Annotated in this window: 58 protein-coding genes and 2 tRNA genes (2 of these 60 only partly in view); 47 read left to right on the forward strand and 13 right to left on the reverse strand. The window is 62.9% G+C overall.

All coding sequences use genetic code 11. The annotated features are described in order from the left end of the window. Together AACZ65_RS05940 and AACZ65_RS05945 are read right to left on the reverse strand one after the other, a co-directional pair. Positions 1-624: the start of a molybdopterin cofactor-binding domain-containing protein gene (locus AACZ65_RS05940; protein ID WP_339668872.1), read on the reverse strand. It extends 1,617 nt beyond the left edge of the window; the window shows 624 of its 2,241 coding nt (coding positions 1-624); it begins with the start codon at positions 622-624; its stop codon lies beyond the left edge, outside the window. A 3-nt stretch (positions 625-627) separates the two neighbouring features. Continuing rightward, a complete protein-coding gene (locus AACZ65_RS05945; RefSeq protein ID WP_339668873.1) occupies positions 628-1,089 on the reverse strand; it encodes a (2Fe-2S)-binding protein in 462 nt (153 codons plus the stop codon). Positions 1,090-1,200: 111 nt separating this feature from the next. On the opposite strand from AACZ65_RS05945, the gene AACZ65_RS05950 reads away from it, so the two are divergent. From AACZ65_RS05950 to AACZ65_RS05960, 3 genes are all read left to right on the forward strand, one after another. Further along, a complete protein-coding gene (locus AACZ65_RS05950; protein WP_339668875.1) occupies positions 1,201-2,100 on the forward strand; it encodes a hypothetical protein in 900 nt (299 codons plus the stop codon). A gap of 53 nt (positions 2,101-2,153) precedes the next feature. Further along, a tRNA-Thr gene (locus AACZ65_RS05955) sits at positions 2,154-2,229 on the forward strand. Between the two features lie 728 nt (positions 2,230-2,957). Further along, positions 2,958-6,161 (forward strand): Hint domain-containing protein, encoded by a 3,204-nt coding sequence (locus AACZ65_RS05960; RefSeq protein ID WP_339668877.1) that lies wholly within the window; start codon positions 2,958-2,960, stop codon positions 6,159-6,161. Positions 6,162-6,443: 282 nt separating this feature from the next. Here the strand turns inward: AACZ65_RS05960 and AACZ65_RS05965 are convergent. The 4 genes from AACZ65_RS05965 to AACZ65_RS05980 form a co-directional block, all read right to left on the reverse strand. Then, positions 6,444-6,520 (reverse strand) — tRNA-Arg (locus AACZ65_RS05965). Positions 6,521-6,576: 56 nt separating this feature from the next. Next, positions 6,577-7,968 carry a HAMP domain-containing sensor histidine kinase gene (locus AACZ65_RS05970; RefSeq protein ID WP_339668879.1) on the reverse strand — a complete coding sequence of 464 codons (1,392 nt, stop codon included), beginning with the start codon at positions 7,966-7,968 and terminating at the stop codon, positions 6,577-6,579. 27 nt (positions 7,969-7,995) lie between these two features. Then, entirely contained in the window at positions 7,996-9,414 is a 1,419-nt protein-coding gene (locus AACZ65_RS05975) for an FAD-dependent oxidoreductase (protein WP_339668881.1), read from the reverse strand. Positions 9,415-9,416: 2 nt separating this feature from the next. Then, positions 9,417-10,157: a TVP38/TMEM64 family protein gene (locus AACZ65_RS05980; protein WP_339668883.1), complete on the reverse strand. Its 741-nt coding sequence runs from the start codon at positions 10,155-10,157 to the stop codon at positions 9,417-9,419. A 294-nt stretch (positions 10,158-10,451) separates the two neighbouring features. On the opposite strand from AACZ65_RS05980, the gene rpmH reads away from it, so the two are divergent. The 6 genes from rpmH to AACZ65_RS06010 all read left to right on the forward strand — a co-directional run bounded on the left by rpmH (position 10,452) and on the right by AACZ65_RS06010 (position 16,407). Then, positions 10,452-10,586, forward strand: a complete 135-nt coding sequence (rpmH, locus tag AACZ65_RS05985; protein ID WP_008281032.1) for a 50S ribosomal protein L34 — start codon at positions 10,452-10,454, stop codon at positions 10,584-10,586. 23 nt (positions 10,587-10,609) lie between these two features. After that, positions 10,610-11,035 carry a ribonuclease P protein component gene (gene rnpA / locus AACZ65_RS05990; RefSeq protein WP_339668888.1) on the forward strand — a complete coding sequence of 142 codons (426 nt, stop codon included), beginning with the start codon at positions 10,610-10,612 and terminating at the stop codon, positions 11,033-11,035. Continuing rightward, complete coding sequence (yidD, locus tag AACZ65_RS05995) at positions 11,032-11,280, forward strand: membrane protein insertion efficiency factor YidD (RefSeq protein WP_339668890.1); 249 nt, start codon at positions 11,032-11,034, stop codon at positions 11,278-11,280. Before rnpA ends, yidD begins: the two co-directional genes overlap by 4 nt. A 78-nt stretch (positions 11,281-11,358) precedes the next feature. Continuing rightward, complete coding sequence (gene guaB, locus AACZ65_RS06000; RefSeq protein WP_339668892.1) at positions 11,359-12,807, forward strand: IMP dehydrogenase; 1,449 nt, start codon at positions 11,359-11,361, stop codon at positions 12,805-12,807. A 39-nt stretch (positions 12,808-12,846) separates the two neighbouring features. Beyond that, on the forward strand, positions 12,847-13,998 hold the full coding sequence (locus tag AACZ65_RS06005; protein ID WP_339668894.1) for an RsmB/NOP family class I SAM-dependent RNA methyltransferase: 1,152 nt from the start codon (positions 12,847-12,849) through the stop codon (positions 13,996-13,998). A gap of 99 nt (positions 13,999-14,097) precedes the next feature. Further along, positions 14,098-16,407 (forward strand): ATP-binding protein, encoded by a 2,310-nt coding sequence (locus tag AACZ65_RS06010; RefSeq protein ID WP_339668988.1) that lies wholly within the window; start codon positions 14,098-14,100, stop codon positions 16,405-16,407. A gap of 31 nt (positions 16,408-16,438) precedes the next feature. Here the strand turns inward: AACZ65_RS06010 and AACZ65_RS06015 are convergent, their stop codons facing one another. Next, positions 16,439-17,092, reverse strand: coding sequence for a gamma-glutamyl kinase (locus AACZ65_RS06015; RefSeq protein WP_339668896.1), 654 nt, complete (start codon positions 17,090-17,092; stop codon positions 16,439-16,441). 191 nt (positions 17,093-17,283) lie between these two features. Between AACZ65_RS06015 and recA the strand changes: the two genes are divergently transcribed. The 5 genes from recA (at position 17,284) to AACZ65_RS06040 (ending at position 22,375) form a co-directional block, all read left to right on the forward strand. Continuing rightward, on the forward strand, positions 17,284-18,357 hold the full coding sequence (gene recA, locus AACZ65_RS06020) for a recombinase RecA (RefSeq protein WP_037271551.1): 1,074 nt from the start codon (positions 17,284-17,286) through the stop codon (positions 18,355-18,357). Positions 18,358-18,494: 137 nt separating this feature from the next. Further along, a complete protein-coding gene (gene alaS / locus AACZ65_RS06025; RefSeq protein WP_339668898.1) occupies positions 18,495-21,170 on the forward strand; it encodes an alanine--tRNA ligase in 2,676 nt (891 codons plus the stop codon). A gap of 9 nt (positions 21,171-21,179) precedes the next feature. After that, complete coding sequence (locus AACZ65_RS06030) at positions 21,180-21,464, forward strand: DUF1330 domain-containing protein (RefSeq protein ID WP_037271553.1); 285 nt, start codon at positions 21,180-21,182, stop codon at positions 21,462-21,464. A 24-nt stretch (positions 21,465-21,488) separates the two neighbouring features. Further along, the gene (locus AACZ65_RS06035) at positions 21,489-21,776 is read left to right on the forward strand and encodes a DUF1330 domain-containing protein (RefSeq protein WP_081506190.1); all 288 of its coding nucleotides are present in this window, start codon (positions 21,489-21,491) and stop codon (positions 21,774-21,776) included. Between the two features lie 53 nt (positions 21,777-21,829). After that, positions 21,830-22,375 (forward strand): histidine phosphatase family protein, encoded by a 546-nt coding sequence (locus AACZ65_RS06040; RefSeq protein ID WP_339668903.1) that lies wholly within the window; start codon positions 21,830-21,832, stop codon positions 22,373-22,375. Positions 22,376-22,413: 38 nt separating this feature from the next. On the opposite strand, the gene typA is transcribed toward AACZ65_RS06040, so the two are convergent. The 3 genes from typA to AACZ65_RS06055 form a co-directional block, all read right to left on the reverse strand. After that, complete coding sequence (gene typA, locus AACZ65_RS06045) at positions 22,414-24,234, reverse strand: translational GTPase TypA (protein ID WP_339668905.1); 1,821 nt, start codon at positions 24,232-24,234, stop codon at positions 22,414-22,416. 86 nt (positions 24,235-24,320) lie between these two features. Further along, positions 24,321-25,253, reverse strand: a complete 933-nt coding sequence (locus AACZ65_RS06050; RefSeq protein ID WP_339668907.1) for a GNAT family N-acetyltransferase — start codon at positions 25,251-25,253, stop codon at positions 24,321-24,323. Between the two features lie 50 nt (positions 25,254-25,303). Continuing rightward, positions 25,304-25,819: a single-stranded DNA-binding protein gene (locus AACZ65_RS06055; RefSeq protein ID WP_339668909.1), complete on the reverse strand. Its 516-nt coding sequence runs from the start codon at positions 25,817-25,819 to the stop codon at positions 25,304-25,306. Positions 25,820-26,011: 192 nt separating this feature from the next. Between AACZ65_RS06055 and AACZ65_RS06060 the strand changes: the two genes are divergently transcribed. Then, positions 26,012-26,602, forward strand: coding sequence for a lytic transglycosylase domain-containing protein (locus tag AACZ65_RS06060; RefSeq protein ID WP_037271566.1), 591 nt, complete (start codon positions 26,012-26,014; stop codon positions 26,600-26,602). A 12-nt stretch (positions 26,603-26,614) separates the two neighbouring features. Here AACZ65_RS06060 and AACZ65_RS06065 read toward each other — a convergent pair whose 3' ends face one another. Together AACZ65_RS06065 and AACZ65_RS06070 are read right to left on the reverse strand one after the other, a co-directional pair. Then, positions 26,615-28,276, reverse strand: coding sequence for an ABC transporter substrate-binding protein (locus AACZ65_RS06065; RefSeq protein ID WP_339668912.1), 1,662 nt, complete (start codon positions 28,274-28,276; stop codon positions 26,615-26,617). 93 nt (positions 28,277-28,369) lie between these two features. After that, positions 28,370-29,176, reverse strand: a complete 807-nt coding sequence (locus tag AACZ65_RS06070) for a helix-turn-helix domain-containing protein (RefSeq protein ID WP_339668914.1) — start codon at positions 29,174-29,176, stop codon at positions 28,370-28,372. Positions 29,177-29,382: 206 nt separating this feature from the next. Between AACZ65_RS06070 and AACZ65_RS06075 the strand changes: the two genes are divergently transcribed. From AACZ65_RS06075 to AACZ65_RS06090, 4 genes are read left to right on the forward strand one after another with little or no spacing between them, the layout of a single operon-like run. After that, complete coding sequence (locus tag AACZ65_RS06075; protein ID WP_339668916.1) at positions 29,383-30,546, forward strand: isovaleryl-CoA dehydrogenase; 1,164 nt, start codon at positions 29,383-29,385, stop codon at positions 30,544-30,546. After that, positions 30,543-31,019 (forward strand): lysozyme inhibitor LprI family protein, encoded by a 477-nt coding sequence (locus AACZ65_RS06080; protein WP_339668918.1) that lies wholly within the window; start codon positions 30,543-30,545, stop codon positions 31,017-31,019. Before AACZ65_RS06075 ends, AACZ65_RS06080 begins: the two co-directional genes overlap by 4 nt. 4 nt (positions 31,020-31,023) lie before the next feature. Further along, positions 31,024-31,314 (forward strand): hypothetical protein, encoded by a 291-nt coding sequence (locus tag AACZ65_RS06085; RefSeq protein WP_339668920.1) that lies wholly within the window; start codon positions 31,024-31,026, stop codon positions 31,312-31,314. Next, on the forward strand, positions 31,311-32,888 hold the full coding sequence (locus AACZ65_RS06090; protein ID WP_339668922.1) for an AMP-binding protein: 1,578 nt from the start codon (positions 31,311-31,313) through the stop codon (positions 32,886-32,888). Before AACZ65_RS06085 ends, AACZ65_RS06090 begins: the two co-directional genes overlap by 4 nt. 71 nt (positions 32,889-32,959) lie before the next feature. Here the strand turns inward: AACZ65_RS06090 and AACZ65_RS06095 are convergent, their stop codons facing one another. Beyond that, positions 32,960-33,571, reverse strand: coding sequence for an OmpW family outer membrane protein (locus tag AACZ65_RS06095; protein WP_339668924.1), 612 nt, complete (start codon positions 33,569-33,571; stop codon positions 32,960-32,962). 137 nt (positions 33,572-33,708) lie between these two features. Here AACZ65_RS06095 and AACZ65_RS06100 point away from each other — a divergent pair, with 137 nt between their 5' ends. The 28 genes from AACZ65_RS06100 to nuoL form a co-directional block, all read left to right on the forward strand. After that, positions 33,709-35,313, forward strand: a complete 1,605-nt coding sequence (locus AACZ65_RS06100) for a carboxyl transferase domain-containing protein (protein WP_339668926.1) — start codon at positions 33,709-33,711, stop codon at positions 35,311-35,313. 160 nt (positions 35,314-35,473) lie between these two features. Further along, a complete protein-coding gene (locus AACZ65_RS06105) occupies positions 35,474-35,905 on the forward strand; it encodes a hypothetical protein (RefSeq protein ID WP_339668928.1) in 432 nt (143 codons plus the stop codon). 69 nt (positions 35,906-35,974) lie between these two features. Continuing rightward, positions 35,975-37,915, forward strand: a complete 1,941-nt coding sequence (locus tag AACZ65_RS06110) for a biotin carboxylase N-terminal domain-containing protein (protein WP_339668930.1) — start codon at positions 35,975-35,977, stop codon at positions 37,913-37,915. Next, complete coding sequence (locus tag AACZ65_RS06115) at positions 37,912-38,571, forward strand: glutathione S-transferase family protein (RefSeq protein WP_339668932.1); 660 nt, start codon at positions 37,912-37,914, stop codon at positions 38,569-38,571. Before AACZ65_RS06110 ends, AACZ65_RS06115 begins: the two co-directional genes overlap by 4 nt. Beyond that, positions 38,571-39,422, forward strand: coding sequence for a hydroxymethylglutaryl-CoA lyase (locus tag AACZ65_RS06120; RefSeq protein WP_339668934.1), 852 nt, complete (start codon positions 38,571-38,573; stop codon positions 39,420-39,422). Before AACZ65_RS06115 ends, AACZ65_RS06120 begins: the two co-directional genes overlap by 1 nt. Beyond that, entirely contained in the window at positions 39,419-39,922 is a 504-nt protein-coding gene (locus AACZ65_RS06125; RefSeq protein ID WP_339668936.1) for a DUF6653 family protein, read from the forward strand. Before AACZ65_RS06120 ends, AACZ65_RS06125 begins: the two co-directional genes overlap by 4 nt. Beyond that, on the forward strand, positions 39,915-40,697 hold the full coding sequence (locus tag AACZ65_RS06130; protein ID WP_339668938.1) for a crotonase/enoyl-CoA hydratase family protein: 783 nt from the start codon (positions 39,915-39,917) through the stop codon (positions 40,695-40,697). The genes AACZ65_RS06125 and AACZ65_RS06130 overlap by 8 nt, the downstream gene beginning before the upstream one ends. A gap of 231 nt (positions 40,698-40,928) precedes the next feature. Further along, positions 40,929-41,294 (forward strand): NADH-quinone oxidoreductase subunit A, encoded by a 366-nt coding sequence (locus AACZ65_RS06135; protein WP_037271593.1) that lies wholly within the window; start codon positions 40,929-40,931, stop codon positions 41,292-41,294. Next, positions 41,285-41,818, forward strand: a complete 534-nt coding sequence (locus tag AACZ65_RS06140; RefSeq protein WP_339668939.1) for an NADH-quinone oxidoreductase subunit B family protein — start codon at positions 41,285-41,287, stop codon at positions 41,816-41,818. The genes AACZ65_RS06135 and AACZ65_RS06140 overlap by 10 nt, the downstream gene beginning before the upstream one ends. Continuing rightward, positions 41,815-42,417, forward strand: coding sequence for an NADH-quinone oxidoreductase subunit C (locus tag AACZ65_RS06145; RefSeq protein ID WP_339668940.1), 603 nt, complete (start codon positions 41,815-41,817; stop codon positions 42,415-42,417). Before AACZ65_RS06140 ends, AACZ65_RS06145 begins: the two co-directional genes overlap by 4 nt. Next, positions 42,417-43,637: an NADH-quinone oxidoreductase subunit D gene (locus AACZ65_RS06150; RefSeq protein ID WP_339668942.1), complete on the forward strand. Its 1,221-nt coding sequence runs from the start codon at positions 42,417-42,419 to the stop codon at positions 43,635-43,637. The genes AACZ65_RS06145 and AACZ65_RS06150 overlap by 1 nt, the downstream gene beginning before the upstream one ends. Continuing rightward, the gene (locus AACZ65_RS06155; RefSeq protein WP_339668944.1) at positions 43,637-43,999 is read left to right on the forward strand and encodes a hypothetical protein; all 363 of its coding nucleotides are present in this window, start codon (positions 43,637-43,639) and stop codon (positions 43,997-43,999) included. Before AACZ65_RS06150 ends, AACZ65_RS06155 begins: the two co-directional genes overlap by 1 nt. A gap of 38 nt (positions 44,000-44,037) precedes the next feature. Then, positions 44,038-44,748 (forward strand): hypothetical protein, encoded by a 711-nt coding sequence (locus AACZ65_RS06160; protein ID WP_037271599.1) that lies wholly within the window; start codon positions 44,038-44,040, stop codon positions 44,746-44,748. Next, positions 44,745-45,026: a hypothetical protein gene (locus AACZ65_RS06165; RefSeq protein ID WP_339668948.1), complete on the forward strand. Its 282-nt coding sequence runs from the start codon at positions 44,745-44,747 to the stop codon at positions 45,024-45,026. The genes AACZ65_RS06160 and AACZ65_RS06165 overlap by 4 nt, the downstream gene beginning before the upstream one ends. A gap of 2 nt (positions 45,027-45,028) precedes the next feature. Next, a complete protein-coding gene (locus tag AACZ65_RS06170) occupies positions 45,029-46,219 on the forward strand; it encodes an NADH-quinone oxidoreductase subunit E (RefSeq protein ID WP_339668950.1) in 1,191 nt (396 codons plus the stop codon). A gap of 35 nt (positions 46,220-46,254) precedes the next feature. Further along, entirely contained in the window at positions 46,255-46,929 is a 675-nt protein-coding gene (locus AACZ65_RS06175; RefSeq protein WP_339668952.1) for an NADH:ubiquinone oxidoreductase, read from the forward strand. Further along, entirely contained in the window at positions 46,926-47,165 is a 240-nt protein-coding gene (locus AACZ65_RS06180; RefSeq protein ID WP_037271609.1) for a DUF5337 domain-containing protein, read from the forward strand. The genes AACZ65_RS06175 and AACZ65_RS06180 overlap by 4 nt, the downstream gene beginning before the upstream one ends. 4 nt (positions 47,166-47,169) lie before the next feature. Next, positions 47,170-48,465 (forward strand): NADH-quinone oxidoreductase subunit NuoF, encoded by a 1,296-nt coding sequence (gene nuoF / locus AACZ65_RS06185; RefSeq protein ID WP_339668954.1) that lies wholly within the window; start codon positions 47,170-47,172, stop codon positions 48,463-48,465. Beyond that, positions 48,462-48,815: a hypothetical protein gene (locus AACZ65_RS06190; protein WP_339668956.1), complete on the forward strand. Its 354-nt coding sequence runs from the start codon at positions 48,462-48,464 to the stop codon at positions 48,813-48,815. Before nuoF ends, AACZ65_RS06190 begins: the two co-directional genes overlap by 4 nt. Before the next feature lie 124 nt (positions 48,816-48,939). Then, complete coding sequence (locus tag AACZ65_RS06195; protein ID WP_037271627.1) at positions 48,940-49,350, forward strand: DUF5333 domain-containing protein; 411 nt, start codon at positions 48,940-48,942, stop codon at positions 49,348-49,350. Between the two features lie 6 nt (positions 49,351-49,356). Further along, entirely contained in the window at positions 49,357-51,345 is a 1,989-nt protein-coding gene (gene nuoG, locus AACZ65_RS06200) for an NADH-quinone oxidoreductase subunit NuoG (protein ID WP_339668959.1), read from the forward strand. 2 nt (positions 51,346-51,347) lie between these two features. Further along, on the forward strand, positions 51,348-51,731 hold the full coding sequence (locus AACZ65_RS06205; RefSeq protein WP_339668990.1) for a hypothetical protein: 384 nt from the start codon (positions 51,348-51,350) through the stop codon (positions 51,729-51,731). Positions 51,732-51,738: 7 nt separating this feature from the next. Continuing rightward, positions 51,739-52,776: an NADH-quinone oxidoreductase subunit NuoH gene (nuoH, locus tag AACZ65_RS06210; RefSeq protein ID WP_037271635.1), complete on the forward strand. Its 1,038-nt coding sequence runs from the start codon at positions 51,739-51,741 to the stop codon at positions 52,774-52,776. A 3-nt stretch (positions 52,777-52,779) separates the two neighbouring features. After that, positions 52,780-53,274, forward strand: coding sequence for an NADH-quinone oxidoreductase subunit NuoI (gene nuoI, locus AACZ65_RS06215; protein WP_037271638.1), 495 nt, complete (start codon positions 52,780-52,782; stop codon positions 53,272-53,274). Further along, positions 53,271-53,684, forward strand: coding sequence for a carboxymuconolactone decarboxylase family protein (locus tag AACZ65_RS06220; protein ID WP_037271640.1), 414 nt, complete (start codon positions 53,271-53,273; stop codon positions 53,682-53,684). The genes nuoI and AACZ65_RS06220 overlap by 4 nt, the downstream gene beginning before the upstream one ends. Then, a complete protein-coding gene (locus AACZ65_RS06225; RefSeq protein WP_339668963.1) occupies positions 53,681-54,289 on the forward strand; it encodes an NADH-quinone oxidoreductase subunit J in 609 nt (202 codons plus the stop codon). Before AACZ65_RS06220 ends, AACZ65_RS06225 begins: the two co-directional genes overlap by 4 nt. Positions 54,290-54,427: 138 nt before the next feature. Beyond that, positions 54,428-54,733: an NADH-quinone oxidoreductase subunit NuoK gene (gene nuoK, locus AACZ65_RS06230; protein ID WP_037271644.1), complete on the forward strand. Its 306-nt coding sequence runs from the start codon at positions 54,428-54,430 to the stop codon at positions 54,731-54,733. A 4-nt stretch (positions 54,734-54,737) separates the two neighbouring features. After that, on the forward strand, positions 54,738-54,850 hold the beginning of the coding sequence (gene nuoL / locus AACZ65_RS06235; protein ID WP_339668964.1) for an NADH-quinone oxidoreductase subunit L. 1,993 nt of this gene lie beyond the right edge of the window; the window shows 113 of its 2,106 coding nt (coding positions 1-113); it begins with the start codon at positions 54,738-54,740; its stop codon lies off the right edge, out of view.

Raw genomic sequence — 54,850 nt, forward strand, 5'->3', positions numbered from 1 at the left:
CGTCGCTGCCTCGGCGGCGAGGCTCTGGTAACTGAGGCGCGTGCCGTCGGGCAGGATCACCGCGCCGCGTTCGGTGCGTAAATCCGTTGCGGAGAGGTTATGCAGCCGGGCGGCGGTGGCCTTGAGCGTTTCGCGGGCCACGGCCCCGGCATGGCGCAGTTTGTCGAATCCATCGGGTACGGTGGTGGAGCCGCCGGTGATCTGCATGCCCAGGAATTTCATCGGGGCATCGGCCAGGCTGCGCGTGGTGTCGGCCAGCCAGCTTTCGTCGGTGGCGCGGAGGGGCACGGCGTCGCCAGAGAGTGCGGTGTTGTAATAGGCGGGGCTGGGGGGGCCGGGATCGGTCTTGATCTGGTCGAGATCGACGTCCAACTCTTCGGCAACGAGGGCCGCCTGAACGGAAATCGCCCCCTGGCCCTTGTCGGCGCGCGGGGTGATGAGGGTGATCGCGTCAGATGTGATCAGCACATAGGGCGTGAGGGCCGCCGCCCCCTCGGGCAGGTCGGAAAGGAGCGGGTTGGCATAGGGCGTCTTGTAGCGCCAGACGCCGAAGGCCACGCCACCGACGATGGCAACCGAGCCAATGAGAAATGTGCGGCGGGCGATGGTTTTGACGCGGCCCATGGATCACGCGCCCCGGAGGTTGCGGGCGGCGGTTTTCACGGCCTCGCGGATCCGCGGATAGGTGCCGCAGCGACAGAGATTGCCGGACATTGCGTCGTCAATTTCGGTGTCGGTGGGATTTGGGGTCTCGGACAAGAGGCTTGCGGCCTGCATGATCTGGCCGGACTGGCAATAGCCGCATTGCGCCACCTGATGCGCGACCCAGGCGGATTGCACCGGATGCGGGGCATCGGGCGTGCCCAGCCCCTCGATTGTGGTGACAGGCCCCCAGACATCGCCCACGGCGACCTGACAGGATCGCGTGGCAACCCCGTCGATATGCACGGTGCAGGCCCCGCATTGCGCGATGCCGCAGCCATATTTCACCCCGGTGAGACCTAGGATGTCGCGCAGCGCCCAGAGGAGTGGCATTTCGGGTTCGAGGCCCTCCAGGGAATGATCGGTGCCGTTGACGGTGAGTTGCATGGCGTGCTCCTGATGCGGCCCCTTGGGGATAATAAACTGAACGGTTCACTTGTCCAGATGGCATGGCAATTGCTGTTTCACTCAGGCGCAAAGACCGTATAGTGAGGGGCAATGATCCAAGAGACCGGAAAACGGATGCAGGTTGTCATTCACGCAGGCGCCCATCACACCGACGAGGACAGGCTGATCAACTGCCTGTCCAGCAATCGCGAGATGCTGGCGCGCCATGGAACCAATGTTCCCGATCCGCAGCGCTATCGCCGTTTGGTGCGCGACGTATTGCACCACGCGCAGGACGCGGGTCTGGCGCCTGATGCGCGCGATGTTCTGGTGGATGCGATCAGCAACGACGGCGCGGTGGACCGGCTGGTCCTGTCCAATCCGGGGTTTTTCGGCACGCCCAAGATGGCGGTGAATGGTGGCGTATTCTATGGCGCGGCCGAACATCGGTTGAACCTGTTTCGGCAGTTGTTCCCGGATGATCACCTGGAGCTGTTCATCGGCGTGGTCAATCCGGCGACGTTCCTGCCACCGCTGCTCAAGGAAACGGAATTTGATACGGTTGAGGCGCTGTTGCGGGGACATGCGGCCACGAATCTGCGCTGGTCCGAGCTGATCACGCGGGTGCGCAGTCATCATCCCGATATTCCGATCACGATTTGGTGCAACGAGGATACGCCGCTGATCTGGAGCCAAGTGGTGCGGGAACTGGCGGGCATTGATCCAACGGTTACGTTCGACGGCGAGTTCAGCCTGATCGAAGAGATCATGACCCCGGCAGGGCGCGAGCGGTTTCGCGGCTACCTCGCGTCGCATCCCGGTCTGACTGAGGTGCAGAAGCGCCGTGTGGTGGCGGCGTTTCTGGATAAGTTTGCCGATGAGGCGGCCATTGAGGAAGAGTTGGACGCGCCCGGATGGACGGACGCGTTGGTGGCCACGCTGAGCGAACTCTATGATGAGGACATTTATACGATCCAACGCATGCAGGGTGTGCAGGTGATCACGCCCTGAGCGCGCGATTTCCGCTTGCAGAGGCGGAAGTGCTTGGATAATCAGGCGCGCAAGCCCCTATAGCTCAGCTGGTAGAGCAACTGATTTGTAATCAGTAGGTCCGCGGTTCGAGTCCGTGTGGGGGCACCATTCCCATTGATGCGAACACGAAGGCGGCAGGCGTGATGCGGGCCTCTGCGAAGCTGTCTGGTGTAGTTATCCACAGGTATTCGGAGATTCGTGGCTATCTTTGGAGAGTGATGTTTCCAGTCCTGAAACAGAAAGCCTTGGGGTGGTGCATTGTTGCCGAAATTTTCGATCCGCCTTATTTTGGACACAGGAAACTATCGGTGATAGCGCCCGTGCGGCTTTGTTCTCGGGCCTTAAACAAATGCACGTTATGCGTGTTTTGCATTTTATTATTTTCAGTTTTTTTTCACTTTTTCGCGAGTTTTCGGATTCTTGCCCGATTCACCGGAAACATTCGCACCGCAATGGTGGTTTGATTTGTGGCAAGAAAATGGCGTGAATTAACCCAAGCTGCGTATTTTCAACACGTTTGTGCCAGATTCCACTTGGGCCAGACTATTCAAAAGGATAATGTCAGGTCAGCCCATCTGGGGGGTCATGTCTGTAGGTCGCGGGGGCGACCGCACAAAACCGACGCGATGTTTCGTGGAAAGCTGCCGCAATCCTCGTTTCTGCCAAACGCGATCACTGGAAGTTTTGGGCTGTTTCGTCCCGCTGTGTAATGCCGTGCCGGCATTGCTTCCCTTTTGGTTCTGTGCCGGTCGCTCTTGTCTCGCATCGTCGAGATCGACGCAGGCGTTTTTGAACTGGGTCGCAAGCATGTGTCGACGAGGCACGGGAGATGGAACATGGCAATTAACAGAGTTGACGGTGACAATACCGGAAATCGCATTGACATCGCCTACACGGGCGATCCCGAGGGGGATCGGATCGACGCGAATGACGCAACAGACGGGTCCAATGATGACGTTGTTGACGGGTTTGGCGGCGACGACACCATTCTTGCGGGTGAGGGCAATGACACTGTGTTTGCCGGGTCTGGCAGCGATTCTGTTGAGGGTGGCGCGGGCAATGACCTGTTGGTGGGCGACACGCCTGACCCAACGGCAGGCGCGCGCGAAGTGTTCCAGTGGAGCGGCGCGCCCGACCCCAACGATGCCGATCCGATCGACGCGGGCGATCCGATCATTGGCTTTGTACAGAATACCGGCTCGGTCGATGTGACATTCTCGGTGCTGACCAGCACTGTGACCGATGACACGACCTTTGCCGACACTCCGCAGAATGTGGCGGGTGTGACCACCGATGGCACCCCGGCTGATCCCAACAGTTCGCTGTCGGCGGATCTGGCGGCGCCGGGCGCTACCGATCTCAAGCTCGAATTCTCGTCCGAGGTCGAGAATGTTTCGTTCAACATCAACGATCTGGATGGCACAGAGCATGTGCAGATCTTTGCTTTTGATGCGGCGGATAATCTGATTCCCGTAACCCTGGTTGGCGGTTCTGCCGTCACGGTTCTGAGCGCGGAAGAGGCGTTGGGCGCGGGTACGGGCACCGATGACGGCGCGGCGCATAGCCTGACGGTGACAATTGCGGGGCCTGTCTCGCAACTGGTGATCCGCTATTCCGATGCAGATGGCACCTCGGACGGTCTGAACGTGACGGATGTGTATTTCGGTCTGCCTGGCGGTGTGGTCGATACCGGCGTGCCGGGTAATGACACGCTGATCGGTGACGAAGGCGACGACACGCTCTTGGGCGAGGCGGGCAATGATGTGCTGACCGGTGGGGCCGGAGCGGACAACATCAGCGGCGGGGCCGACGAGGATCTGATCATCGGCGGCACGGCAGGTGATGTGGTCGACGGCGGCAGCACGGGTGTGGACAATGACACGCTCGATCTGCGCGGCGCTGGCCCGCTGCGGGTGGTGGATGAGACCACCGATGCCGATGGCAATTCCACCTCGGGGCGGATCGAGTTTCTGGGCAGTGACGGGGCTGTGACCGGCGACATGACCTTTGCCGAGATCGAAAATCTGATCCGGCCCGACAACACCGCGCCGGATGCTGTCAATGATGATGGCGTGACCACGGATTTCGAGACTGAAGTGATTGTTCCGGTTCTGGCCAATGACACGGATGCGGATTTCGATACGTTGTCGGTGACAGGGGCCACGGATGGGGCCAATGGCACCACGATCGTCAATGGCGATGGCACCGTGAGCTATACGCCCAACGCGGGTTTCAGCGGCACGGATACGTTCGATTACACGATTTCGGACGGCAATGGTGGCACGGACACCGCGACTGTCACGGTCACGGTGGGCGACGCACCGCCACCGCCGCCGCCGACCCGTGACGGGATTGTGGATGGCACCGCTGGAAGCGATCTGATCGATCTGGCCTATGCGGGTGATCCGGACGGCGATTTCGTTGACAACGATGACGCGCTCTTGCCGGGGGCGGCGCCGAATGACGACAGCATTCGTGCAGGTGCCGGGGATGACGTGGTCTTTGCCGGGGTTGGCGATGATCAGGTTGACGGCGCTGACGGGGCTGATCTGATCTTTGGCGAGGATGGCTCTGATACGATTGACGGTGGCGCGGGCAATGACACCATTGATTCCGGTACCTCCACGTCGACACTGCCTTTGCCGGATCTTGGGTTTGGCACCACGGTGCCGGCCGACCTCGATCCCGAGAACGACCGCGATCTGGTGCTTGGTGGCGACGGCGATGATGTGATCACCACCGGTGACGATGCGGATACGATTTCCGGCGGTGCCGGCGCGGACCTGATCGACGGTGGCATTGATGCGGATCAGATCGACGGCGATGATGGCAATGACACCCTGATCGGTGGCGAGGGGTCGGATACGATCAACGGCGGAGCCGGGGACGATTCGATCTTTGGCGGTCTGGAAGAAGGCTTTCCGGACTCGATCAATATTCCCGATGCGACCGATCCCGAGCCGGGCAATGGCCGGGACCTGATCGACGGCGGCGACGGCAATGACACGATCTTTGGTCAGGACGACGACGACACAATTCTCGGCGGTGCCGGGGATGATGTGATCGACGGTGGCATTGACGACGATTTTATCGTGGGCGGTGACGGCGACGATTCTTTGATTGGCGGTCAGGGGGATGACACGATCACCGGCGGCACCGGCAATGATACGATCAGCGGTGGTTTGGGTGCAGATCGACTTGTTGGCCTCGATGACCGCGATGTGTTCGTTGATGTCGCTGCGGGTGACACAATTGATGGTGGCACCGGTGACAGCACGGCGGACGGCGTTGAGGATGATTTCGACACGCTGGACCTGCGCGGTCTTGGTCGGTTCGAGATCGTCGGGCAGACAACCGACGCGGATGGCGATTCGACTTCTGGCACGGTCAACTTCCAGGATCGTGATGGCACGGTCACGGGGTCATTGGTCTTTGGCGAGATCGAGAACCTCATTCCTTGCTTTACCCCCGGCACGGCGATTGCCACGCCGCGTGGCGAAAAGCTGGTGGAGGAGTTGAAGGTCGGCGATAAGGTGATCACCCGCGACAACGGTTTGCAGGAGATCCGTTGGATCGGTCAGCGGATGCTGAGCGGGGAAGAATTGGCGAAATCGCCGCATCTGCGGCCCGTGTTGATCCGCGCCGGATCGCTGGGGCATGGGTTGCCGGAGCGCGATATGCTGCTGAGCCCGCAGCACCGCATCCTGCTCAATTCGGATCGTGCCGCGCTCTATTTCGAGGAGCGTGAGGTGTTGGCCGCAGCCAAGCATCTGGTTGGGATCGAGGGCGTGAGCCAGGTAGAGACCCGCGCGGCCACCTACATCCACTTCATGTGCGATCAGCACGAGGTGGTTCTGTCCAACGGCACCTGGACCGAAAGCTTCCAGCCCGGTGAGCAGGTGCTGGATGGCATGGGCGCGGCGCAACGGGATGAGATCTATGACCTCTTCCCGGAGTTGCGCGCGGTCGAGGGGATCGAAGCCTATCAAGCGGCGCGGCGTTCGCTCAAGCGGCATGAGGCGCAATTGCTGGTGCGCTGAACGGCGAACCTGATTGTTGTGATAACGTGGACAATCCCGGTGTGATGCCGGGATTGTTTCGTTTCTGGCGCATTGCGTCTGGTCGGATTCACCCTGGTTGGGGCGTTGATGTCGCCTCGGCGAGGTCCCGGATCAAGCCCGGGACGGCTGTGGTTCCGATGGGGCGCGACAGGTTCAAGGCGGCCAGAAACCGGGCGTTTGCGCGGGCGGATTTACGCCTTCGCGGACGCCGTACAGAGGGTCAGCGATGTGTAGGAATGTCAGCTGGATCAAGGGGGTAAGTGGCGGACCGAGGAGGATTCGAACCCCCGACCCCTTGATTCGTAGTCAAGTACTCTATCCAGCTGAGCTATCGGTCCGTGAGGGCAGCAATTAGACTCTGGCGTCGGGCAATGCAAGGGCGTTTTGGAAGAAATTATGACGGGGCGCCGAAATTTCCCTTGGGTAGGGTGATGCAAAATGCCGTGCCCGTGGCGTCGCTGCGTTCGAGGATGAGCGTGCCGCCATGACCGCGCACCAGTTCGGCGGCGATGGTCAGGCCAAGGCCGCTACCGCCCTTGGTGGTGCCACCCTGAAACGGTTTGAACAGATGTTCGCGCGCCCGTGCGGGCAGGCCCGGCCCGGTGTCGGCCACGCGGATCATCCATTCGGCGTGGTCCTCGTCGGCCATGACGCTGATTTCGCCGGGGCGGCCGCTGTTGACGATGGCTTGCCGTGCGTTGCGCACGAGATTGCCGATGATGCGGTACAGCTGCTCGGCATCGGCCAGCACCACAAGATCGCCGGGCACGTCTTCGGCAAAGCTGACATCGGCGTCACCGGCGGCGAGGCGTTCGCTGTCGATCACATCGGCGACAACATCGGCGAGATGCAGCCGGGCAAAGGTCGGCCCCGGCTCTTCGGCCTTGCCATAGGCGAGGGTGGCTTCGCAGAGGTGCACGGCGCGGGTGAGGGAGTTGATGAGCTTGGGCGCGAGGCGTTTGACGGTGGGATCTTCGCTGGTCTCGATCCGGTCGGTGAATAGCTGGGCTGAGGTCAGGATATTGCGCAGGTCGTGATTGACCTTGGCCACGGCGCCGCCCAACTGGGCGAGATGCTCTTTCTGCTTGAGCGCGCCGGTGAGCTGGGTTTGCAGGGATTGCAGGGTTTCCTCGGCCTCGCGCAGTTCCTTGACGCGGGCGGTCGGGCGCAGCACGCGGCGCACATCCTCGGGGGCGGCGGCATAGGCCTTCATCGCGCCCACGACACGCTTGATCGGTTTCACGAGGGTCAGGCGCACGGCCAGGAACAGCAGCACGGCGGTAAAGATCGAGATCACCAGCGAGAGCCAGAGGATGCGCAGGCCATAGTCGATCATCGCGGCGCGCAGGCCGGTGGTATCGAGGGTGATCTCGATCAGCAGGCCGCCCATGCGCACCGGCTGACCGATGATGCGGATGATCTGGCGCTCGGGTGTGACAAGCCGCATCATCGCGTCGCGGATCAGGGTAACGGCGCGGACTTCGCGCAGGTCGAAGGTCTGGGAAATGGGTTCGGGCACGGGGGAAGACAGGACAAGCTGGCGCGTCTCGTCGCGCAGCAGCACGACGTTGAACACCTCGGCGTTGCGCAAGAGCTCTTCTTGCAGGTCGGGGTTCACCTCTTCATCGGCCAAGAGCACGAGCGAGGCGATCTGGGCGCGTTCCAGACGGGTGAGCAGGTAATCTTCGCGAAAGCGGGCGATGGAGGGGACAAAGATCAGCACCTCGGCCAGCATCACGAAGATGGCCGTCAGGATCAGGAAGCGCCCGGAGAGTGAGTTGAGCAAGGTGTCCCCTCCCGAGGATGGCGCCGGTCAGGGCAGCCAGCGTTGCACGAAGCCGACGATACGCTTGACGCCCGCGCTGTCAAACAGACGAGGCGAGAAATACGCACCTGCCGCGCGTTTGTTGATCTCGCCCAGCGTCGGGTAGGGGGCGACCATGTTGGCCACGTGTTTCATCTTGAGCCCGTTGGCGAGGACGAGCGCCCAGAGGTTGATCAACTCGCCCGCCTGCGCGCCAGCGATGGAGACGCCGACGGGGCGGCCACGCACGACCATGACCTTGATCAGACCGGCGGTCTTGCGTTCGGCGATGGCGCGGTCGTTGTGGTTGTAATGGAAGCGCACCACTTCGAGATTGCCGCCGTGTTCCTGCCGGGCCTGTGCCTCGGTTTGCCCGACCTGGGCCAGTTCGGGATCGGTATAGGTGGCCCATGGGATATGATCGCTGCGCATCTTCGCGGGCAGGCCCAAGAGGGCCTGACGGATGATGAGCCCCGCGTGATAGCCTGCGACATGGGTGAATTGCAGCCCGCCCGCGACATCGCCGATGGCATAGACGCGGCGGTTGGTGGTGCGCATGGAGGCGTCGACCTTGATGCCGCGCTTGGTGGTCTCGATGCCTGCGGCGTCGAGGTTGAGGCGGCCTGTATTGGCCTTGCGGCCCACGGCCATGAGCAGGTGGCTGCCCTTGAAGACGCGCCCGTCCTTGGCGTGGATCTCGATGGCACCGGCCTGTCCGCGGATTTCGGCGGCCATGGCGCCTTCTTCGATCTGGATACCCTCGGCGCGGAACTGGTCGATGACGACGGCGGCCATTTCGGGATCGTCATTGCCAAGCACCTTGGCCCCTTCGATCACGGTCACGGCGCAGCCCAAGCGGCGGTGCGCCTGTGCCATTTCCATGCCGATGGGGCCGCCGCCGACGACCAGCAGGCGATCGGGCCGCTCGCGCAGGTCAAAGAGGGTTTCGTTGGTTTCATAGGGCACGGTGTCGAGCCCCGGGATGGGCGGGACAAAGGGCGACGAGCCGGTGGCGATGACGATGCGGCGGGCGGTGATGATGTATTCCCCGGCCTTCACTTCGGTCGGAGAGAGAAATTCGCCATACTCTCGGATCACACGCACGCCCAAGCCTTCGAACCGCTCTTGGCTGTCGACGGGCTCGATCTGGGCGATGACATCGGCGACGTGATCCTTGGCGGCGGCATAGTCCACCTCGGGGCTCTGGTTGGCGATGCCGTATTGGGCGGCATGGGACTGGGCATAGGCCGCCTTGCCGCTGGCAATGAGCGCCTTGGAGGGCACACAGCCGAAGTTGAGGCAATCGCCGCCCATCTTGTGACCCTCCAGCAGGATGACGCTCGCCCCCATCTGCACCGCGCCCGCCGCGAGGGACAGGCCGCCGGAGCCGGCCCCGATGACCAGAAGATCAGTCTTTAGTCGTGTCATGTTCAGATTTCCTTTTTGCCGCGCAGGGCCTTGAGGATCATCGGCAGGGCGGCGAGTGCGCTCAGCCCCAGAATAGGGCCGATGATCTGCGGTTCCCACAGGAGGGAAAGATCGGGATTCTCGCCGCGGTCAAAGACCTCACCCAGACCCACGCCGATCCAGGTAAAGACGATGGCCCCCGGAATGATCCCGAGAACCGTGGTGAAAGCGAAGTTGAAAAAGCGCACGCCCACGAGGGCAGGCAGAAGATTGGCCACGAAGAACGGCACGGCGGGCACGAGGCGCATGAGAAAGAGCACGCTGATTTCATTGTCATGCAGGCCCTGTTTCAGCCGCTTGAGCGTGCCGTCGGAGGTTTCGATCTTGGTTGCCAGGACCTGACCCAGTCCGGCGCGGGCCGCGAGAAAAATGGCAAAGGCCCCGAGAGAGGCGGCAAGCACGTTGAAGCCGGTGCCCAGCACGAGGCCAAAGAGAAACCCACCCGTGACCGAGGCCACCGCCGCACCAGGCAGGGAAAAGGCGACGATGACGAAGTAGATCGCGATGAAGGCCAGTGCCATAAAGGTGATATTGGCGTCGCGATAGGCCAAGAGCGCCTCGCGGTTGTTGCGCAGAGTATCGAAGGTCAGGTAATCGCGCAGGGTGAGAAAGCCCACCACGGCCACGATCATGATGATGGCCAGCGGCAGGTGCCGCGCAATGGAGGGTTTGGCCGGTTTGCTCTCGCCTGTGCTGTGATCCATGGTCTCTCTCGTCTCGCTCTGCTTTGGGCCTGTGAACCCTAGTTGCACGCTGGGAGCGTCCGGCGCCAGTGGCCTCACGCGGGGGTGATCAGGGGTGATGGGATGACGCCGCGTTGACCCTGTGTTATGCGGGCTTTGTAACACTCGCGGGCGGGTTTGCGGCATGTTTTTGTAGCAAATACCCGGACCGGGGTTTGACACCGCAAAAGGGGCGCTCTATAGGACGGGCTTCGGATAGATATGATCGTTGCGCGATTCCTCAGACGCGTGGCCCAATAAGTCGGAGACGGAGCGATGAAACGCACCTTTCAACCCTCGAACCTCGTTCGCAAGCATCGCCACGGGTTCCGTGCGCGCATGGCCACCAAAGCCGGCCGCAAGATCCTGAACGCGCGTCGCGCTCGGGGTCGCAAGTCGCTCTGCGCATAAGCGCACGCGACAACGAGACGACAATGATACCGCCGGAGGCCCCTCGCAGCGATGCAGGGACGACGCCCCCGGCGGTTTCGTCATGTCCGACGCAATCAAATGTTCCGCAGAAATGGACGGTGCTGCGCAAGCGCGCCGATTTTCTGGCGGCGGCGCGGGCACGACGGCAGGGCACAGGCACCATGCTGGTTCAGGGGCGAGACCGGCGGGATGGTGATCCGGCAATCCGGGTTGGATTTACCTGTTCCAAGAAGGTCGGCAATGCCGTGGCGCGCAATCGCGCCAAGCGGCGGTTGCGGGCGCTCGCGCGCGAGCTCTTGCCGGTTCAGGGCATTCCCGGCTGGGATTATGTGCTGATCGGCAAGGCGGAAGAGACTGGCGCGCGGCCCTTTGACACGCTCAGGCGCGATCTGTCCTATGCGTTGCGCAAGCTGGCAGGCGAGGCATGAGCCCGTTTGCGCATGTGCTGGCACTGCCCATTCGGGCCTATCGGCTGCTCCTGAGTCCCTGGGTGGGCTGGCATTGCCGCTATCACCCGACCTGCAGCCACTATGCGCTGGAGGCGCTCGAGAAGCACGGCGCGCTGCGCGGGGCCCTGTTGGCGGGCTGGCGTATTCTGCGCTGCAACCCTTGGGGACAATGTGGCCATGACCCGGTGCCGGAGCCGCGGCAGAGGCGGCACCGCGCGGAATAAAAGGTCGAATCGCCCTTTTACCCCAAGCCTATCCATGCAATAGGGAAGCGCCAAACGAGCTGTCCATGGAGATATGCGATGGAGATTCGCGAGGCCCTCACCTTTGATGATGTTCTGCTGGTGCCGGCGGCATCGACTGTGCTGCCCAATACGGCGGACACACGGACGCGCGTGACGCAATCCATCACGCTCAACATCCCGCTCTTGAGCTCGGCCATGGATACCGTGACCGAGGCGCGCATGGCGATTTCGATGGCGCAATCGGGCGGCATGGGGGTGATTCACCGTAACCTGACCATCGAGGAGCAGGCCCGCGAGGTGCGCCGCGTCAAACGGTTCGAGAGCGGGATCGTCTATAACCCGATCACGCTCACGCCCGATCAGACGCTGGCCGATGCCAAGGCGCTGCAGGACCGTTACAACGTCACCGGCTTTCCGGTGGTGGATGAGACGGGGCGCGTGGTCGGGATCGTGACCAATCGCGACATGCGCTTTGCCGAGGATGACCGCACCCCGGTGCGGGTGATGATGACAAGCAACGATCTGGCGATCCTGCAAGAACCCGCGGATCGCGACGAGGCCAAGAGCCTGATGAAGGCGCGGCGGATCGAGAAACTGCTGGTAACGGATAAGTCGGGCAAGCTGACCGGCCTCTTGACGCTGCGTGACACCGAGCAGGCGGTGCTCAATCCGACGGCGTGCAAGGATGATCTGGGGCGCTTGCGGGTGGCTGCGGCTTCGACGGTCGGCGATGCCGGGTTCGAGCGGTCGCAGGCGCTGATTGATGCGGGCGTCGATATGGTGGTGATCGATACCGCGCATGGCCATTCCGAGGGCGTGGCGCGCGCTGTCGAGCGGATCAAGGCGCTGACCAATGCCGTGCAGGTGGTGGCGGGCAATGTTGCCACCGCCGAGGCCACGCGCGCCCTGATCGGGGCGGGGGCCGATGCGGTCAAGGTGGGTATTGGCCCGGGCAGCATCTGTACCACGCGGATGGTCGCGGGCGTGGGTGTGCCACAGCTGACCGCTGTGATGGACTGCGCGCGCTCCGCCGGTGACGTGCCGGTGATCGCCGATGGCGGGATCAAGTTTTCAGGTGATTTCGCCAAGGCGATTGCGGCTGGCGCGTCCTGCGCCATGGTGGGCAGTATGCTGGCGGGCACGGATGAGAGCCCCGGTGAGGTCATTCTCTATCAGGGGCGGTCGTTCAAGGCCTATCGCGGCATGGGCAGTCTGGGCGCCATGGCGCGCGGCTCGGCGGATCGGTATTTCCAGAAGGATGCGGCGAGCGACAAGCTGGTGCCCGAAGGGGTCGAGGGGCAGGTGCCCTACAAGGGGGCTGCGGGCAGCGTGATCCATCAGCTTGTCGGCGGGTTGCGGGCCGCGATGGGCTATACCGGCTGTGCCACAGTCGAGGAAATGCGCCACAATTGCCAATTCGTGCGGATTACCGGCGCGGGCCTCAAGGAAAGCCATGTGCATGATGTGCAGATCACTCGCGAGAGCCCGAATTATCGGATTGGCTAAGGGTTTCAGGCTGTTGCGCGGCACTCTTGAGGTGAGGCGATGACTCCCGGCGCGCGGGTTTCGGCCGCGATCGAGGTGTTGGACCGGATCCGCGCGGGCGAGCCTGCGGAAAGGGCGCTGACCAATTGGGCGCGGGGCGCGCGCTATGCCGGGTCCAAGGATCGCGCTGCGCTGCGCGATCATGTGTTTTCGGTGCTGCGCTGTTGGCGGTCTTGTGCTGCGCGCGGCGGCGGCGCGGATGGGCGCGCGCTGATGCTGGGCAGTTTGCGCGGGCAAGGGATTGATCCAGATGAGATTTTCACAGGTGAGGGACATGCGCCCGCACGTCTGACGGAGGCAGAGCGCGTGGCGGGTGTGCCGGATGGGACTGCCGCTCGCGATCTGCCGGATTGGCTCTGGCCGCAGTTCGAGGCGTCTTTGGGCCCCACGGCGGAGGCGGCGGCCGCCGCACTGCGCCTGCGGGCGCCGATCATGCTCCGGGTGAATGCGCGGCGCGCGACGCGCGAAGCGGCGCTGGCGCGGTTGGCGGCTGAGGGCGTCGTTGCGCAGCCGGTGGATATTGCCAAGACCGCGCTGCAAGTCATGGACGGCGAGCGAAAAATTACAAGCTCGCAGTGCTATGTCGAGGGTTGGATCGAGCTTCAGGATGGCAGCAGCCAAGCGGCGATGGAGGCGCTTGAGGTGCCGGAGGGCGCGCGGGTGCTGGATTATTGCGCGGGGGGCGGTGGTAAAGCGCTGGCCTTGGCGGCGCGCGTGGACGGTGCGTTCTTTGCCCATGACGTGGCCCCGCAACGGATGCGCGACCTGCCCCTGCGGGCGGCGCGTGCGGGGGCTGAGGTGTGTCTTGTCACGCAGCCGGAGGGGCTCTTTGACGTGGTTTTATGCGATGCGCCTTGCTCGGGCAGTGGCACCTGGCGGCGCAGCCCCGAGGCGAAATGGGCTCTGACGCCCGCGCGGCTGACGGAGTTGACCGAAATCCAGAGGCAGATTCTGTCAGAGGCGGCATCCCTGATCGCATCGGGCGGGCTGTTGGCCTATGCGACATGCTCTGTTTTAAAAGAGGAAAACCAAGAGGTTATCAATCGTTTCTTAAGTGATAATCCTGAATGGCTGCTGCGTGATAGCCGGCATTGGCCGATCTCGGAAACGGGAGATGGTTTCTATCTTGCGCAACTCAGAAGGGTTTCTTGATGGACCATCAATCTTGACGTGTGGTTTTGGCGGCCGTTAAGTCTCGTTTAACTCTTCGCCCTTAGACAGGGTGCAGGAATCGTGAAGCGAGGGCACGGCGTGGCGTTTTTCCCGCAGTCAGGGGGGCAGTTTCAGCAAGCGGCGCTGCGGCTTGGCCCGCGTGCGGGCATGTTGGGGCTGGCGGGGGTGCTCTTTGCGGTCACGGCACTGCTGCTGCCGCCCGGACAGGGCCAGCGGCTGCTTTGGCTGGTGGGGGCCACGCTCGGGTTTTCCGCACTGTGGATCGTGATGATCAACGCACGCAGCAAACAGCGCGCCGCGGGGCATCGGCAGGTGGTTACGGGCCTGGCACAGGAGATGCTCGAGGCGGACCCGGTGCCGCTCTTTCTCGCGGAGGTCGAGGGGCGTCTCGTTCATGCCAACGCCGCCGCGCGGCGGCTATTGGCGGCGGACCGGGCCACCACGCTCGCGGGGGCGCTGCGCGAGGTTATGGCCAATCCCGGCCCTATTCTCTTTCGGATGGAAACCAGTGCCTTGGCCAAGGGGGCGTCGGTCGAGGATCTTGTGACCCGGGGCGGGCATCTGCGGATCAGCGTGCATCGCTCGGGGGCCGATCATTTTCTGTGGCGGATCGAGACATCCACCGAGCATACCCCGCGCGATGCCGAGGCGCAGACCCTGCCGATGCTGACCCTGGGCCGTCGCGACGCCGTATTGTTCATGAATGCTGCGGCGCGCGATCTGGTGGGGGAACGGGTGCGGACGTTGGACCGGCTTTGCGTCACGCCGCCGCTACGCCCCGGTGAGGTCAATGACATCGCCACCCCTGACGGCCCCGCGCCCTGCCTTGTGGTGGTGCGCGAGGGCTCGGCGGGGCGACGTGAGATTTTCCTCTTGCCCGGAGTCGAGGAGGGGGCGCGTGCGCCGGACGGCTGGACATTTTTCGATGCCTTGCCGGTCCCTCTCTTGAAGCTCTCGGCGCAGGGGTTGATCCAGCTCTCGAACCGGCCCGCGCGCGAATTGCTGGGGGTTGAGAGCGTGGCCGACCTGAGCCTGGGCGATACGCTGGAGGGGTTGGGGCGGTCGATCACCGACTGGTTGGGGGATGCGGCGGCGGGGCGCGGCACGGTCCATGCCGAATTTCTGCGCGTGCGTCGAGAGGACCGCGAGGTGTTCGTGCAGGTCACGCTGAACCGCACGATGGAGGCGGAGGAACCGGTTTTGATCGCGGTGCTGAGCGATGCGACCGAGCTCAAGACGCTGGAGGCGCAATTCGTCCAAAGCCAGAAGATGCAGGCCATCGGCCAACTCGCCGGGGGGGTTGCGCATGATTTCAACAATCTCTTGACCGCGATTTCAGGGCATTGCGACCTCTTGCTCTTGCGGCACGATCAGGGCGACCCCGATTTCGGTGATCTCATGCAGATCAATCAGAATGCCAACCGTGCCGCCGCCTTGGTCAGTCAATTGCTGGCCTATTCGCGCAAGCAGACGCTGCGCCCCGAAGTGATCGATCTGCGCGACACCCTGGCGGACCTCACGCATCTGCTCAACCGGTTGGTGGGGGAGAAGATCGCCCTCTCGCTCAGCCACGATCCAACGCTGGCGGCTATTCGCGCCGACAAGCGACAGTTGGAACAGGTCTTGATGAACCTCGTGGTGAATTCCCGCGATGCGATGCCGACGGGGGGCGACATTCGAATCGTCACCCAGAATGTGACCTTGACCGAGCCGCTGTCCCGGGACCGGGCAGTGGTGCAGCCGGGGCGCTATGTCTCGGTGCAGGTGATCGACGAAGGCGCGGGGATCGCGCCGGACAAGTTGCAAAAGGTGTTCGAGCCGTTTTTTACCACCAAACGTCTCGGCGAGGGCACCGGGCTTGGCCTTTCTACCGCCTATGGCATCGTCAAGCAGACCGGCGGGTTCATCTTTGTGGACAGCACGCCGGGAGAGGGCACCTGTTTTCAATTGCTGTTTCCGGCCTATTCGGGCGAGGAACGTGGCCCCCATGAGGGGCCGCGTCTGGCACACTCTGAGACACGTGGCAGTGGCGTGGTGCTGCTGGTGGAGGACGAGGCTCCGGTGCGGGCCTTTGCCAGCCGGGCGCTGCAACTGCGTGGCTTTACCGTGCTCGAGGCGGAGTCGGCCGAAGATGCGCTGGAGATCCTCGACGATGCGGACCTGCATGTGGATGTGTTCGTCACCGATGTGGTGATGCCCGGCATCGACGGGCCCGGCTGGGTGCGGCAGGCGCTGACGCGCCGGCCCGCGGCGCGGGTGGTGTTCATGTCGGGCTATGCGGAAGAAACCTTTGGCGACCGGCAGGCGTGTATTCCGCAGTCGGTGTTCCTGCCCAAACCCTTTTCGCTCAATGAATTGACAGAGACGGTGCAGCGCCAGTTGATGTGACGCTGACGGCGGAGGTGGAGGGGCGCGATGCTCAGGTCTGCGCGTCTGGCTCTGGTTTTTCTCGGGCGGGCAGAGGCGTGTAGTTGCCACCTGCACCGATCCCGGACCAGAGCGTGAAATCCGCGGCATATTTGCGTTGCAACCGCGCCTCGATTCGGGGCGAGAGGGTAAGTGGCAGGGCAGGTGAGCGGTTGAGCGGCGCGGGCTCGACCGCCACGCCAAGCCGGGCGGAGAGAAAGCTGCGCAGCCCCGCCTGATCCTCGTAGCGGAAAAGATGGGTGACATGGGCCCCGCTGCGTTGGGGTTCCAGGAACTTGGCCTGACTGCCGACCCGTGCGCAGGGCGGCGGCTCGCCGGTGCAATAGGCGCTCACGAAGTCATCGAAGCTGAGCCCCTTGGTGCTGTTGGCGTGACCGGCAAGCTCCGGGCGCTGCCGGTAGCGATACCAACTCCCGAGCCAGTCGCGCGGTTCGCGCATCACGGCTGCAATGTCAAACTGCCCGTCAAAGAACCGCTCGATCATCGGGCGAAAGAATCGGTTGTAGCGAAACACCGGCGCATGTTTGAGCTCGGGCGGGGCCGAAACGACCATGGCGGCATAAGGGGCGAGGGCGGTCTCATAGGCGGTGCTGCCGGTCTTGGGAACCGACAGGAGCACCAACCGCGCCTTGGAAAACACCAACATTTGCGCCTCTCGCCCTGAAATTACATCGGTTTCGACTTGTGTAAACTACTTGTTAATCTTGCGAGCGGAAAGTGGGGCCACCAGAATTTTCTTGAAATGTTCGCATTTTGTCCGCATAGAGGTGAGAACAAGAGGTGAACGCAGGCAATGATTGCTGCCCGTGACAGGGTGTGGAATAAGGGGCTGAACAAATGGCAACGGCAGATCTTCTCTCGATGGACAACAAGCGGAACGCGGACAAGCAAAAGGCGCTCGACAGCGCGCTGGCGCAGATCGAACGACAGTTCGGTAAAGGCTCGATCATGAAGCTGGGCGGCGACAATGTCATCAAGGACATCGAGGCCACATCGACCGGATCGCTGGGCCTTGATATTGCCCTTGGCATCGGCGGTATTCCCAAAGGGCGGATCGTGGAGATTTATGGCCCCGAAAGCTCTGGCAAGACCACGCTCACGCTGCATTGCGTGGCGGAGGAGCAGAAGAAGGGCGGGGTTTGCGCCTTTGTCGATGCCGAACATGCGCTTGATCCGGTCTATGCCCGCAAGCTCGGGGTTGATCTGGACGAATTGCTGATTTCACAACCGGATACGGGCGAACAGGCACTCGAGATCGTCGATACATTGGTGCGCTCGGGTGCGGTGAGCATGATTGTGGTCGATTCCGTGGCCGCCCTGACACCCAAATCGGAGCTTGAGGGGGACATGGGCGACAGCAGCGTCGGTGTGCATGCCCGTCTGATGAGTCAGGCAATGCGCAAGCTCACGGGGTCGATCAGCCGCACCAATTGCACCGTCATCTTCATCAACCAGATCCGCATGAAGATCGGCGTGATGTTCGGCAGTCCTGAAACCACCACCGGGGGCAATGCGCTGAAATTCTACAGCTCCGTTCGTCTGGATATCCGGCGCATCGGCTCGATCAAGGATCGCGACGAGGTGGTGGGCAACTCGACCCGCGTCAAGGTGGTCAAGAACAAGGTGGCACCGCCCTTCAAGCAGGTTGAATTCGACATCATGTTCGGCGAGGGGATCAGCAAGACGGGAGAATTGATTGATCTCGGGGTCAAGGCCGGCGTGGTCGATAAATCCGGCAGCTGGTACAGCTATGGCGACCAGCGGATTGGGCAGGGGCGTGAGAACACCAAGACCTTTCTGCGTGACAATCCTGCCCTCGCGATTGAAATCGAGGACAAGATCCGCGCCTCGCATGGGCTTGATTTCCACATGAGCGATAGCTCTGACGACGGCGATATCATGGAAGCCTGAGCGCCGCTTGGGCAAATCGTGACAGACCTCAAAAGGTTCGGGCGATGCCCGGGCCTTTTTCTTGCGGTGGACATGCCCGGACGGCCCCGTTAAATCAGCGGAACGCAGGCCCACACACGCCCCGGAAAGAGATGCCCATGCCCACGCTGAATGAAATCCGTTCCACCTTTCTGAGCTTCTTCGAGCGCAACGATCACCGTGTTGTCGACAGTTCGCCGCTTGTGCCGCGCAACGATCCGACGTTGATGTTCACCAATTCCGGCATGGTGCAGTTCAAGAACTGTTTTACCGGGGTGGAGCATCGCGATTATGTCCGCGCCACTACCAGCCAGAAATGTGTGCGCGCGGGTGGCAAGCATAACGATCTGGACAATGTGGGCTATACCGCGCGGCATCACACGTTTTTCGAGATGCTGGGCAATTTCAGCTTTGGCGATTATTTCAAGGAACAGGCGATCCCCTATGCGTGGGACCTTCTGACCAAGGATTTCGGAATCGACAAATCCAAGCTCTTGGTCACGGTTTACCATACCGATGACGAAGCGGCGGGCATCTGGAAGAAATACGCGGGCCTCAGCGATGACCGGATCATCCGGATCAAGACGGATGACAATTTCTGGTCGATGGGCCCGACCGGCCCCTGTGGCCCCTGCACCGAGATTTTCTATGATCATGGGGACAGCATCTGGGGCGGCCCTCCGGGCAGCGCCGAGGAAGATGGTGACCGGTTCATCGAAATCTGGAACCTCGTCTTTATGCAGAACGAGCGCTTCGAGGATGGCTCGATGCGGGCGCTTGACATGCAGTCGATCGACACGGGCATGGGGCTTGAGCGGATCGGGGCGCTGTTGCAGGGCAAGCACGACAATTACGACACCGATTTGATGCGCAGCCTGATCGAGGCGAGCGCGCATGTGACGAGCCAGGACCCGGACGGGCCGGGCCGGGTGCATCACCGGGTGATCGCGGATCACCTGCGCTCGACCTCGTTCCTGATGGCGGATGGGGTGATGCCTTCGAACGAGGGGCGCGGATATGTGCTGCGGCGGATCATGCGGCGGGCGATGCGGCATGCGCATATGCTGGGCGCGAAGGATCCTGTGATGCATCGGCTGGTGCCGGCGCTGGTGGCGCAGATGGGGCAGGCATTCCCCGAATTGGGTCGGGCGCAGGCGATGATCGAAGAGACATTGAAGCTGGAAGAAACGCGGTTCAAGCAGACGCTGGAACGCGGTTTGCGCCTGCTCGATGAAGAGGTGACGGGGCTGGAAGAGGGGGCGGCGCTGCCGGGAGCCACGGCATTCAAGCTCTATGACACCTATGGATTTCCCCTTGACCTCACGCAGGATGCGCTGCGCGAGAAAGGGCGCGAGGTGGATACCGACGGTTTTGACGCCGCGATGGCCGAGCAGAAGGCCAAGGCGCGGGCGGCTTGGGCCGGCACCGGCGAGGCGGCGGATCAGGCGGTGTGGTTCGATATTGCAGAGGAAAAAGGCGGAACGGATTTCCTTGGCTATGACACGGAGCGGGCCGAGGGGCAGATCGTGGCCTTGGTGCGTGATGGGGCGCGCGTGACCGTGGCGGCCGCAGGAGAAAGCGTGCAGATCGTGTTGAACCAGACGCCGTTTTACGCGGAATCTGGCGGGCAGGTCGGTGATAGTGGCCTGCTCAAGACCGAGAGTGGCCAGGTGCGTGTGACCGACACCAAGAAAGTGGCAGGTGTTTTCGTGCATGTTGCCGTGGTGGAAACGGGCGAGGTCAAGGCGGGGCAGGCCGCGCAGTTGGAGGTGGATCACACCCGCCGCAGCGCCATCCGGGCCAATCACTCGGCGACGCATCTCTTGCATGAGGCGTTGCGCGGTGCGCTTGGCGATCACGTGGCGCAGCGTGGATCGCTCAATGCCGAGGATCGGCTACGGTTCGATTTCAGCCACACCAAGGCGCTGAGTGCCGAGGAACTGGAGAAGGTCGAGCGCGAGGTCAACGATTATATCCGCCAGAATGCGGCGGTCGAGACGCGGATCATGACCCCCGATGACGCGCGGGCGCTTGGGGCGCAGGCGCTCTTTGGTGAGAAATACGGCGATGAGGTGCGGGTCGTGTCGATGGGGCAGGCCGAGGGATCGGGCAAGGGCGCCGATGGGCGGACCTATTCGATCGAGCTGTGTGGCGGCACGCATGTGCGGCGCACGGGCGATATCGGTGTCTTTGTGGCGCTTGGCGATTCGGCGTCGAGTGCCGGCGTGCGGCGGATCGAGGCGCTGACCGGGGCGGCGGCGTTCGATTATCTGAGCGGGCAGACGGCGCGTCTGGGGCAGGTGGCCTCGGAGTTGAAGGCGCGGCCCGAGGATGTGGCAGAGCGCGTGAAGGCGCTGATGGACGAGCGGCGGGCCTTGGCCAATGAAGTGGCGCAACTGCGCCGCGAACTGGCGATGGCGGGCGGGGCCGGGCAGGGCGGTGGTGCCGCGCCGCGTGAGGTGGACGGTGTCAAGCTCATCGCGCAGGTGCTCTCGGGCGTCCAGGGCAAGGATCTGCCGCCGCTGATTGACGAGCATAAGGCGCGGCTTGGCTCTGGTGCGGTCTTGCTTATTGCTGATACCGGCGGCAAGGTGGCTGTGGCAGCGGGCGTGACCGAGGATTTGACCGACCGGATTTCGGCGGTGGAGATGGTGCGCGCGGCGGTGGCCGAACTGGGCGGCAAGGGCGGCGGTGGCCGCCCGGACCTGGCACAGGGCGGCGGCACGAGCATGGACGGGGCCGAGGCGGCGATCGCGGCGGCGACCGGGGTTATCGAGGGGGTCATGACCTCCTAGGGAGGATGGATGAGCGCCTATATCATTGCCCGGATCACGGTGACGAACCCGCAGGATTACCAATCCTATGCCAGCCAGACCGTGGCCACGGCCGAGAAATTCGGCGGACGGTTTCTGGTCAAGGGGGGCGCGCAAGAGGTGCTGGAGGGCAATTGCCCGGACAGGCATGTCATTATCGAATTCCCTGACCGGGCGACGGCCCTCGCGTGGTATGGCTCTGATGCCTATCGGCGCATTTTGCCTCTGGCGCTGAACAGCAGCGAGCGTGATATTGTCCTAGTGGACGGTATTTAACTGAAAAGACAGGAGATTTATGCGATGCCAGCCCTCTGGATTGCCCATGTGACCGTGACCGATACCGAGGCCTATGGTCGCTATGCCGCTCTGGCCGGACCGGCGATTGCCAAGCATGGCGGCGTATTCATCGCCCGTGGGGGCCGGTTCGTGCAGTTGGAGGGCAAGGAGCGTCCACGCAATGTGGTGGCGCGGTTCCCGAGCGTTGAGGATGCTGAGGCCTGTTACCACAGCCCCGAGTATCAGGCCGCGCTCGATCATGCGCGGGGCGCATCCGAGCGGGAATTGGTGATCGTCGAGATCACGGAATAGTCTGGACCGGATGACGCTTGGCCCTAGGTCCTGCGTAGAAGCAGGAGTGGGCGATGCGTATTTTACTGACAATTTGGCTGACGGTGGCGGGCAACCTGGCCGGGGCTGCGGATATATCCGCGCTCAAGGCGCCGGGTGTCGTCGCCTTGATGCGGCATGCCTTGGCGCCGGGGACGGGCGATCCGGCAACGTTTCAACTGGGCGATTGTGCGACGCAGCGCAATCTGGATGCGCGGGGGCGGGCGCAGGCACGAGAGACCGGGGCGGCATTACGGGCCGCGGGGGTGGCGTTTGATCACGTCTGGTCAAGCCACTGGTGCCGGGCGCGTGACACGGCGCGGTTGATGGATATGGGGCGGGTGGTGGAACAGCCACCGCTCGATTCCTTTTACGCAGGTCGGGGCGATGCCGAGGGGCAAACCGAAGCGACATTGCGGATGATCGGCGCGCTGCCAGAGACCGCGCGCGTGCTGATCGTGACGCATCAGGTCAATATCACGGCGCTGACCGGTCTTGGTGTGGGATCGGGTGAGATCATCGTGACGCAGCGGGGGCCAGAAGGGCTGATCCCCGTGGGCCGCTATATGATTGCCCCCTGAAAGCAAAAGCCCCGGCGCGAGGGCCGGGGCAATTGGTGTCAGTCCTTTTTCGACATGCGCTTGCGCTCATGCGGGTCGAGATAGCGTTTGCGCAGGCGGATCGACTGCGGTGTCACCTCGACCAGTTCATCATCGTCGATATAGGCGATGGCCTCTTCCAGGCTCATGGTGATGGGCGTGGTCAGGCGCACGGCCTCGTCTGTGCCCGAGGCGCGGACGTTGGTCAACTTCTTGCCCTTGAGGGGGTTCACCTCGAGGTCGTTGTCGCGGCTATGCTCGCCGATGATCATGCCGGTATAGACCTTGGCCTGTGCGCCAAGGAACATGCGGCCCCGCTCTTCGAGGTTCCAGAGCGCATAGGCCACCGCCTCGCCGTTTTCCATCGAGATGAGGACGCCCGCGCGCCGACCGGGAATGGGGCCGCGGTGCGGGGCCCAGGAATGGAACACCCGGTTGAGCACGCCCGTGCCCCGCGTGTCGGTGAGGAATTCGCCATGATAGCCGATGAGGCCGCGCGAGGGCACATGGGCGATGATGCGGGTCTTGCCCGCGCCCGAGGGTTTCATTTCGACCAGATCGCCGCGGCGGGGGCCGGTGATCTTTTCGATCACGGCGCCGGTGTATTCGTCGTCCACGTCGATGGTGACTTCTTCGATCGGCTCCAGCCGCTCGCCCTTGTCGCCTTCGCGCATGAGAACTTGCGGGCGGGAGATGCTGAGCTCAAAACCTTCGCGGCGCATGTTCTCGATCAGCACGCCCATCTGCAATTCGCCGCGACCGGCCACCTCGAAGGCGTCGCCGCCTGGTGTGTCGGTCACTTTGATGGCGACGTTCGACTCGGCCTCTTTCATCAGGCGTTCGCGGATCACCCGGCTCTGGACTTTCTTGCCTTCGCGTCCGGCAAGCGGGCTGTCGTTGATGCCGAAGGTGACGGTGATGGTGGGCGGATCAATCGGCTGCGCCTCGATCGGTTCCTCGACGGCGAGGGCGCAGATCGTGTCGGCGACGGTCGCCTTGGACATGCCTGCGAGGCTGACGATGTCACCGGCAGTGGCCTCTTCGATGTCCTGGCTGGAGAGGCCGCGGAAGGCCTGAATCCGGGTTACGCGGAATTGTTCGATTTTCTGGCCAATGCGGCTGAGGGCCTGCACGGTCTGGCCCACCTTGAGGCGGCCCGATTCGACACGCCCCGTGAGCAGGCGGCCGACAAAGGGATCGGCCCCGAGCGTGGTGGCCAGCATGCGGAAATCGTCGTCGATATGGGCGAGTTGCTTGGGCGCGGGCACGTGGTTGACGATCAGTTCGAAGAGCGCCGAGAGATCCTTGCGCGGGCCGTCAAGCTCGTGGTCGGCCCAGCCGGCGCGGCCCGAGGCATACATATGCGGGAAGTCGAGCTGATCGTCATTGGCATCGAGCGAGGCGAAGAGATCGAAACATTCGTTCAGCGCGCGGTCGGGTTCGGCATCGGGTTTGTCGACCTTGTTGAGCACGACAATGGGACGCAACCCGAGGCGGAGCGCCTTGGAGGTCACGAATTTCGTTTGCGGCATGGGACCTTCGGCGGCGTCGACCAGAAGGACAACCCCATCGACCATGGACAGGATACGCTCGACCTCGCCGCCGAAATCGGCGTGGCCGGGGGTATCGACGATGTTGATGCGCGTCTTTTTATAGAGGACGCTGGTGGGTTTGGCGAAGATGGTGATGCCGCGCTCGCGTTCCAGATCGTTGCTGTCCATGGCGCGTTCGTCCACGGCCTGATTGGCCCGAAAAGCGCCGGATTGTTTCAGCAATTGGTCGACGAGCGTGGTTTTGCCGTGGTCGACGTGGGCGATGATAGCGATATTGCGCAGATCCATGGGGTGTAGCTGTCCTGACATTGTTCGCCTGCGCCCTATACGCCGCGACGCGGAAAGACCAGAGGCAAAGCGCCCCTGAGGTTGGATCATGCCGCGTGGTTGTGTCGCTTTGGGAACAGGGGGGTAACACGGGGCAGCGCCAGCATACTCGGACCGAGGCGTTGTGCCAAGGCACCGCTGCCCAGCTTGAAGCGTGCAAGGCCCGGGGCGTGCGTGGTATCGGCGGGGCCGAGATCGAGCCGCGCAATGCCGCGATCCGCCAGGGCATTGGCGGCCTGCCAGAGAAGGAGTGTGTGCGCCGAGCGACGACGTCCCTCCGGGCCGGTCCACCCGATGTGATAGGTGGCAGTGTCGCCATGGGTGAGGATCAGCAGATGCGCCACATGCTGCCCGCAGTGCTGTGCCGACCAGATCCGCGCGGCCCCTGGGTTTTGCGCGGCATAGGCCAGCGTAAAGGCCTCGGGCAGGGCGCGGTATCGGCGCGCGCGCTGTTGCGCGACCTCTTGGCTGAGCAGATTCCGGTGCGTGGCGGGATCGAATGCGGATTCATGGAGGACCAGCCCCGCGCCCTGAGCATGGCGCAGGCGGTTGCGCCATTTGCCGTGTTGGGCGGCGAGCCGTGCGGCGCGCGGCGGGCGAAGATCGAGGTTGGCCAGTGTCTGACCGGGGATGAGCGCGCGGTAGCCATGGCGAGCGAGGCAATCGCCCTCGTCTGCGCTGGCGGCATTGGCCAGCCAGACGCCACCGGGCAGGGTTTGGGGCAATGCGCGGAGAAAGGCATCGCGGTCAGGACCAGGTAGATCCGATGCCCAGATCGGACCGCGCGGCATCCATGTGAAGGAGAGTGGGCCAAGGCTGCGGCGCACCACCTGCGCCTGGGCGATCGATTTGCCGCCATGTGTGGCGCGAATGGTCTCTACGTTGACCCCTAATGCGCGGAGCGCGCGAGCATAGTGCGGCTGCTGATGCAGCGGGGCCATGCCGGGGGGCGGGGAGGGATCGCAGAGGTACAGGTCCATGCGCCCGATCAGAGCGCAGGGACCGTTAAGGGCGCGTTAAAGCCCGGGCTTCAGAACGGGATTTCGTCATCCATGTCGCGAGAGGGTCGGGCACCGCCGCCACCTGAGGCGGGCGCCGGGGCAGAGCCGTAATCGCCGCCATAGTCGCCGCCGTAGCCCTGATCCTGACCGCTGCCATAGCTGCCGCCGCCACCGCCGGAGGCCCCGCCTTCGCCACGGCCATCCAGCATGACGAGGGTTGCGTCAAAGCCTTGAAGCACGATTTCGGTGCTGTATTTGTCCTGACCGGATTGATCCTGCCATTTGCGGGTCTGCAGTTTGCCTTCGAGATAGACCTTGGAGCCCTTGCGCAGATACTGTTCGGCCACGCGCACCAGCCCTTCGGAGAAGATGGCGACGGTGTGCCATTCGGTACGCTCGCGGCGTTCGCCGGTGTTGCGGTCCTTCCATGTTTCGGAGGTGGCGATGCGCAGGTTACAGACCTTGCCGCCGTTCTGAAACGTCCGGACCTCGGGGTCGCGGCCCAGATTGCCGATGAGAATTACCTTGTTGACAGAGCCGGACATCGCGCCCTCCTTGAATCATGCCGTGGTTCGCGTCTGACGGTTACACCACCGCATCGGCGTGAAGGAAAGGTTAAAATTGTCGTTAAATGCGACGAAACCTGCCGATGCGGGGCAAAGCGGCAAAAGAAGTCTCGAATTCCGTGTCGAATTGCCTATAGTGCGGCCAGATAGACGGATGGGGGCAGGACAGGAATGCGGTGGATCGCAAGTGCGCTTGTGGCCTTTGGGCTGGTTGTGCCGAGTTTTGCGGAGGCGGATGTGCTCTCGAGCAAGAGCCGGGTTAGCCTTTTCAAATCTCAGACCAAGGTTCTCGATACCCGCGCGCGCCAGCAATACAACAATTCGGTGCGGCTTCAGCCGGAGCGGGTCAAGACACCAACGATGTGGGACGATCTGAGCCCGGTTTTCCGGGGTGTCTATCGCGGGCCCTATCTCGACATGGCAAAGCAGGCGGCGCGGCGCTATCAGGTGCCCGAGGACCTGTTCCTGCGGCTGGTGCAGCAGGAGTCGGGCTGGCGGGCGGATGCGCGCTCGCACAAGGGCGCGATTGGGTTGGCGCAGTTGATGCCAGAGACCGCGCGCAATCTGGGGGTCAACCCGCATGATCCGCGCGAGAACCTGGAAGGCGGCGCGCGCTATCTGGCGGAGCAGTATCGCACATTCGGGTCGTGGCGGCTGGCGCTTGCGGCCTATAATGCGGGGCCGGGCGCCGTGACAAAACATGGAGGCGTGCCGCCCTATGAAGAGACGCGCAATTACGTCAAGGTGATCCTGGGAAGCTGAGTCCGCGCGAGATCAGGCGGCGAATCCGATCTTGTAGAGATGAATCTCGTTGGCGGGATGCTTCTCGGCGTTGACCACTTGTCCGTTGTGGTGATTGAAGAGTGCGCGCCAATAGGGCTGGATGATCACGCCCTCGTCGCGCAGGATGGTTTGCAGCCGGGCCATGACCGGGCGGCGGCGGTCCGGGTCGCTGAGGCGGTTGGCCTCGTTGAGCAGTGTGTCGAATTCCTCATTGGCAAAGCCGCTCTCGTTCCAGGCGGCGTTGGAGCGATAGGCAAGGCTGAGCACCTGCACGTCAAGCGGGCGGTGGTTCCACTGGGTCGCGGAAAAGGGAAACTCGCGCCAATTGGCCCAGAAGTCCGGGCCGGGCAGGATGCGGCGGCGCACGGTTAGGCCAGCGTCGCGCAGCTGCGCGGCGACCGCATCGCCGGTGTTGCGCTGCCATTCATCATCCACGGTCACAAGCTCATGTTCAAAGCCGCGAAGGCCTGCCGCCTCTACGATGGCGCGCGCCTCGGTTGGGTCATAAGGGGCGGGGCCGATATCGGCATAGGCGGGGTGGATCGGGCTGACGTGGTGATTGGCGGCCACAGTACCGCGCCCGTCATAGCCCAGTTCAAGACAGATCGCGTTATCGACGGCGAGCGCCATGGCGCGGCGAATGTCACGGTTGAGATAGGGGTTGGTGCCAACGACACGTGCGGTCTGCGATGCGCGGATGACGGTGGTGGCGGCAGTCTCGGTGCGGGTGCGGGTCCAGCCGATGCCATCCATGGCGTCGATGAAATTACCGACGGTTTCATAGAGAAGGTCGATCTCGCCGCGTTCCGCAGCCCCGAGCCAAGCCGAGGGGTTGAGGCCGAGGTCGATGAATTCGACGCGGTCCAGATAGGGCCCGCCTAATACGTCGGTTCCCCACCAGCGGTGATCGGGGTGGCGTTCGAGCACGCACCGTTCCCCCGGCACGAGGCTGACGGGGCGAAACGGGCCCGTGCCGATGCCATTGAGAAAGGGATCGCCGCCCTCATAGCTATTATGCACGATGGCAGCGGGATAGTCGGCCATATTGGCGATGACCGAAATGTCGGGTTGCGAGAGGCTGAGCACGAGGGTGAGATCGTCGAGCACGGTGATGGTCCCCGCGCGCGCCTGTCCGGTGTCGGGGTCGATCAGCCCGGCGAAGCGTCCGGCCATGGAATTGCGCTCGGCCGTGGTGTCGCACCAGCGCGCGATATTACGGGCGACATCCTGTGCGGTAAAGGGATCGCCATTGTTCCAGGTCACGTCGGCGCGCAGATGGAGGAGATAGCGGGTGGCATCCTCATTCACCTGCCAGCGGTCGAGCAAAATGCCCGTAAAGGTGCCATCGCTCTGATATTCAACGAGATATTCCAGGAATCCACGGGTCTGATTGCCAAGTTCGCTCCAGTCATAGCTGCGCGGATCGGAAAGAGGTTTCACATTCTGCTGAATGCGCAGGGTGCCGCCTTGGGCCGGCGTGGTCTGGGCCTTGGCGGGGGGTGTGAGGCCGCCAAGAGCATAGGCCGCAGAGGCACTGAGCCCGAGGGCTGTGGCGCGCGTCAGAAACTCGCGTCGATGCATCCGGCCTGCGCGCAACGCCTCGGCATCGCGGAGAGTGGCGGGGTGCGGTGCGGTCGGGATCTGGCGCGGCATCGGGGGCTTTCGTGGAGTGCGGGGCAATCGGTCCTGGACCATTAGATAATGGGCGTGCTCAAAGCGCAACCCGTCGCGCGGCATCCTTTGCGATCAGTGTGCTGCGGCCATCGGTTTGCGCGTCGCCGCGGCCTGTCGCAGCGCCGAAGGGGTGAGGCCCGTGTGTTGCAGTATAAAGCGCGAGAAATAGGCGGCGCTGCCAAACCCGAGGCTCGCTGCAATTTGGCCGATCGGCAAGTCGCTTGCTTCGAGCAGATCACGGGCCGCGTGCAGGCTTCGTTCGGTCAGAAGGTCGGCGGCGGTGAGGCCCGAGGCCTGTTTGCAGACGCGCGTGAGATGGGTGGGTGTCACGCCCAGCGCGCGGGCATAGACCGCCATGGCGCGCCCACTGGTGTAATCTCGGGCCACAAGAGCGGCGTAGGCCTGCATCAACCGGGCGCTGGAATTGGGCCGTTCCTGCGGGCCTTGGGCAATCATGGCGCGGCGCAGCCAGACGGTGAGCATCCGCGCCTGAGCATTGAGCGCCTCGTCCATGAAATCGCGGTGTGCGGATTGTTCGCGCTGCATTGCCTCGAGAATGGCGGTGAGTTCGTTCTGACCGGTTACGTCGCGGATGCGCAGGTGTTGGGCATGGTCTGGCATCAGGATCGGGCCACCCGCAGGCAAGAGGCAGACCTGACCAAAGCCGGTCTTGCCAAGATCGAGTGAAAACATGGTCCCGGCTGGGATGGCCAGCGCGTTGTGCACGCCGACGCCGCGCCGTACCCCGTCGATGATGGCGATTCCCTGGCCACGGGTGATCCAGATCAACGCGTGATCCGGGCATGAATGCTGAAGCGTGAGGCGCCAATCGGTGCCCCGCGCCCATTGAACCACGGTCTTGATCTCTGCATGTGCCATTCTGAGGGGCCTCAAAAGTCGGGTTTAGGCAACTATTACACCCTGAATATGGCAAGTCAGGGGAGAAAGTCTGAAAAATCTAAAAAATGGGCTCGTGTCGGCGGTGCTCTGCCCAAGGTCTGCGCAGGCTTGTGATTGACGGGTGGGGGCAACTGTGTATAAAATGAACAAGTGTTCAATAAATCCGTTTCGGAGGAGGAAGCGCGATGTTCAATGCGGTCATGCAATTTGATCTGGGCGAGGATGTGAATGCCCTGCGTGAGATGGTGCATCGCTGGGCGCAGGAGCGGGTCAAGCCGATGGCCGCAGAGGTGGATCGCAGCAACGCCTTTCCTCATGCGCTCTGGCGGGAAATGGGGGATCTCGGCCTTTTGGGCATTACCGTGCCCGAGGAATATGGCGGGGCGGGGATGACCTATCTCGCGCATGTCATCGCGGTCGAGGAAATCGCGCGGGCCTCTGCCTCTGTCTCGCTCAGCTATGGGGCGCATTCCAACCTCTGTGTGAACCAGATCAAGCTGAACGGCACCGAGGCGCAAAAGGCAAAATACCTGCCGGGTCTGGTGAGTGGCGCGCATGTCGGCGCGCTGGCCATGTCCGAGGCGGGGGCGGGCAGCGATGTGGTCAGCATGAAACTGCGCGCCGAGAAGCGGAATGATCGCTACGTTCTCAATGGCACGAAATACTGGATCACCAACGGGCCGGATGCCGATACCCTGGTGGTCTATGCCAAGACTGATCCAGAGGCGGGCAGCAAGGGGATCACGGCGTTTCTGATAGAGAAAACGATGACGGGGTTCAGCACCTCGCCCCATTTCGACAAGCTGGGGATGCGCGGCAGCAATACGGCCGAGTTGATCTTTGATGATGTCGAAGTGCCCTTCGAGAACGTTCTGGGCGAAGAGGGCAAGGGCGTGCGCGTGCTGATGTCGGGCCTCGATTACGAGCGCGTCGTGCTGGCGGGGATCGGCACGGGGATCATGGCGGCCTGTCTCGACGAGACTATGCCCTATCTCGCGGAGCGCAAGCAGTTTGGCCAGCCGATCGGGAATTTCCAGCTCATGCAGGGCAAGATCGCCGATATGTACACGGCGATGAATTCGGCCCGTGCCTATGTCTATGAGGTGGCCAAGGCCTGCGACCGGAGCGATGTGACCCGTCAGGATGCGGCGGCCTGCTGTCTCTATGCCTCCGAGCAGGCGATGGTTCAGGCGCATCAGGCGGTGCAGGCGATGGGCGGTGCCGGATTTCTGGCCGATGCACCCGTCGCGCGGCTTTTCCGCGACGCCAAGCTGATGGAGATCGGGGCGGGCACCTCGGAGATCCGGCGCATGCTGGTTGGCCGCGAGTTGATGGGGGCGATGGCATGAGAGGGCTTCTTGTAGCGGCGCTGATCCTGCCTTGGCCTGCGGTGGCGCAGAGCCTGATTTTCGACATCGCGCCGGTCGAGGCCTGTCTGGCGACGGGGGGCGGCGATATGTGCCCCGGCCTTGCGGCGGAGGCGTGCATCAACGCCACCTCTGATGGCTATACCACCGTCGGCATGGGGGCCTGCACCGATTACGAGCGCGCCGTCTGGGACAGGTGGCTGAATGAGGAATATCAGGCGCTGATGATCAAGCTCAAGGCGCAGGACGCCGAGGCCATGTCCTATGCTCCCAAGCAGGCCGACGCCTTGCGCGAGATGCAGCGGGCGTGGATCGGGTTCCGCGATGCGAAATGTGCCTATGTCGCGTCGCAATGGGGTGGTGGCACGGGGGCCGGTCCGGCGTCGGTCAGCTGTCATCTGCACGAGACCGCGAGTCAGCTGTTCTATCTGCAATCGAGCCAATTCGGGGAGTGATCCCATGCCGCGCCGCCTCTTGTTCTTGCCGGTGCTGGCACTGATCGCGGCGGTGGCCGGTATCGGCCTGTTGCTGGGCGGACGGGCGGTGCTGACGACCGAAACAGAGGTGATCGAGCGCGTCGCGTCGCGGTATCTTGCGGATGCAGGGCAAGGGGCGCTGCGCAGCGATTGCACTGCGCGCCCTGCGACAAGCGCCGATCTGTGGCTTGTGGTGGTCTGTGGGCACTATGAGTATTTCGTCGATGCCTATGGGCGGGTGGCGCATGTGAATGTGGCAGGGGCCGCGTCATGATCGGGATGCGCCCCTTGCTGCGGTCTGCGCCTTATGACGCGCTTTATGCCGGGTTTCGCTGGGATATTCCGGCGCGGCTGAACATGGCGGCGCAGGTTTGTGATACTCGGGCCGAGGCAGAGCGTGGGCGTGTGGCGATCATCGACCTCTCGGGTGAGGGTCCGCGCGATGTGACTTATGGCGCGCTGCGGGCCATGGCGGATCGGCTGGCGCATGGTCTGGTCGCGCGCGGTGTGCGGCGGGGCGACCGGGTGGGCGTGCTGCGCGGTCAAGGTGGCTGGTGTGCTGCGGCGCATATCGCCATCTGGAAGATCGGCGCGATTTCGATCCCTCTTTTCAAGCTATTCAAGGAGGATGCGCTGGTCAGCCGGGTGGGGGATGCGGGGGCCAAGGTGGTTGTGACCGATGTTGAGGGGGCCGCGATGCTGCGCGCCTTGCCGGGGGTGACACCGGTTATCCCTGAGCATGAGGCACTGCCTGCGGGACGATTCGAAACCGTGGACACGGGGGCCGAAGAGCCCGCCGTGCTTATCTATACCAGCGGCACCACGGGCAGCCCCAAGGGTGCGCTGCATGCGCACCGCGTGCTGACCGGGCATTTGCCCGGCGTCGAGATGAGCCATGATTTTCTGGGTCAACCCGGCGATTGTCTTTGGACGCCTGCGGATTGGGCGTGGATCGGCGGGCTGTTTGACGTGCTGATGCCGGGGCTGGCCATTGGCGTGCCGGTGGTGGCGGCGCGGATGGCAAAGTTCTCGCCCGAGGAGTGCGGCAGGATCATCGCGGAAGGTGCTGTCAGAAATGTGTTTTTCCCGCCCACCGCCTTGCGGATGCTCAAGGCGGCGGAGGCGCGAATCGACGGATTGCGCAGCGTGGCCAGCGGTGGTGAGCCGCTGGGCGCAGAAATGCTCGACTGGGGGCGGCGCGCCTTTGGCGTGACGATCAACGAATTCTATGGGCAGACCGAGTGCAACATGGTGGGCACGTCCTGTGCTGCTCTCTATCCGCCGGTGCCGGGCAGTCTGGGTCGGGCGGTGCCGGGGCATGATGTGGCGGTGATTGATGCCAAGGGCCGCGTCACGGACGGCGAGGGCGAGATTGCGGTGCGGCGCGGGTCGGCCTCGATGATGCTGGAATACTGGGGGCGCCCCCGCGAGACGGCGGAGAAATTCTGTGGCGATTGGCTGCTCACGGGCGACCGGGGGGTGATCGAGGATGGGCATATCCGCTTTGTCGGGCGCGAGGATGACGTGATCACGAGTGCGGGCTATCGTATCGGTCCGGCAGAGATCGAGGATTGCCTGCTCACCCATCCGGCGGTGGCAACGGTGGGCGTGGTGGGCAAGCCGGATGCGCTGCGCACCGAGATCGTCAAAGCCTATGTGGTGTTGAAGGCCGGGCAGGTGCCGTCAGAGGTGCTGGCAGGTGCATTGCAGGCGCATGTCAAGGCGCGGCTCGCGGGCTATTCCTATCCGCGCGAGATCGCCTTTCTCGACGCGCTGCCGATGACCGTCACCGGCAAGGTGATCCGCAAGGATCTCAAGGCGCGGGCCGTGGCAGAGGGGCAGGCATGATGTGTTTCATCCATGAAAAAAGGGCTGGCGCGATGGCCAGCCCTCAGCGTCCGATCCGATTTGGGAGGGGATCAGAATTTCATCACATAGGCGACGTTGAAGACCCACGGGTCGATCTTGACCTTGCCGATCTGGGCGCCGCCGACCTTCACGTCGGTTTCGATGTCGATGTAGCGCACGTCAAGGCGCACAGCAGATTTCTCGCTGATGGCGTAATCGGCACCGGCATGGAGCGCGAGACCCCAAGAGTCGTCGAGATCAAGCGAGACACCGGCGAGCGGGCCTTTGCCCTTTTCATCGAAGAAGTAGGTGTAGTTGATGCCGACGCCGACAAACGGGGTGAACGCGCTGGAATTGGTGAAGTGGTACTGCAGCGAGAGGGTCGGCGGCAGGTGCTTTGTCTCGCCAACCTGACCGGCACCGGCCAGATCCACGTCATGCTCGAAGGGCAGCGACGCCAGAAGCTCGACACCGACATTCTTGGCGATGAAATATTCCAAGGTGATCGTCGGGCTGAGCGCGCCATCGGCGCTGACGCGGCCCACAGCGGTCGTCGTGGCGCTATCGGGTTCGATCCAGCCGAGACCGAGGCCGAGCAGGAAATCGCCTTTTTCCTGAGCGAGAGCAGGAACTGCTGCAGAAGCAAGCAGGGCCGAAAGGGTGAGGGCGGTAAAATGTTTCATGGTCTGTCCACTCTTGTTCTTACAAGGCGGGGTATGCGCCCATCCGACTCGGAAAACTTTGATATGGGTCAAATTGGTCTTTGGTCGCGAGTGCGCGGCATTTTAGCAACAGTCGTGCCAAGTCAGGGAGAGGCTTCATGCGTTTGACATCATCGGTTCTGACAGGGTCCGAGGCGTTCAAGGCCAATCGGGCCGGGCATCTGGAGGCGCTGCGCGTGGTGCGCGAGGCCGCAGATTGGGCGGCAGCGGGGGGCGGCGATCAGGCGCGTGAGCGGCATGTATCGCGCGGCAAGATGCTGCCGCGTGACCGGGTGGCGGGCTTGCTCGATCCCGGTAGCCCGTTTCTGGAGGTCGGGGCCACGGCGGCGCATGGGCTTTATGACGGTGCGGCCCCCTGTGCCGGGGTCATCGCGGGCGTGGGGCGCGTGATGGGGCGGGATTGCATGGTGGTGTGCAACGACGCCACGGTCAAGGGCGGCACCTATTATCCCATGACGGTCAAGAAACACCTGCGCGCGCAGGAGATCGCCGAGGAATGTCATCTGCCCTGCATCTATCTGGTAGATTCGGGTGGTGCGAACCTGCCCAATCAGGATGAGGTGTTCCCGGACCGCGACCATTTCGGGCGGATTTTCTACAATCAGGCGCGGATGAGTGCGAAAGGCATCGCACAGATTGCGGTCGTGATGGGAAGCTGCACCGCCGGCGGTGCCTATGTGCCCGCGATGAGCGATGTCACCATCATCGTGCGCGAGCAGGGCACGATCTTTCTGGCCGGGCCGCCGCTTGTGAGGGCCGCCACGGGGGAGGTGGTCAGCGCCGAGGATCTGGGCGGTGGCGATGTGCATACGCGCCTGTCGGGTGTGGCGGATTACCTGGCCGAGGATGACGGGCACGCGCTCGCCCTGGCGCGGCGTGCCGTGGGGTCTTTGGGCGGTGGGTTGGCACCCACCCTACGGTGGGAGGCCCCCGAGGAGCCGGCCTATGATCCCGAGGAGCTTTTGGGCGTGGTGCCCGCCGATCTGCGCACGCCCTACGACATTCGCGAGGTGATTGCGCGCGTCGTCGATGGCTCGCGGCTGGATGAGTTCAAGGCGCGGTTCGGCGAGACGCTCGTGACGGGTTTTGCCCATATCAAAGGCTGTCCGGTGGGGATCATCGCCAATAACGGCGTTCTCTTTTCGGAGGCCGCGCAGAAGGGCGCGCATTTCGTCGAACTCTGCAGCCAACGCAAGGTGCCGCTGATCTTCCTTCAGAACATCACCGGGTTCATGGTGGGCCGCAAATACGAGAACGAGGGCATCGCGCGGCACGGGGCCAAGATGGTGACGGCGGTAGCGACAACCTCTGTGCCCAAGATCACCATGGTGGTGGGCGGCTCGTTTGGCGCGGGCAATTACGGCATGGCGGGGCGGGCCTATCAACCGCGCTTCATGTGGTCGTGGCCGAACTCCCGCATTTCGGTGATGGGGGGAGAGCAGGCAGCGGGGGTTCTGGCCACGGTGAGGCGTGACGCCATCGAGCGCAAGGGCGGCAGCTGGTCGGCCGAGGACGAGGCCGACTTCAAACGCCCCACGGTCGAGATGTTCGAGCGCCAGTCGCACCCGCTCTATGCCAGCGCCCGGCTCTGGGATGATGGGATCGTGGACCCGCGCAAGAGCCGCGATGTTCTGGCGCTGTCGCTACGCGCAGCCCTCAACGCACCGGTGGAAGAGACGCGCTTTGGCGTCTTCCGGATGTGAGGGGGCCATGCGCAAGGGAAAGCTCATCCGTTTCTACAGAGGTGCGCGCCGACATCCGAAATGGGACCTTGGAACGCCCCCAAATCCGCGCGGCCGCTCGCCCTTTCGCACCCCGCGGCGCGGGCTGCTTGCCCCTTCGTTTTTTCTACGTGGCGTGATGATGGCTGGAGCAATTGCCTTGGTACTTCTGCCCCTCGGGGCGGACGTTTTTGCAACGACGAGGGTTGGTTTGATGGGCCTTGTCGGGGCTCAGGATAATGGATGTCGTTTGGTGAGCGTGACAGATGGGGATACCCTTCGTCTCTATTGCCCAAACAGAGGCTTGATCGAGGCACGTCTGACCGGGTTCGATGCTCCTGAGTTGTTCTCTGCAAGATGCGCGTCGGAGTTCAGAGACGCGTGGCGGGCGAAATGGGCGCTGCGTTGGATGCTGATGACATCCAAGGATTTGAAGTTTGTTCGCGAAGGAACCGATGACTATGGCCGCGCTCTGATTTTCGCCTCGACAGATGGTGTGCCGGTGGCGCGAAAAATGATCTCAAGCGGGTTGGCGCGGCCCTATGATGGCGAGGCGCGGTTGGGGTGGTGCTGAAAGGGATCAGGATGAGGCAAGTCGTGGAAATTGAGTATTTGAAGAACGATAAAATCGGGGGCTCGGGCCATGTTTGAACGTATCCTGATCGCGAACCGGGGCGAGATTGCCTGCCGGGTCATGCGCACAGCTCGGGCGATGGGCGTCGAGGTGGTGGCAGTCTATTCCGACGCGGACCGGGGGGCGGCGCATGTGGCGCTGGCCGACCGGGCGGTGTGGATTGGCGGGGCGGCCCCGTCTGAAAGTTACTTGCGCGGTGAGGCGATCATCGCGGCAGCGCTTGAGACGGGGGCGGAGGCCATTCATCCCGGCTATGGGTTCCTGAGCGAAAACCCCGAGTTCGTCGAAGCGGTGGAAGCGGCGGGGTTGGTCTTTATCGGCCCCTCGGCGCGCGCCATACGTGCGATGGGGCTCAAGGATGCCGCGAAAGTGCTGATGGAAAAGGCGGGTGTGCCGGTGGTGCTGGGGTATCATGGCGCGAACCAGGACCCCGAGCATCTGGCGGGCGCCGCCGAGGCGATTGGCTATCCGGTGCTGATCAAGGCCGTGGCAGGCGGCGGCGGCAAGGGGATGCGTCTGGTGGAGCAGCCCGAGCGCTTTGCCGAGGCGCTGGAGAGTGCGCAGGGCGAGGCGCGCACAGCCTTTGGCAATGCTGCCGTGCTGATCGAGAAATATATCCAGAAGCCCCGGCATATCGAGGTGCAGGTGTTCGGCGATGGCACGCGGGCCGTGCATCTCTTCGAGCGGGATTGTTCGCTGCAACGGCGGCATCAGAAGGTGATCGAAGAGGCCCCGGCCCCCTGCATGACGCCCGAGGTGCGTGCCGCCATGGGGCAGGCGGCGGTGCGCGCGGCAGAGGCGATCGGTTATTCAGGGGCAGGCACGATCGAATTCATCGTCGATGGTTCTGAGGGTCTGCGTGCCGACCGATTCTGGTTCATGGAGATGAACACGCGCCTTCAGGTCGAGCATCCGGTGACGGAGGCCATCACCGGCGTCGATCTGGTGGAGTGGCAATTGCGGGTGGCGGCGGGCGAAGGTCTGCCCGCGCGTCAGGAGGATCTGACGATCAACGGACATGCCTTTGAGGCGCGGCTCTATGCCGAGGATGTGCCCAAAGGGTTTCTGCCGGCCACGGGAACGCTCTCGCATCTGGCGTTCCCGGCAATGGCGCGCGCCGATAGTGGCGTGCGGGCTGGCGACGAGATCAGTCCCTGGTACGATCCGATGATCGCCAAGGTGATCACCCATGGCCCGACGCGCGCCGTGGCGCTCCGGCGACTGGCGGCGGCGCTGGAGGGGACAGAGGTGGCCGGAACGGTGACGAATCTCGGGTTTCTGGGGGCGTTGGCGCGGCACGCGGGATTCGCGGTGGGCGAGGTGGATACCGGGCTGATCGCGCGCGACCTCGAAGCGCTGGTGGAGGTGCCCGAGGCGGGCCCGCGGGAGGTGGCTTTGGCGGCGCTGGCGGGTCTGGGTCTTCTTGGGGACATGCCGCCAGATGCGGGCTTTGTCCTGTGGTCGCCGCTGGAGCGCGAGGTGCGGCTCATCCATGGCGGCGCGGAAATTGCTGTTCGGCTGGTGACACTGGGTGCGGACGCCCATGATTTGCGCGTGGGGGACGCGGTGGTTGCAGCGCGGCGCGTGGATGGGCGCTGGCGGCTGGATGGGCAACCTGCGCCCGGCGTCGCCGTGGATGGCAACCGCATCACGGTCTTTGCGCACTATGGGCTGACGTTTGATCTGGTTGACCCTCTGGCGCGGGAAGGCGCCGCGGGGGGCGATGCCACCTTGATCGAGGCGCCGATGCCGGGGTTGGTCAAGGCGGTCTATGCCACGCCGGGGCAGGCGGTGGCCAAGGACGACCGGCTGGCGGTGCTTGAGGCGATGAAGATGGAGCATAGCCTTCTGGCGGCGCGCGACGGGGTTGTGGCCGAAGTGCTGGTCGCTGCGGGCGATCAGGTGAGCGCCGGTGCGGCGCTGGTGCGTTTGGAGGAGGAGAGCGCATGATCCGGCTGCATCATGTGCCGCTGGCGCGGTCGCTGCGCGTTATGTGGCTGTTGGAGGAGTTGGGGCTGGACTATGAGGTCGCGTATTATTCGATCCGCGATGGGTCGATGCGCAGCCCGGAGTTTCTGGCCTTGTCGCCAGCCGGACGCGTGCCGGTGCTGGAGCGTCAGGGCGCGGTGTGGTTCGAGAGTGGGGCGATTGTGCAGCTCTTGTGCGAGACCTACCCAGAGGCCGGATTGCTGCCCGCCCCCGGCAGCCCCGAGCGGGCGCGCGCGCTGGAGGTGTTTGCCTATGCCGAAACGGTGGGGTGCCTCTTGGAAAACCTCAACCTCAACCAGGTGTTCCTGCGCCCGCCTGCGCAGCCATCCGCAGTGGTTGTCAAGCTGCTCAACGCGCGTCTGCGCGCGAGCCTTGCGGCGATGGAGGCGCGGATGGACGGCGAGTATCTCTTGCCTTCAGGGTTTTCGGCGGCGGATGTGATGTTTGCCTATGGGTTTGAATTGGCGCGGTATTACGTCGATCTGGACGCCTATCCGCGCCTTATGGCCTATTGGGGGCGGTTGCGCGCGCGGCCTGCCTATATTCGGGCCAAGGCGCGGGATGGAGAGCAGGATATCTATATCCAGGAGTTTTATCCGGTGCCGGAGGGGGCGTGATGGGCGAGCGTGTCGAGATTTTTGAGGTGGGTCCGCGCGACGGGTTGCAGAACGAGGCGCGGCACATTTCCACGCGGGACAAGATCGCGCTTGTGGATTGCCTGAGCGGCGCAGGATTCTCGCGGATCGAAGTGGCGAGTTTCGTGAGCCCCAAATGGGTGCCGCAGATGGCCGACAGCGCCGAGGTTCTGCGTGGGATCCGGCGCGCGGCGGGGGTGCGGTATGCCGCGCTGACACCGAATATGCGGGGGTTGAGTGACGCGCTCGATGCAGGAGCGGATGAGGTGGCGGTGTTTGGTTCTGCCTCCGAGGGGTTTTCACGCGCCAATATCAACGCCTCGGTCGAGGAGAGCCTCGCGCGGTTTGAACCGGTAATGGAGGCGGCGGGGGCCGAAGGGCTGCGTGTGCGCGGCTATGTGTCTTGCGTGGTCGAATGCCCTTATGACGGGCCGGTGGCCCCGGCCGAGGTGGCGCGGGTGGCCGAGGCGCTCTGGGCCATGGGCTGTTACGAGATCAGCCTTGGCGATACCATCGGACGGGGCAAGCCGGAGGCGGTCGCCGCGATGCTGGCGGCGGTGCGGGAGGTGGTGCCGGTCGAGCGGTTGGCGGGGCATTTCCATGACACGTCGGGTCACGCGCTTGACAATATCGAGGTGGCGCTGGCGCAGGGCGTGCGCGTGTTCGATGCCGCCGTGGGGGGGCTCGGGGGCTGTCCCTATGCGCCGGGCGCGGCTGGCAATGTGGCGACAGAGGCCGTGCATGCGCGCCTCAGCACGCTTGGCTATGAGACCGGGCTGGATGCCGGCGTGCTAGCGCGGGCGGCGGATATGGCGCGGGCGATGCGGGGATGAGCGGCATCTACCGGGTTGCCGAACGTGCGATGGGGATGAACGGCGCCACTTGGGCGCGTCATGCTAATCCGTGGTCGGTCTACACCCGTTTCACGATGCTGCCGCTTCTTGCTCTCGCGATCTGGTCCAGGGTCTGGGTCGGCGGCTGGGCTTGGGCGGGATTGCTCGCCGTGATGATCTGGGTTTGGGTCAATCCGCGCGCGTTTCCGCCGCCTGCGTCGCTGGACAACTGGGCCTCGCGCGGGGTGTTGGGGGAACGGGTGTTTCTGAAACGCCCCGACGAGGTTGCCGCCCATCACCGGCATTGGGCAGCACTTTTGTCGGCGGCATCGCTGCCCGGAGCTTTGATCATGGCGGTTGGCCTGTGGCGGCTCGATGCGGTGTGGACGGTGTTCGGTACGATCCTGATGATGGTGCCGAAGATCTGGTTCGTGGATCGCATGAACTGGGTCTATGCGGATTGGTTGCGGCAAACAGGCAAGGAGCTGGGCGATGTTTGAAACCATCAAACTCGAGACCGACGCGCGCGGAGTGGCGACCCTCACGCTTGCGCGAGAGGAAAAGCACAACGCCATGTCGGCGCAGATGATTGCCGAATTGCACAGGGCCGCCGAGGCGTTGGGCGCGGACGCGGCGGTGCGTGTGGTCGTGCTCGCGGCGCAGGGCAAGACATTCTGCGCGGGTGGCGATCTGGGCTGGATGCGGGAGCAGTTCGAGGCGGAGCCGGATGCGCGTGGGCGGGAGGCGGCCAAGCTGGCGCAGATGCTGCACGCGCTCGATACCCTGCCCAAGCCGTTGATCGGTCGGGTGCAGGGCAATGCCTTTGGCGGGGGCATCGGCCTGATGAGCGTCTGCGACGTGACGATTGGCGCGGATCACGCGCTGATGGCGCTGACCGAGACGCGGTTGGGCCTGATCCCGGCCACCATCGGCCCCTATGTGGTGGCGCGGATGGGTGCGGCAAGGGCGCGGCGCGTGTTCATGTCCGGGCGCAGGTTCGATGCCGCCGAGGCGGTGCAGCTTGGATTGCTGGCCCGCGCTGTGCCCGAGGGCGATCTGGATGCCGCGGTTGAGGCCGAGGTCGCGCCCTATCTGGAGTGTGCACCGGGGGCAGTGGGGCAGGCCAAGGCGCTGGTGCGCGCGCTTGGGCCACGTATTGACGAGGACACGATTGCCATGACCATCGCGGCGCTGACGACCTGTTGGGAGGGGGCGGAAGCGCGCGAAGGCATCGGTGCCTTTTTCGAGCGGCGCACGCCGCGTTGGCAGGGCTGAGACCCACCTGAGTCGCGCGCATTTGCCGCGTTGCGGCGTGTAAGGTGCCGGGGGGACGGGTGAATTGCGTCCCATACAGCATACCGTCGTATGCAAAACATGAAAATCCGGTGTTTGTGGGGGCCAAACCTGCGCGCGCTCGGTTGACCCCTGCACGGGGCGGGTTTAAACCCGGCATAGTCATGCAGCCATCTTGATGCGCCGATCCATGCGCATGAAAGGAGCCACCTCGTGGAAGAGATGCTGAGGGAATACCTTCCCATCCTCGTTTTCCTGGCCGTTGCCATAGGATTGGGCCTTGTTCTTATCCTTGCCGCTGTCGTTCTTGCCGTGCGCAACCCCGATCCTGAAAAGGTCAGCGCGTATGAATGTGGCTTTAACGCCTTTGACGACGCGCGGATGAAGTTCGATGTGCGATTCTATCTCGTGTCGATCTTGTTCATCATCTTCGATCTCGAAATCGCGCTGCTCTTTCCGTGGGCCGTGGCCTTTCAGGATCTGAGCATGGCGTCGTTCTGGTCGATGATGGTGTTTCTGGCCGTTCTGACCGCCGGCTTCGCCTATGAGTGGCGCAAAGGAGCGATGGAATGGCAGTGATGACGGGGGCCCATACCGCAGGGCCGGATCGCGAAGTGGCGACGCAGGCGCTGAACGCCGAGTTGCAGGACAAGGGTTTCCTGCTGACCTCGACCGAGGATATCATCAATTGGGCGCGCACCGGGTCCTTGCACTGGATGACCTTTGGTCTGGCGTGCTGTGCGGTCGAGATGATGCATACCGCGATGCCGCGCTATGATGTGGAGCGGTTCGGCTTTGCCCCGCGCGCCTCGCCCCGGCAATCGGACGTGATGATCGTGGCCGGCACGCTGACCAACAAGATGGCGCCCGCGCTGCGCAAGGTCTATGACCAGATGCCCGAGCCACGCTATGTCATCTCGATGGGATCGTGTGCCAATGGCGGCGGCTACTACCACTACAGCTACAGCGTCGTGCGCGGCTGTGACCGGATCGTGCCGGTGGATATCTACGTGCCCGGCTGCCCGCCCACGGCCGAGGCGCTGGTCTACGGGATCATGCAGTTGCAGCGCAAAATCCGCCGGACGGGGACGATCGTGAGATGAGCAAGCAACTCAAGGAACTGGGCGAGTATATCGAGGCCAAGCGCGCCGATTGCGTGCTGGGTTGGCAGATCGCGCATGGCGAGATCACCGTCGATGTGGCCCCCTCGAACATCGCCGGGCTGGCGGAGTTTCTAAAGACCGATCAGAACTGCGCCTTTTCCACGCTGGTGGACATCACCGCAGTGGACTGGCCCGAGCGGCCCAAGCGGTTCGACGTAGTCTATCACCTGCTCAGCATGTATCAGAACCATCGCATCCGCCTGCGCGTGGCGATCCGCGAGGAGGACATGATCCGCTCGCTCTGCGAGGTCTATCCGGCGGCCAACTGGTTCGAGCGCGAGGTGTTCGACATGTTCGGCATCATCTTTACCGGGCATCCCGACCTGCGCCGCATCCTCACCGATTACGGTTTTCGCGGCTATCCGCTGCGCAAGGATTTCCCGACCACGGGCTATACCGAGGTGCGCTATGACGAGGTGCAAAAGCGCGTCGTCTATGAGCCGGTGAGCCTTGTGCAGGAATATCGGCAGTTCGATTTCATGAGCCCGTGGGAGGGTGCCGAATACATCCTGCCGGGGGATGAGAAGGGGGCGAAATGATGGACGGCACCAAAGGGTTCGATGACGCCCTGACCGGCGAGCAGAAGATTCGCAATTTCAACATCAACTTTGGTCCGCAACACCCTGCGGCGCATGGCGTTTTGCGTCTTGTGCTGGAGCTGGACGGGGAATTGGTGGAACGCTGCGATCCGCATATTGGCCTGCTGCATCGCGGCACCGAGAAGCTGATGGAAAGCCGCACCTACCTGCAGAACCTGCCTTATTTCGACCGGCTGGATTACGTGGCGCCGATGAACCAGGAACATGCTTGGTGTCTGGCCATTGAAAGGCTGACCGGCGTCGAGGTGCCGCGCCGCGCGAGCCTGATCCGCGTGCTTTATTGCGAGATTGGTCGGATCCTGAACCACCTCTTGAACGTCACCACGCAGGCGATGGACGTGGGCGCGCTCACGCCGCCGCTCTGGGGCTTTGAAGAGCGTGAAAAGCTGATGGTGTTTTACGAGCGGGCCTGTGGCGCGCGTCTGCATGCGGCTTATTTTCGTCCCGGCGGCGTCCATCAGGACCTGCCGCCCGAGTTGATCGACGATATCGAGACTTGGGCCAATGAATTCCCGAGTGTGCTGGATGACATCGACGGTCTCTTGACTGAGAATCGGATATTCAAGCAGCGCAACGCCGATATCGGCGTGATCAGTCAGCAAGAGGCGCTCGACTGGGGCTTTAGCGGTGTGATGGTGCGCGGTTCTGGCATGGCCTGGGATTTGCGCCGGTCGCAGCCCTATGAATGCTATGACGAGTTCGATTTCCTTGTGCCCGTCGGCAAGAATGGCGATTGCTATGATCGCTACCTGTGCCGGATGGAGGAAATGCGCCAATCTCTGCGTATCATCCATCAGGCGATTGCCAAGCTGCGCGCGCCCGAGGGCCAAGGCGATATTCTGGCGCGGGGCAAGATCACCCCGCCGAAGCGTGGTGAGATGAAGCGTTCGATGGAAGCGCTGATTCATCACTTCAAGCTCTATACCGAAGGGTTCCATGTTCCGGCCGGCGAGGTTTACGCCGCGGTCGAGGCGCCCAAGGGGGAATTTGGGGTCTACCTTGTGGCGGATGGCACCAACCGGCCTTATCGCGCCAAGCTGCGCGCTCCGGGCTTCCTGCATCTGCAGGCGATGGATCATGTCGCCAAGGGCCATCAGCTTGCCGATGTGGCGGCGATCATCGGGACGATGGATGTCGTCTTTGGGGAGATCGACCGGTAATGAGCTGGGCAAGCCTTGCCATAGCGCTTTCGGGCGCGGGGGTGCTGGTGACGGGGGCTTTGGCCGCGCTCTTCCTGCGCGACCCAGTGGCAGGGATGGTGGCCACAACCCATCGCGCCGAGCAATTGCCGCAGGTGATGGCCAATCGCTATGTCGCGATGCTGGTGCTTGCGTTGGGCGCGACCCTCTATGGGGATCTGAAGGCGATTGCGCTGCTCTTTGCAGCCTTTTCCTATATGGCCTTTCACGATGCCTGGATTTACGCGCGAGCGGGGCAAGCAGTGGGCAAGCATATCGGCGCAGGCGTTGCCGCGCTGATCGTGGTTCTAGTGGCGAGTTTGGCGATGGGGCAGGCTGGATGAGGGGTTTGGTTACACTGGTGCTTTGTACCTTGCCGGTCATGGCCCAAGCGCAAGCTGTGTCCTCGGAACGGATCGAGGAATTCGTGGGAGTCATGGCGCAGTATGGCTGTCGCATGTCGCCCTATCAGGCCGACAAGGTGATGCCCGAGGCAGGATTCGCCGACAAGGACGAGACCAAGGCCATCACCGAGCAACTCGTCAGCGAAGAGCGCGCGCGCATCCTCGATGGGCAGCTTGTGGTCTTTGGCGGTGTCTGTGGTGGCAAGCTGGATTATTCGGGGCGCGAACGCTTCTTTGCTGCGATTGCCGACAATAATTGTGTGATGACCATCGACGAGGCCAAGCTCTTGTTGCCGCGTGTGGGCGTTGAGATGACCGAGGTCCAGCTCTTGATGGACAAGATGGAGCGGATGGCGGAAATCCGTGTGTCTGCGGATCAAAAGGCGGTATTTCTGGAGCCGAGCCTGTGCGAGAAATTCAAGGGCCTGTCGGCGGATATGATCGCCAGCAACCCCGAGATCACCGCGCCGCAACGTGGGCCCGACGAGCTGCGTGCCGATTTCATCGCTTACATGAAAAGCGCCGGGTGTCGTCTGAGCCGGGCAGAGGCCGATAGCCAATTACCGGCGGCCGGGTTCACCACCAAGGAATTGCGCCCGGTCATTGGCAAGATGTTGCAAGAGGGAGAGGCGGTGATGAACACCGCGGATGACTCGCTCTCGCTTTCAGAAGAGGTGTGTTCGCAATGATCACCGTACGGATTGCGGCACTGGCCGCGTTTGGTTTTCTTGCAGGCTGTGCCCTGCCGCCAGAGGGTGTGGGCCAAGAGGGCATCGCGCGCTATGATGCGGCGGCAAAGTCGCTTGGATGCCAGCTTGTGACCGAGCCCGACTATCTGGCTGCCGAAATCCAGACCGGGCTAGAGCGGCAACAATTGCTGGATATAACCGCCTATAAACTGTCCTCGGGCGGGGCCGTTCGGCTGCCTGATGGGGGCGTGAAACTGACTACAGGAGCCTGTGCCTGAGAATGCTACGTCGCCTTTATCATCAACAGCCCGAGAGCTTTGCCTTTAGCCCCGCCAATCAGGCCTGGGCCGAGGGGCAGATCAGCAAATATCCCGAGGGACGTCAGGCCAGCGCGATCATCCCGCTCTTGTGGCGGGCTCAAGAGCAAGAGGGCTGGTTGAGCCGTCCGGCGATCGAGCATGTGGCGGACATGCTGGGCATGGATTACATCCGCGCGCTGGAAGTGGCGACATTCTATTTCATGTTCCAATTGCAGCCGGTTGGCAGTGTGGCGCATTTCCAGATTTGCGGCACGACAACCTGCATGATCTGTGGTGCCGAGGATCTGATTGCGGTCTGCAAGGACAAGATCGCGCCCAAGGCGTTTGAATTGTCGGCGGATGGCAAGTTTTCCTGGGAAGAGGTCGAATGTCTGGGCGCATGCGCCAATGCCCCCATGGCGCAGATCGGCAAGGATTATTACGAAGATCTGACCGCCGCGCGGTTCGCGGAGATCATCGACGAGTTGGCGGCAGGCAAGGTGCCGGTGCCGGGGCCGCAGAATGGGCGTTATGCCGCCGAGCCGAAATCGGGGCTGACCAGCCTCAAGGAATTCGACAGCGGTCGCGCGCAGTATAACGCCAGCGCGCAGGCGGCGGTGGATATCGGCGACACGGTCAAGCGGATTGATGGCACCGAGGTGCCGCTCTTGACGCCGTGGCGCGACAAGGGGGCGATGCACAAACCCGCCCCTTCGGCGGTCAAGCAGAACGCCGAGCCGGTGGCCATTGTGACCAAGGTGGCAGCGGGCACGCCCGCAGATGCGACCGGTGCGACCAAGGCCGAGGCGCAGGCCAAATCGACGGCGAAACCGGATGCGGAGCCGGCGGCCAAGCCCGCGAAAGCGGCAGCCGAGGCTTCACCCGGCAAAAAGCCCGAGGTGCTGAGCGCTGCGCGCGAGAGCGGTCCGGATGACCTCAAGATGATCAAGGGGGTTGGCCCAAAGTTGGAGCAGCTATTGCACAGCATGGGCTTTTACCACTTCGATCAGATTGCGAAATGGACGGAAGAAGAGATCAGTTGGGTCGATCAGAACCTTGAGGGTTTCAAGGGACGGGTCAGCCGGGACAACTGGGTTGAGCAGGCAAAGTTGCTGGCGGACGGCAAAGAGACGGAGTTCTCTGCCCGTGCCAAGAAAGGTGGCGTTTACTGAATACGCCTGTCTGAACACAACAGGGGGTTACTGTCATGTCTGATACGTCGAAACTGAGCACTTGCCAGATCATAAGCTGGGGCCTCGCGCTCTTGTCCGGGGTTCTGGTGGTCTGGTCCACAGCCGAAGCGGTCGGGGTCTTTGCCGCGTTGCTGTTGGGAGTGGCATTTGCGGTGTTCTTTGGCCTCGTGATCTCGGGTCTGGTCTGCACCGGGTATCGCCCCGACGATCGCGGGATCGAGGCGCGTGATGTCGAGGCGACGTTGCGGGGCGTGACGGGGATCACCGGCTACAAGGCGCCGGATGTCGAGGACGAGGCGCCCGCGCCGGTATCCTCTCCGGTGGCAACCCCGGCGCAATCGGCGGCGGTTGTGGCTGAGACGAAGACGGAGGCGGCGTCAGAAGGCGCGGAGATGGGCACGAAGCCCGCAGCGCTTTCGGCTCCGCGCGGGGGGGCGGCGGATGACCTCAAGCAGATCAAGGGGGTGGGCCCCAAGCTTGAGGAGCTGTGTAACGAGTTGGGGTTTTACCACTTTGACCAGATCGCGGGCTGGACGGCGGCAGAGGTGGCATGGGTGGACGAGAACCTCAAAGGGTTCAAAGGCCGGGTGAGCCGCGACAATTGGGTCGAGCAGGCCAAGACCCTCGCCGCTGGTGGCGAGACAGAGTTTTCCAAACGCGTCGCATCGGGCGGCGTTTACGAGGAATGATGCAAGCGATGCGCAGTCAGGACAAAGACCGGCTAATGGCACGCAAGGGCCGCACCGTGGGTGTGGTGATTGCGGCGACCATGCTGATCTGGATGGCTGCGCAATGGCTGGGCGCACAGATGGGATGGCCGATCCGGTTTGTCTTTCTGTTCGATCTGGCCGCCATTGCCGCCTTTTTCTGGGCGTTGGTGGTGACTTATCAAATCTGGCGCATGCGCCGGGACAATCAGGGGTAGCGGAATGCTCAAGGACCAGGACCGTATCTTTACCAATCTCTACGGGATGCATGATCGCAGCCTCAAGGGGGCCTTGGCGCGTGGGCATTGGGATGGCACGGCCAAGATATTGCAGAACGGTCGCGATTGGATCGTGAACCAGATGAAGGCGAGCGGCCTGCGCGGGCGCGGCGGTGCGGGCTTTCCCACGGGTCTGAAATGGTCGTTCATGCCCAAGGAAAGCGACGGGCGGCCAAGCTATCTGGTGGTCAATGCCGATGAATCCGAACCCGGCACCTGCAAGGACCGCGAGATCATGCGCCATGATCCGCATACGCTGATCGAGGGCTGTCTGATCGCCAGCTTCGCGATGAACGCGCATGCCTGTTACATCTACATTCGCGGGGAATATATCCGCGAGAAAGAGGCGCTTCAGACCGCGATTGACGAGGCCTATGCGGCGCGGCTTGTGGGCAAGAACGCCTGCAAATCCGGTTGGGATTTCGACATCTATCTGCATCACGGGGCGGGCGCCTATATCTGCGGCGAGGAAACCGCGCTGCTGGAAAGCCTTGAGGGCAAGAAGGGCATGCCCCGGATGAAGCCGCCGTTTCCGGCGGGTGCGGGTCTCTATGGCTGTCCGACGACGGTGAACAACGTGGAATCGATTGCCGTGGTGCCGACCATCCTGCGGCGCGGGCCCGAGTGGTTTGCAGGCTTTGGCCGGCCCAACAATTCGGGCACCAAGCTCTTTGCGATTTCGGGCCATGTGAACAACCCTTGCGTCGTCGAAGAGGCGATGTCGATCACCTTTGAGGAGTTGATCGAGAAACATTGCGGCGGTATTCGCGGCGGTTGGGATAACCTCAAGGCCGTCATTCCCGGGGGGTCGTCCGTGCCCTGTATTCGCGGTGAATTCATGCGCGAGGCGATCATGGATTTCGATTACCTGCGCGAGCAGCGGTCGGGTCTTGGCACGGCGGCGGTGATCGTGATGGACAAGTCGACTGACATGATCAAGGCGATCTGGCGTCTGTCGAAATTCTACAAGCATGAGAGCTGCGGTCAGTGCACGCCCTGTCGCGAGGGCACCGGCTGGATGATGCGGGTGATGGATCGTCTGGTGCGCGGCGAGGCCGAGGTCGAGGAAATCGACATGCTGCTCGACGTGACCAAACAAGTCGAGGGCCACACGATCTGTGCGCTTGGCGATGCGGCGGCCTGGCCCATTCAGGGCCTCATCCGCAATTTCCGCGACGAGATCGAGGACCGGATCAAGGCCAAGCGCACTGGCCGCGTGAGCGCTGTGGCGGCGGAATGAGGGCGCTTGCATCATATCGCCGCGCGGGGCTGGTGCTGATCGCGTTGACTGTGCTGGCTGGTTGTGCCGAGCGCGAAGAGCGGGTGCTGTTCAACGGCAATTACTATCCCGGCAAGGCGCGAGCGGAAAAGCAGGATCGGCGTAATTTCACGGCTTCTGTGCGGCGGGCCGGGCGGGGCATCGAGGGGGCACAGCAGGCGGCGCTCTATGAGGCGACACGCTATTGCCTGGACAATTTCGGCACCTCCGAAATTGCTTGGGTGGGTGTGCCCGAGGGGGGCAAAGGGCCGGTCTATGCGCGGTCCGGGGATACGGTATCGGTAACGGGACGCTGCATCATATGGTCATAAACCGTTTCATATCAGGGGTTTGGCCCGCCTGCTATTGCATAGCAGGCGGCGTGGAACCCATCTGCGATGCAGATGGGCGAGCCACGATGGCCTGCCCCCACACTGATATGAAAGGAATGATCCGATGCGTGTGATCCTGTCTTTTGTTCTGAGCCTTGGTTTGGGGGCCTCGGGTGGCGTGGCCTCGGCCAGCGCCGGGTCGCTGGCACAAGAGGCCGATATCAACCAGGGCCTGTTCTATATGGCTGTCGCGGATGAAATCCGCAAACGCTGCGGCGACATCTCGCCGCGTGTCTTTACCGCCCTTGCCTATATGCGCGCGCTTAAGGATGAGGCGCAGTCGCGCGGCTACACCGAAGACGAGATCGAGGCTTACATCTCGGACAAGGACGAAAAGCGCAAGATTCGCGGGCGCAGTGACGACTATATCCGGTCGCAGGGTGCCATGCCCAACGACGAGCCGAGCCTGTGCGATCTAGGTCGCGCCGAAATCGCAAAGCAGAGCCCGATCGGCAAGTTTCTGAAAGCAAAGTGAGATACCATGTCTGACCTACGCAAGATCATCATCGACGATCACGAGATCGAGGTCGAGGGCGCGATGACCCTGATCCAGGCCTGCGAGCAGGCCGGGGTCGAGGTGCCACGGTTCTGCTACCACGAGCGGTTGTCGATTGCCGGGAATTGCCGGATGTGTCTTGTTGAGGTCGTCGGCGGCCCGCCCAAGCCTGCGGCAAGCTGTGCGATGCAGGTCAAGGACCTGCGGCCCGGTCCGGACGGCACGCCGCCGGTGGTCAAGACCAACAGTCCGATGGTCAAGAAGGCCCGTGAGGGGGTGATGGAATTCCTGCTCATCAATCATCCGCTCGATTGCCCGATCTGCGATCAGGGCGGCGAGTGCGACTTGCAGGATCAGGCCATGGCCTATGGTGTGGATTTCAGCCGCTACCGCGAGCCCAAGCGGGCGAGCGAGGATCTGGACCTTGGCCCCCTGGTCGAGACACATATGACGCGCTGCATCTCTTGCACGCGCTGTGTGCGCTTCACCTCCGAGGTGGCTGGGATCATGCAGATGGGCCAGACCGGGCGCGGCGAGGATGCCGAGATCACCAGCTATCTGGGTCAGACGCTCGACAGCAATCTGCAGGGCAATATCATCGACCTGTGCCCGGTGGGTGCGCTTGTGAGCAAACCCTATGCCTTTACCGCGCGCCCTTGGGAGTTGACCAAGACCGAGACCATCGATGTGATGGACGCGCTTGGCAGCAATATCCGCGTGGATTGCAAGGGGCGCGAGGTCATGCGCATCCTGCCGCGTAACCATGACGGCGTGAACGAGGAATGGATTTCCGACAAGACGCGCTTTGTCTGGGATGGGTTGCGGCGGCAGCGTCTGGACCGGCCCTATATCCGCGAGAACGGCAAGCTGCGCGTGGCCACATGGCCCGAGGCCCTGGCCAAGGTGGCGGAGGCGATCAAGGGTGCCAAGAAGCTGGCGGGTCTCGTGGGCGATCTGGTTCCTGTCGAGGCGGCCTTTGCCCTCAAGGGGTTGATCGAAGGGCAGGGCGGGACCGTGGAATGCCGCACCGACAAGGCGCGGCTGCCTGTGGGCAACCGCAGCGGCTATGTCGGCAATGTCGCTATCGAAGAGCTGGACACGGCCAGGAATGTGGTGCTGATCGGCACCGATCCGCGGGTTGAGGCACCGGTGCTCAATGCGCGTCTGCGCAAGGCTTGGATCAAGGGGGCCAACATCACGCTGGTCGGTCCAAAGGTCGATCTGACCTATGAATATACCCATGCCGGCACGGATCGTGCCGCCCTTGAGGGGCTGAACGTGCCTGAGGATACGATTGTCGTCGTCGGTATGGGCGCACTGCGCGAGGCCGATGGCGCGGCGGTTCTGGCTGCCGCGATGGCGCTGTCCGGGCGAATGCTGGTGCTGCATACGGCGGCGGGTCGTGTGGGCGCGATGGATGTGGGCGCCGTGACGGAAGGCGGGCTCGATGCCGCGATTGAGGGCGCGGATGTGATCTATAACCTCGGCGCGGACGAGGTCGAGATCGCGGCGGGACCTTTCGTGATCTATCAGGGCAGCCACGGCGATCGGGGCGCGCACCGCGCGGATGTGATCCTGCCGGGGGCGGCCTATACTGAGGAGCAGGGCCTGTTCGTGAATACCGAAGGCCGTCCGCAACTTGCGCTGCGCGCGGGCTTTGCCCCGGGTGAAGCCAAGGAAAACTGGGCGATCCTTCGTGCGCTCTCCGGGGAATTGGGGGCCGTGTTGCCCTATGACAGCATCGCCCAGTTGCGTCAGGCACTGGTCAAGGCGGTGCCGCATCTGAAGAAGGTGGATCAGGTTCCGGAAAATGACTGGCAGCCGTTGGAAAAGGATGCGCTTGGCAAGGCCGATTTCCGGTTGGCCATCGCGGATTTCTACCTGACCAATCCGATTGCCCGTGCCAGCGAGCTGATGGCGGAACTGAGCGCCAATGCCAAGGCACGCGGCACGCAGCCGATGGCGGCAGAGTGAGGATGGTCATGGCCGTCATATCGCCTCTGGCGCTCGGGCTGGCGGGCTGTGCGGACAGCACGGCACCCGTGCCCTTTGCGCCCGAGTATCGCGGGATCGAGACGCGGCTTCTGGATGGGGATCTGGTGAATTTTCACGTCAGCATGGGTGGCGCGCGTGATGCTGGCGACGTAGAGCGCTATGCCGAATGTGCCGCCGCGCAATATGCGCTGATCCGGGGTTACGGATTTGCGCGTCACCTGCGCACAAGTGTCTCGGAAGAGGCTGGCATCTGGCAGGGCGATGCGGTTTATACGATCTCGGCGGCCTTGCCCCGAGGGCTACTGACAATCGACGCTGAAGTCGTCGCCGCAAATTGTGCGGAAAACGGAATACCGATGGTGTGAGGACCTGATGGCTGAATTCTTTACAACCCCGCTGGGAACGTTTGTGATAATCCTGGCGCAATGCCTCGCGGTGGTGGGCTTTGTGATGGTCTCGCTCTTGTTCCTCGTCTATGGCGACCGCAAGATCTGGGCCGCTGTGCAGATGCGCCGGGGGCCCAATGTGGTGGGCACCTGGGGCCTTTTGCAGACCGTGGCAGACGCGCTGAAATACGTGGTCAAGGAGGTCGTCGTGCCGGCGGGGGCCGACAAGGCGGTGTTCATGCTGGCCCCGATGACGAGTTTCGTACTGGCGGTGCTGGCCTGGGCCGTGATCCCGATGAACGACGGCTGGGTGTTGTCCGATATCAACGTGGCGGTGCTCTTTGTTTTTGCCGTGTCCTCGCTTGAGGTCTATGGCGTGATCATGGGGGGCTGGGCGTCGAACTCCAAATACCCTTTCCTTGGCTCGTTGCGGTCGGCGGCGCAGATGATTTCCTATGAGGTGTCTCTGGGTTTGATCATCATTGGCGTGATCATTTCCACGGGCTCTCTCAATTTCAGTGCCATCGTCGGCGCGCAGGACACCGCCTATGGGTTCTTTGGCTGGTACTGGTTGCCGCATCTGCCGATGGTGTTCCTGTTCTTCATCAGTGCCTTGGCCGAAACGAACCGCCCGCCCTTCGACCTACCCGAGGCAGAATCGGAACTGGTGGCAGGCTATCAGGTGGAATATTCCTCGACTCCGTTCCTCTTGTTCATGGCGGGGGAATATATCGCGATTTTCCTGATGTGTGCGCTGATGAGCCTCTTGTTCTTTGGCGGCTGGCTCTCGCCCATTCCCGGGCTGCCGGATGGCGTGCTGTGGATGATCGCCAAGATGGCGTTCTTCTTCTTCCTCTTCGCCATGGTCAAGGCGATCACGCCGCGCTACCGCTACGATCAGTTGATGCGGATCGGTTGGAAAGTGTTTTTGCCCATGTCCTTGGGCTGGGTAGTGATCGTGGCGTTTCTTGCGAAATTCGAAGTGCTGGGCGGCTTCTGGGCCCGCTGGGCGATTGGAGGCTGATCCATGACCAAGATAGATTACGGACGCGCGGCGGGGTATTTCCTGCTCTCCGACTTCTTCAAAGGGTTCAAACTTGGGTTGAAATACTTTTTCGCGCCCAAGGCCACTGTGAATTATCCGCATGAAAAAGGCCCGCTTTCGGTGCGGTTCCGGGGCGAACATGCGTTGCGCCGCTACCCCAATGGCGAAGAACGCTGTATCGCGTGCAAGCTCTGCGAGGCGATCTGCCCGGCGCAGGCCATCACGATTGATGCGGAACCCCGAGACGACGGCAGCCGCCGCACCACGCGCTATGACATCGACATGACGAAATGCATCTATTGCGGCTTCTGTCAGGAGGCCTGTCCCGTGGATGCCATCGTCGAGGGGCCGAATTTCGAGTTCGCCACCGAAACCCGCGAAGAATTGTTCTATGACAAAGCGCGGCTTTTGGCCAATGGCGACCGTTGGGAGGCCGAAATTGCCCGCAACCTCGAGATGGATGCACCCTACCGATGAGCGATCCCACCAACCCCTTCGAGATGATGATGCGTCAGGCTCAGGAAATGGCCAAGGCGCTCAACCCGGCGCTTGAATCCTTTTCGCCCAAAGGGTTCGAGACCCTCTGGCCGACCATGCCCAAGGATTTCATGGAAATGAGCTTTGGCAAGGGGTTGAACAAGGAGGGGCTGGATGCCAAGACGCGCCTGCTCTTGACGCTTGCGGGGTTGACCATGCTGGGCGCACAGAGCGACACGCAAATCCGCATGACCGTGCGCCATGCACTTGAGGCCGGGGCGACACGCGACGAGATTGCCGAGACCATCGCACAGATGGCGATGTTCGCCGGTATCCCCTCGATGACGCGCGCCATGGATTTCGCCCGTGAGGTCATGGACCAAGGCGACAAGGAAGGAAAAGACAAATGACGTTTGCGGCCATGGCCTTTTATCTCTTTGCAGTGTCGCTCTTGACCGGCGGGTTGATGACGGTTGTCAGCCGTAACCCGGTGCATTCGGTGCTGTGGCTGATCCTGTCCTTTATCAGCGCAGCGGGGCTGTTCGTGCTGTTGGGGGCCGAGTTTGTGGCGATGCTGCTCATCATCGTCTACGTGGGCGCGGTTGCGGTGCTTTTCCTCTTCGTGGTGATGATGCTTGATGTTGATTTCGCCGAGTTGAAGGCGGAAATGGCGAAATACATGCCGCTGGCTCTGTTGATCGGGGTGATCCTGCTCATGCAATTCGGGTTGGCGTTCGGCAATTGGCAGATGGCGGATGGGGCTGAGGCCGCGCGCCGCGCAGTGACGCCCGATGGGGTCGAGAATACCGCCGCCTTGGGGCTGTTGCTTTATGATCAATATTTCATCCTGTTCCAGCTTTCGGGGCTGATCCTGCTCGTGGCGATGATCGGCGCAATCGTGCTGACGCTGCGGCACCGGACGGACGTCAAGCGGCAGGATGTGCTGGCGCAGATGTATCGCGACCCTGCCAAGGCGATGGAGCTCAGGGACGTGAAACCGGGGCAGGGGCTCTGATGGCGGAGCTTCTGCATCACGCGGTGTCTGCCGTCGGGCTGGCGGGGTTGGCCGCGATTTGGAGTGTTAAGATGCTGTTGGGCGCGTACGTCCTGCGCATCGTGAAAAGAAGAAGATTGAGGGTCAGAGGGTGAAACGATGATCGGACTTGAACATTATCTGACGGTGGCGGCAGCGCTGTTCGTCATCGGCATCTTTGGCCTCTTTCTGAACCGCAAGAATGTCATCATCCTGTTGATGTCCATCGAACTTATGCTGCTTTCGGTGAATATCAACCTTGTGGCGTTTTCGGCGCATCTGGGGGACATGGTAGGGCAAGTGTTCACGCTCTTTGTGCTGACCGTCGCTGCCGCAGAGGCCGCCATCGGCCTCGCAATTCTTGTCTGTTTCTTCCGCAATCGCGGCACGATCGCCGTCGAAGACGCCAATGTGATGAAAGGCTGAAGCCATGGAAACCACTCTCCTCTTCGCGCCTCTCGTGGGCGCGCTTCTAGCGGGTTTTGGCTGGCGCATCCTTGGCGACAAGGGCGCGCAATGGTTGACCACCGGACTGTTGTTCCT

The sequence above is a fragment of the uncultured Roseovarius sp. genome (assembly GCF_963972555.1).
Classification (GTDB): Bacteria; Pseudomonadota; Alphaproteobacteria; order Rhodobacterales; family Rhodobacteraceae; genus Roseovarius; species Roseovarius mucosus.

Bases quoted from the DNA above. Each gene is read 5' to 3' on its own strand.
- yidD (WP_339668890.1), top strand. From the start codon at position 11,032: ATGAGCCCGTTTGCGCATGTGCTGGCACTGCCCATTCGGGCCTATCGG.
- AACZ65_RS06155 (WP_339668944.1), top strand. From the start codon at position 43,637: ATGAGCTGGGCAAGCCTTGCCATAGCGCTTTCGGGCGCGGGGGTGCTG.
- AACZ65_RS06165 (WP_339668948.1), top strand. From the start codon at position 44,745: ATGATCACCGTACGGATTGCGGCACTGGCCGCGTTTGGTTTTCTTGCA.
- AACZ65_RS06220 (WP_037271640.1), top strand. From the start codon at position 53,271: ATGAGCGATCCCACCAACCCCTTCGAGATGATGATGCGTCAGGCTCAG.
- AACZ65_RS06170 (WP_339668950.1), top strand. From the start codon at position 45,029: ATGCTACGTCGCCTTTATCATCAACAGCCCGAGAGCTTTGCCTTTAGC.
- AACZ65_RS05980 (WP_339668883.1), bottom strand. From the start codon at position 10,157: ATGGATCACAGCACAGGCGAGAGCAAACCGGCCAAACCCTCCATTGCG.
- AACZ65_RS06105 (WP_339668928.1), top strand. From the start codon at position 35,474: ATGGCTGGAGCAATTGCCTTGGTACTTCTGCCCCTCGGGGCGGACGTT.
- AACZ65_RS06050 (WP_339668907.1), bottom strand. From the start codon at position 25,253: ATGGACCTGTACCTCTGCGATCCCTCCCCGCCCCCCGGCATGGCCCCG.
- AACZ65_RS06225 (WP_339668963.1), top strand. From the start codon at position 53,681: ATGACGTTTGCGGCCATGGCCTTTTATCTCTTTGCAGTGTCGCTCTTG.
- AACZ65_RS05975 (WP_339668881.1), bottom strand. From the start codon at position 9,414: ATGACACGACTAAAGACTGATCTTCTGGTCATCGGGGCCGGCTCCGGC.
- AACZ65_RS06145 (WP_339668940.1), top strand. From the start codon at position 41,815: ATGAGCAAGCAACTCAAGGAACTGGGCGAGTATATCGAGGCCAAGCGC.
- AACZ65_RS06190 (WP_339668956.1), top strand. From the start codon at position 48,462: ATGAGGGCGCTTGCATCATATCGCCGCGCGGGGCTGGTGCTGATCGCG.
- AACZ65_RS06055 (WP_339668909.1), bottom strand. From the start codon at position 25,819: ATGTCCGGCTCTGTCAACAAGGTAATTCTCATCGGCAATCTGGGCCGC.
- AACZ65_RS06085 (WP_339668920.1), top strand. From the start codon at position 31,024: ATGCCGCGCCGCCTCTTGTTCTTGCCGGTGCTGGCACTGATCGCGGCG.
- AACZ65_RS06060 (WP_037271566.1), top strand. From the start codon at position 26,012: ATGCGGTGGATCGCAAGTGCGCTTGTGGCCTTTGGGCTGGTTGTGCCG.
- AACZ65_RS06120 (WP_339668934.1), top strand. From the start codon at position 38,571: ATGGGCGAGCGTGTCGAGATTTTTGAGGTGGGTCCGCGCGACGGGTTG.
- AACZ65_RS06015 (WP_339668896.1), bottom strand. From the start codon at position 17,092: ATGTTGGTGTTTTCCAAGGCGCGGTTGGTGCTCCTGTCGGTTCCCAAG.
- AACZ65_RS05950 (WP_339668875.1), top strand. From the start codon at position 1,201: ATGATCCAAGAGACCGGAAAACGGATGCAGGTTGTCATTCACGCAGGC.
- AACZ65_RS06130 (WP_339668938.1), top strand. From the start codon at position 39,915: ATGTTTGAAACCATCAAACTCGAGACCGACGCGCGCGGAGTGGCGACC.
- AACZ65_RS06195 (WP_037271627.1), top strand. From the start codon at position 48,940: ATGCGTGTGATCCTGTCTTTTGTTCTGAGCCTTGGTTTGGGGGCCTCG.
- AACZ65_RS06080 (WP_339668918.1), top strand. From the start codon at position 30,543: ATGAGAGGGCTTCTTGTAGCGGCGCTGATCCTGCCTTGGCCTGCGGTG.
- AACZ65_RS06175 (WP_339668952.1), top strand. From the start codon at position 46,255: ATGTCTGATACGTCGAAACTGAGCACTTGCCAGATCATAAGCTGGGGC.
- AACZ65_RS06030 (WP_037271553.1), top strand. From the start codon at position 21,180: ATGAGCGCCTATATCATTGCCCGGATCACGGTGACGAACCCGCAGGAT.
- typA (WP_339668905.1), bottom strand. From the start codon at position 24,234: ATGGATCTGCGCAATATCGCTATCATCGCCCACGTCGACCACGGCAAA.
- AACZ65_RS06115 (WP_339668932.1), top strand. From the start codon at position 37,912: ATGATCCGGCTGCATCATGTGCCGCTGGCGCGGTCGCTGCGCGTTATG.
- AACZ65_RS06095 (WP_339668924.1), bottom strand. From the start codon at position 33,571: ATGAAACATTTTACCGCCCTCACCCTTTCGGCCCTGCTTGCTTCTGCA.
- AACZ65_RS06160 (WP_037271599.1), top strand. From the start codon at position 44,038: ATGGCCCAAGCGCAAGCTGTGTCCTCGGAACGGATCGAGGAATTCGTG.
- nuoI (WP_037271638.1), top strand. From the start codon at position 52,780: ATGACCAAGATAGATTACGGACGCGCGGCGGGGTATTTCCTGCTCTCC.
- AACZ65_RS06140 (WP_339668939.1), top strand. From the start codon at position 41,285: ATGGCAGTGATGACGGGGGCCCATACCGCAGGGCCGGATCGCGAAGTG.
- nuoF (WP_339668954.1), top strand. From the start codon at position 47,170: ATGCTCAAGGACCAGGACCGTATCTTTACCAATCTCTACGGGATGCAT.
- AACZ65_RS06005 (WP_339668894.1), top strand. From the start codon at position 12,847: ATGACTCCCGGCGCGCGGGTTTCGGCCGCGATCGAGGTGTTGGACCGG.
- guaB (WP_339668892.1), top strand. From the start codon at position 11,359: ATGGAGATTCGCGAGGCCCTCACCTTTGATGATGTTCTGCTGGTGCCG.
- AACZ65_RS06090 (WP_339668922.1), top strand. From the start codon at position 31,311: ATGATCGGGATGCGCCCCTTGCTGCGGTCTGCGCCTTATGACGCGCTT.
- AACZ65_RS06035 (WP_081506190.1), top strand. From the start codon at position 21,489: ATGCCAGCCCTCTGGATTGCCCATGTGACCGTGACCGATACCGAGGCC.
- AACZ65_RS06070 (WP_339668914.1), bottom strand. From the start codon at position 29,176: ATGGCACATGCAGAGATCAAGACCGTGGTTCAATGGGCGCGGGGCACC.
- alaS (WP_339668898.1), top strand. From the start codon at position 18,495: ATGCCCACGCTGAATGAAATCCGTTCCACCTTTCTGAGCTTCTTCGAG.
- AACZ65_RS05945 (WP_339668873.1), bottom strand. From the start codon at position 1,089: ATGCAACTCACCGTCAACGGCACCGATCATTCCCTGGAGGGCCTCGAA.
- recA (WP_037271551.1), top strand. From the start codon at position 17,284: ATGGCAACGGCAGATCTTCTCTCGATGGACAACAAGCGGAACGCGGAC.
- AACZ65_RS06065 (WP_339668912.1), bottom strand. From the start codon at position 28,276: ATGCCGCGCCAGATCCCGACCGCACCGCACCCCGCCACTCTCCGCGAT.
- AACZ65_RS06100 (WP_339668926.1), top strand. From the start codon at position 33,709: ATGCGTTTGACATCATCGGTTCTGACAGGGTCCGAGGCGTTCAAGGCC.
- AACZ65_RS06125 (WP_339668936.1), top strand. From the start codon at position 39,419: ATGAGCGGCATCTACCGGGTTGCCGAACGTGCGATGGGGATGAACGGC.
- rnpA (WP_339668888.1), top strand. From the start codon at position 10,610: ATGATACCGCCGGAGGCCCCTCGCAGCGATGCAGGGACGACGCCCCCG.
- nuoH (WP_037271635.1), top strand. From the start codon at position 51,739: ATGGCTGAATTCTTTACAACCCCGCTGGGAACGTTTGTGATAATCCTG.
- nuoG (WP_339668959.1), top strand. From the start codon at position 49,357: ATGTCTGACCTACGCAAGATCATCATCGACGATCACGAGATCGAGGTC.
- rpmH (WP_008281032.1), top strand. From the start codon at position 10,452: ATGAAACGCACCTTTCAACCCTCGAACCTCGTTCGCAAGCATCGCCAC.
- AACZ65_RS05960 (WP_339668877.1), top strand. From the start codon at position 2,958: ATGGCAATTAACAGAGTTGACGGTGACAATACCGGAAATCGCATTGAC.
- nuoK (WP_037271644.1), top strand. From the start codon at position 54,428: ATGATCGGACTTGAACATTATCTGACGGTGGCGGCAGCGCTGTTCGTC.
- AACZ65_RS06075 (WP_339668916.1), top strand. From the start codon at position 29,383: ATGTTCAATGCGGTCATGCAATTTGATCTGGGCGAGGATGTGAATGCC.
- AACZ65_RS06110 (WP_339668930.1), top strand. From the start codon at position 35,975: ATGTTTGAACGTATCCTGATCGCGAACCGGGGCGAGATTGCCTGCCGG.
- AACZ65_RS06205 (WP_339668990.1), top strand. From the start codon at position 51,348: ATGGTCATGGCCGTCATATCGCCTCTGGCGCTCGGGCTGGCGGGCTGT.
- AACZ65_RS06180 (WP_037271609.1), top strand. From the start codon at position 46,926: ATGATGCAAGCGATGCGCAGTCAGGACAAAGACCGGCTAATGGCACGC.
- AACZ65_RS06040 (WP_339668903.1), top strand. From the start codon at position 21,830: ATGCGTATTTTACTGACAATTTGGCTGACGGTGGCGGGCAACCTGGCC.
- AACZ65_RS06150 (WP_339668942.1), top strand. From the start codon at position 42,417: ATGGACGGCACCAAAGGGTTCGATGACGCCCTGACCGGCGAGCAGAAG.